Annotated in this window: 50 protein-coding genes (2 of these 50 cut by a window edge); 17 read left to right on the top strand and 33 right to left on the bottom strand. The window is 47.2% G+C overall.

Going from position 1 to position 57,671, the window contains the following annotated elements:
- Together ACR1R9_RS28665 and ACR1R9_RS28660 are read right to left on the bottom strand one after the other, a co-directional pair.
- A protein-coding gene (locus tag ACR1R9_RS28665; protein WP_062323195.1) for a carbohydrate ABC transporter permease crosses the window boundary here: on the bottom strand, positions 1–95 show its 5' portion. The gene continues 793 nt to the left of window position 1, outside the view; the window shows 95 of its 888 coding nt (coding positions 1–95); its start codon is at positions 93–95; its stop codon lies beyond the left edge, outside the window.
- Between the two features lie 247 nt (positions 96–342).
- Positions 343–1,656 carry an ABC transporter substrate-binding protein gene (locus tag ACR1R9_RS28660; RefSeq protein ID WP_433922155.1) on the bottom strand — a complete coding sequence of 438 codons (1,314 nt, stop codon included), beginning with the start codon at positions 1,654–1,656 and terminating at the stop codon, positions 343–345.
- Between the two features lie 232 nt (positions 1,657–1,888).
- Here ACR1R9_RS28660 and ACR1R9_RS28655 point away from each other — a divergent pair, with 232 nt between their 5' ends.
- The 3 genes from ACR1R9_RS28655 to ACR1R9_RS28645 all read left to right on the top strand — a co-directional run bounded on the left by ACR1R9_RS28655 (position 1,889) and on the right by ACR1R9_RS28645 (position 5,466).
- A complete protein-coding gene (locus ACR1R9_RS28655; RefSeq protein ID WP_433923782.1) occupies positions 1,889–3,061 on the top strand; it encodes an AGE family epimerase/isomerase in 1,173 nt (390 codons plus the stop codon).
- Between the two features lie 2 nt (positions 3,062–3,063).
- Positions 3,064–4,248, top strand: coding sequence for a glycoside hydrolase family 130 protein (locus ACR1R9_RS28650; RefSeq protein WP_433922156.1), 1,185 nt, complete (start codon positions 3,064–3,066; stop codon positions 4,246–4,248).
- Between the two features lie 204 nt (positions 4,249–4,452).
- Positions 4,453–5,466: a LacI family DNA-binding transcriptional regulator gene (locus tag ACR1R9_RS28645; RefSeq protein WP_433922157.1), complete on the top strand. Its 1,014-nt coding sequence runs from the start codon at positions 4,453–4,455 to the stop codon at positions 5,464–5,466.
- A gap of 157 nt (positions 5,467–5,623) precedes the next feature.
- On the opposite strand, the gene ACR1R9_RS28640 is transcribed toward ACR1R9_RS28645, so the two are convergent.
- Complete coding sequence (locus ACR1R9_RS28640) at positions 5,624–7,051, bottom strand: hypothetical protein (RefSeq protein ID WP_433922158.1); 1,428 nt, start codon at positions 7,049–7,051, stop codon at positions 5,624–5,626.
- A gap of 350 nt (positions 7,052–7,401) precedes the next feature.
- Between ACR1R9_RS28640 and ACR1R9_RS28635 the strand changes: the two genes are divergently transcribed.
- A complete protein-coding gene (locus ACR1R9_RS28635; RefSeq protein WP_433922159.1) occupies positions 7,402–9,399 on the top strand; it encodes a stalk domain-containing protein in 1,998 nt (665 codons plus the stop codon).
- A 270-nt stretch (positions 9,400–9,669) separates the two neighbouring features.
- Here the strand turns inward: ACR1R9_RS28635 and ACR1R9_RS28630 are convergent, their stop codons facing one another.
- On the bottom strand, positions 9,670–10,185 hold the full coding sequence (locus tag ACR1R9_RS28630) for a DUF2179 domain-containing protein (protein WP_433922160.1): 516 nt from the start codon (positions 10,183–10,185) through the stop codon (positions 9,670–9,672).
- Between the two features lie 343 nt (positions 10,186–10,528).
- Here ACR1R9_RS28630 and ACR1R9_RS28625 point away from each other — a divergent pair, with 343 nt between their 5' ends.
- Positions 10,529–11,746, top strand: coding sequence for a Leu/Phe/Val dehydrogenase (locus ACR1R9_RS28625; RefSeq protein ID WP_433922161.1), 1,218 nt, complete (start codon positions 10,529–10,531; stop codon positions 11,744–11,746).
- Positions 11,747–11,997: 251 nt separating this feature from the next.
- Here ACR1R9_RS28625 and ACR1R9_RS28620 read toward each other — a convergent pair whose 3' ends face one another.
- From ACR1R9_RS28620 to ACR1R9_RS28565, 12 genes are all read right to left on the bottom strand, one after another.
- Positions 11,998–13,659, bottom strand: coding sequence for a hypothetical protein (locus tag ACR1R9_RS28620; RefSeq protein WP_433922162.1), 1,662 nt, complete (start codon positions 13,657–13,659; stop codon positions 11,998–12,000).
- Between the two features lies 1 nt (position 13,660).
- On the bottom strand, positions 13,661–14,446 hold the full coding sequence (locus tag ACR1R9_RS28615) for an ABC transporter ATP-binding protein (protein WP_063568220.1): 786 nt from the start codon (positions 14,444–14,446) through the stop codon (positions 13,661–13,663).
- A gap of 708 nt (positions 14,447–15,154) precedes the next feature.
- Positions 15,155–16,657, bottom strand: coding sequence for an RICIN domain-containing protein (locus ACR1R9_RS28610; RefSeq protein WP_433922163.1), 1,503 nt, complete (start codon positions 16,655–16,657; stop codon positions 15,155–15,157).
- Between the two features lie 287 nt (positions 16,658–16,944).
- Positions 16,945–17,577: a PepSY domain-containing protein gene (locus tag ACR1R9_RS28605; protein WP_083678730.1), complete on the bottom strand. Its 633-nt coding sequence runs from the start codon at positions 17,575–17,577 to the stop codon at positions 16,945–16,947.
- A 132-nt stretch (positions 17,578–17,709) separates the two neighbouring features.
- Positions 17,710–18,510, bottom strand: a complete 801-nt coding sequence (locus ACR1R9_RS28600; RefSeq protein WP_433922164.1) for a PepSY domain-containing protein — start codon at positions 18,508–18,510, stop codon at positions 17,710–17,712.
- A 75-nt stretch (positions 18,511–18,585) separates the two neighbouring features.
- Positions 18,586–19,962, bottom strand: a complete 1,377-nt coding sequence (locus ACR1R9_RS28595; RefSeq protein WP_433922165.1) for an ATP-binding protein — start codon at positions 19,960–19,962, stop codon at positions 18,586–18,588.
- Positions 19,959–20,708: a response regulator transcription factor gene (locus tag ACR1R9_RS28590; protein ID WP_433922166.1), complete on the bottom strand. Its 750-nt coding sequence runs from the start codon at positions 20,706–20,708 to the stop codon at positions 19,959–19,961. Before ACR1R9_RS28590 ends, ACR1R9_RS28595 begins: the two co-directional genes overlap by 4 nt.
- A 54-nt stretch (positions 20,709–20,762) precedes the next feature.
- Entirely contained in the window at positions 20,763–21,407 is a 645-nt protein-coding gene (locus tag ACR1R9_RS28585) for an SDR family oxidoreductase (RefSeq protein WP_076287363.1), read from the bottom strand.
- Between the two features lie 338 nt (positions 21,408–21,745).
- Positions 21,746–22,927 (bottom strand): NAD(P)/FAD-dependent oxidoreductase, encoded by a 1,182-nt coding sequence (locus tag ACR1R9_RS28580; protein WP_076287362.1) that lies wholly within the window; start codon positions 22,925–22,927, stop codon positions 21,746–21,748.
- 23 nt (positions 22,928–22,950) lie between these two features.
- Positions 22,951–23,397 (bottom strand): DUF1641 domain-containing protein, encoded by a 447-nt coding sequence (locus ACR1R9_RS28575; protein ID WP_024629786.1) that lies wholly within the window; start codon positions 23,395–23,397, stop codon positions 22,951–22,953.
- A gap of 673 nt (positions 23,398–24,070) precedes the next feature.
- A complete protein-coding gene (locus ACR1R9_RS28570) occupies positions 24,071–25,879 on the bottom strand; it encodes an RNA polymerase sigma factor (RefSeq protein WP_433922167.1) in 1,809 nt (602 codons plus the stop codon).
- 36 nt (positions 25,880–25,915) lie between these two features.
- The gene (locus ACR1R9_RS28565; protein WP_099857954.1) at positions 25,916–26,848 is read right to left on the bottom strand and encodes a hypothetical protein; all 933 of its coding nucleotides are present in this window, start codon (positions 26,846–26,848) and stop codon (positions 25,916–25,918) included.
- A 191-nt stretch (positions 26,849–27,039) separates the two neighbouring features.
- On the opposite strand from ACR1R9_RS28565, the gene ACR1R9_RS28560 reads away from it, so the two are divergent.
- Positions 27,040–27,213: a CsbD family protein gene (locus tag ACR1R9_RS28560; RefSeq protein ID WP_076287359.1), complete on the top strand. Its 174-nt coding sequence runs from the start codon at positions 27,040–27,042 to the stop codon at positions 27,211–27,213.
- 160 nt (positions 27,214–27,373) lie between these two features.
- On the opposite strand, the gene ACR1R9_RS28555 is transcribed toward ACR1R9_RS28560, so the two are convergent.
- Positions 27,374–28,381, bottom strand: a complete 1,008-nt coding sequence (locus ACR1R9_RS28555) for an NAD-dependent epimerase/dehydratase family protein (protein WP_099857953.1) — start codon at positions 28,379–28,381, stop codon at positions 27,374–27,376.
- 148 nt (positions 28,382–28,529) lie between these two features.
- On the opposite strand from ACR1R9_RS28555, the gene ACR1R9_RS28550 reads away from it, so the two are divergent.
- Positions 28,530–29,045: a cupin domain-containing protein gene (locus ACR1R9_RS28550; RefSeq protein WP_433922169.1), complete on the top strand. Its 516-nt coding sequence runs from the start codon at positions 28,530–28,532 to the stop codon at positions 29,043–29,045.
- 56 nt (positions 29,046–29,101) lie between these two features.
- On the opposite strand, the gene ACR1R9_RS28545 is transcribed toward ACR1R9_RS28550, so the two are convergent.
- From ACR1R9_RS28545 to ACR1R9_RS28510, 8 genes are all read right to left on the bottom strand, one after another.
- Positions 29,102–30,175, bottom strand: a complete 1,074-nt coding sequence (locus ACR1R9_RS28545) for a DUF1835 domain-containing protein (protein ID WP_433922170.1) — start codon at positions 30,173–30,175, stop codon at positions 29,102–29,104.
- Positions 30,176–30,262: 87 nt separating this feature from the next.
- Positions 30,263–30,898, bottom strand: coding sequence for a TVP38/TMEM64 family protein (locus ACR1R9_RS28540; RefSeq protein WP_433922171.1), 636 nt, complete (start codon positions 30,896–30,898; stop codon positions 30,263–30,265).
- A 309-nt stretch (positions 30,899–31,207) separates the two neighbouring features.
- Complete coding sequence (locus ACR1R9_RS28535) at positions 31,208–32,818, bottom strand: HNH endonuclease (RefSeq protein ID WP_433956406.1); 1,611 nt, start codon at positions 32,816–32,818, stop codon at positions 31,208–31,210.
- 404 nt (positions 32,819–33,222) lie between these two features.
- Positions 33,223–34,398, bottom strand: coding sequence for an acyltransferase (locus ACR1R9_RS28530; RefSeq protein WP_063567780.1), 1,176 nt, complete (start codon positions 34,396–34,398; stop codon positions 33,223–33,225).
- Positions 34,399–34,648: 250 nt separating this feature from the next.
- Positions 34,649–35,995 carry a cryptochrome/photolyase family protein gene (locus tag ACR1R9_RS28525; protein WP_433922173.1) on the bottom strand — a complete coding sequence of 449 codons (1,347 nt, stop codon included), beginning with the start codon at positions 35,993–35,995 and terminating at the stop codon, positions 34,649–34,651.
- Positions 35,996–36,022: 27 nt separating this feature from the next.
- A complete protein-coding gene (locus tag ACR1R9_RS28520) occupies positions 36,023–37,183 on the bottom strand; it encodes a response regulator (RefSeq protein ID WP_400347973.1) in 1,161 nt (386 codons plus the stop codon).
- 99 nt (positions 37,184–37,282) lie between these two features.
- Positions 37,283–40,381, bottom strand: a complete 3,099-nt coding sequence (locus ACR1R9_RS28515; RefSeq protein WP_433922174.1) for an ATP-binding protein — start codon at positions 40,379–40,381, stop codon at positions 37,283–37,285.
- Positions 40,382–40,597: 216 nt separating this feature from the next.
- On the bottom strand, positions 40,598–41,020 hold the full coding sequence (locus ACR1R9_RS28510) for an SRPBCC family protein (protein ID WP_433922175.1): 423 nt from the start codon (positions 41,018–41,020) through the stop codon (positions 40,598–40,600).
- Positions 41,021–41,282: 262 nt separating this feature from the next.
- On the opposite strand from ACR1R9_RS28510, the gene ACR1R9_RS28505 reads away from it, so the two are divergent.
- Positions 41,283–42,152 carry a class I SAM-dependent methyltransferase gene (locus tag ACR1R9_RS28505; protein ID WP_433922176.1) on the top strand — a complete coding sequence of 290 codons (870 nt, stop codon included), beginning with the start codon at positions 41,283–41,285 and terminating at the stop codon, positions 42,150–42,152.
- Between the two features lie 152 nt (positions 42,153–42,304).
- Here the strand turns inward: ACR1R9_RS28505 and ACR1R9_RS28500 are convergent, their stop codons facing one another.
- On the bottom strand, positions 42,305–43,339 hold the full coding sequence (locus ACR1R9_RS28500; RefSeq protein ID WP_433922177.1) for an NADH:flavin oxidoreductase/NADH oxidase: 1,035 nt from the start codon (positions 43,337–43,339) through the stop codon (positions 42,305–42,307).
- A 537-nt stretch (positions 43,340–43,876) separates the two neighbouring features.
- Between ACR1R9_RS28500 and pepT the strand changes: the two genes are divergently transcribed.
- Entirely contained in the window at positions 43,877–45,115 is a 1,239-nt protein-coding gene (gene pepT / locus ACR1R9_RS28495; protein WP_326066745.1) for a peptidase T, read from the top strand.
- A gap of 141 nt (positions 45,116–45,256) precedes the next feature.
- Here the strand turns inward: pepT and ACR1R9_RS28490 are convergent, their stop codons facing one another.
- Positions 45,257–45,949 carry a Crp/Fnr family transcriptional regulator gene (locus ACR1R9_RS28490; RefSeq protein WP_063567772.1) on the bottom strand — a complete coding sequence of 231 codons (693 nt, stop codon included), beginning with the start codon at positions 45,947–45,949 and terminating at the stop codon, positions 45,257–45,259.
- Positions 45,950–46,220: 271 nt separating this feature from the next.
- On the opposite strand from ACR1R9_RS28490, the gene ACR1R9_RS28485 reads away from it, so the two are divergent.
- Positions 46,221–47,075, top strand: a complete 855-nt coding sequence (locus ACR1R9_RS28485; protein WP_076287349.1) for a methyl-accepting chemotaxis protein — start codon at positions 46,221–46,223, stop codon at positions 47,073–47,075.
- Positions 47,076–47,213: 138 nt separating this feature from the next.
- On the opposite strand, the gene ACR1R9_RS28480 is transcribed toward ACR1R9_RS28485, so the two are convergent.
- The gene (locus ACR1R9_RS28480) at positions 47,214–48,644 is read right to left on the bottom strand and encodes an alanine/glycine:cation symporter family protein (protein ID WP_076287348.1); all 1,431 of its coding nucleotides are present in this window, start codon (positions 48,642–48,644) and stop codon (positions 47,214–47,216) included.
- A 447-nt stretch (positions 48,645–49,091) separates the two neighbouring features.
- On the opposite strand from ACR1R9_RS28480, the gene ACR1R9_RS28475 reads away from it, so the two are divergent.
- Positions 49,092–50,021 (top strand): response regulator, encoded by a 930-nt coding sequence (locus ACR1R9_RS28475; protein ID WP_076287347.1) that lies wholly within the window; start codon positions 49,092–49,094, stop codon positions 50,019–50,021.
- A gap of 119 nt (positions 50,022–50,140) precedes the next feature.
- Here the strand turns inward: ACR1R9_RS28475 and ACR1R9_RS28470 are convergent, their stop codons facing one another.
- A complete protein-coding gene (locus ACR1R9_RS28470) occupies positions 50,141–50,317 on the bottom strand; it encodes an aspartyl-phosphate phosphatase Spo0E family protein (protein ID WP_053782597.1) in 177 nt (58 codons plus the stop codon).
- Between the two features lie 540 nt (positions 50,318–50,857).
- Here ACR1R9_RS28470 and ACR1R9_RS28465 point away from each other — a divergent pair.
- From ACR1R9_RS28465 to ACR1R9_RS28450, 4 genes are all read left to right on the top strand, one after another.
- Entirely contained in the window at positions 50,858–51,481 is a 624-nt protein-coding gene (locus tag ACR1R9_RS28465) for an acetate uptake transporter (protein ID WP_062322933.1), read from the top strand.
- Between the two features lie 185 nt (positions 51,482–51,666).
- Positions 51,667–52,134, top strand: a complete 468-nt coding sequence (locus ACR1R9_RS28460) for a hypothetical protein (protein WP_433922178.1) — start codon at positions 51,667–51,669, stop codon at positions 52,132–52,134.
- Positions 52,082–52,438, top strand: a complete 357-nt coding sequence (locus tag ACR1R9_RS28455; protein ID WP_433922179.1) for a helix-turn-helix domain-containing protein — start codon at positions 52,082–52,084, stop codon at positions 52,436–52,438. The genes ACR1R9_RS28460 and ACR1R9_RS28455 overlap by 53 nt, the downstream gene beginning before the upstream one ends.
- A 99-nt stretch (positions 52,439–52,537) precedes the next feature.
- Entirely contained in the window at positions 52,538–53,050 is a 513-nt protein-coding gene (locus ACR1R9_RS28450; RefSeq protein WP_024629762.1) for an acyl-CoA thioesterase, read from the top strand.
- 18 nt (positions 53,051–53,068) lie between these two features.
- Here ACR1R9_RS28450 and ACR1R9_RS28445 read toward each other — a convergent pair whose 3' ends face one another.
- Positions 53,069–53,707 (bottom strand): TetR/AcrR family transcriptional regulator, encoded by a 639-nt coding sequence (locus ACR1R9_RS28445; RefSeq protein WP_076287344.1) that lies wholly within the window; start codon positions 53,705–53,707, stop codon positions 53,069–53,071.
- A gap of 195 nt (positions 53,708–53,902) precedes the next feature.
- On the opposite strand from ACR1R9_RS28445, the gene ACR1R9_RS28440 reads away from it, so the two are divergent.
- On the top strand, positions 53,903–54,670 hold the full coding sequence (locus ACR1R9_RS28440; RefSeq protein ID WP_175381921.1) for an SDR family NAD(P)-dependent oxidoreductase: 768 nt from the start codon (positions 53,903–53,905) through the stop codon (positions 54,668–54,670).
- Between the two features lie 128 nt (positions 54,671–54,798).
- Here the strand turns inward: ACR1R9_RS28440 and ACR1R9_RS28435 are convergent, their stop codons facing one another.
- Genes ACR1R9_RS28435 through ACR1R9_RS28425 form a run of 3 tightly spaced genes read right to left on the bottom strand, consistent with a single transcriptional unit; the run spans position 54,799 to position 57,146 of the window.
- Positions 54,799–55,122, bottom strand: coding sequence for a hypothetical protein (locus ACR1R9_RS28435; protein WP_240342987.1), 324 nt, complete (start codon positions 55,120–55,122; stop codon positions 54,799–54,801).
- A gap of 45 nt (positions 55,123–55,167) precedes the next feature.
- Positions 55,168–56,469, bottom strand: a complete 1,302-nt coding sequence (locus tag ACR1R9_RS28430) for a sensor histidine kinase (protein ID WP_433922180.1) — start codon at positions 56,467–56,469, stop codon at positions 55,168–55,170.
- Complete coding sequence (locus tag ACR1R9_RS28425) at positions 56,469–57,146, bottom strand: response regulator transcription factor (protein ID WP_076287342.1); 678 nt, start codon at positions 57,144–57,146, stop codon at positions 56,469–56,471. The genes ACR1R9_RS28430 and ACR1R9_RS28425 overlap by 1 nt, the downstream gene beginning before the upstream one ends.
- Before the next feature lie 251 nt (positions 57,147–57,397).
- On the opposite strand from ACR1R9_RS28425, the gene ACR1R9_RS28420 reads away from it, so the two are divergent.
- A protein-coding gene (locus ACR1R9_RS28420) for a polyphosphate polymerase domain-containing protein (protein WP_076287341.1) crosses the window boundary here: on the top strand, positions 57,398–57,671 show its start. It continues 545 nt past the right edge of the window; the window shows 274 of its 819 coding nt (coding positions 1–274); its start codon is at positions 57,398–57,400; its stop codon lies off the right edge, out of view.

Here is a 57,671-nt window from a genome sequence, read left to right as displayed (position 1 = left end):
GTGAACAGCAGTGCCAGCGGAATGATCGAGAAGGCACAGATGATAAATATGCGTTGCGCTGAGTAGCCCCAATTCGAAATCTTCAAGTATTTCATGCTCTCCACACCTCCAAGCGGTTCTGCCGCTTTTATATCGAAAGACTCCCGTCCAAATCACAAATGCCTGAGTAATCAACCACCGAAGGTGGCATTTCACATCTGATTTTTCCTGCATCCAGATGCAAAATGCCGTATAAAAAGGGGAAATCCTCTCCCCTCAGCCAAGGCGTGGTGCCTCGCTGCATGTCAGCGGTGGTCGGACATAGGTAGCACCTTTACAGATCGACGTATCCCCGCAATCTGTTTATTTCGCGACTTCTGTCCGTGCTTTAACCCATTTGTCATTCAGATTCTTCATGATGTCGTCGTACGATTCGCTGCGATTACCGATGGCAGCTTCGATAATGCGTTTCTTGAAGTCAGGCTGCCAGAGGCCAATCTCGCCTTCGTTGTCGATTTTGTCAACCAGACCTTCCTGTCCTTCTTTGGCAGGAGTCAGTGTGGAGAATGTAACGTCTTTGTATTGATCCAAAATCGGTGGCAATTCCGCATTTTTGTCTGCGCTCATGCCCCCGCCTTGCTCAACCGCGTAATTCGATTTCACCAGGAACCAGTCAATCCACGCTTTCGCAGCAGGTTTGTTCTCGCTGTTCACGTTCATGCCGATGTTGTAGTCTGCTGCGAGCGGAACGACCACATCACTTGCATTCGTAGGAAATGGCAAGAATCCGATATTATCTGGTGTATCCGTCAAGCCTTGAATTTGGGTAATTGCCCATGATCCAAGTGCCATCGTTGCAATTTTCCCGTTCGCCAGATCAGCCTTGGAGCTTTCCCAGTCGGTTGTGGTCGGATCTTTCTCAATCAGGCCATTCTTGGCTGCGTCGTAAAGCACTTTGTACAATTCATAGTGCGGCTTGCCAGCCACAAAGTTTTCATCCGTGTTCGGTTGATCAATGTTTACGTAGTCCACACTGCCTGCAACCGTCGGCAGATCTGCTTCCCATTGTGTCAAAGCCCAACCGGAGGCATAGTTGGTGTACAGTGGAATCGCGTCTGTATTATCTTTCACCAGTTGCAGTGCAGCCTGGAATTGCTCAGGTGTTTTGGGAACTTCCGCAATGCCAGCGTCCTTGAACACCTGCTTGTTATAGATGATACCGGAGAACGTGATAACGGTTGGAATCCCATAGACTTGGCCGTCAACCATACGCTCTTCAATGGCTGTGTACTTATCTTTCAACTCATCGTACGTGCCCAACGGTTCGAAAAAGTCCGGAATGTCCGCAATCGGTACGCTGGTGGGGATCATCAGCACGTCACCATAATCTTTGGTGCTCATACGAATCTTCACTTGTCCCTCATAGTCAGCCAGCGCCTGGAAGTTTACTTTGACATCCGGGTATTCCTTATTGAACTCCGCAGCATAGTCTTTAAATACCGTATCAACAATATCTGTACGCTGCGTGAGAACGGTGATCTCGCCCTTGATATCTGCAGGATCTGTACTGATTTCCTCTCCTGCCTGCGAGGATCCACCTCCAGAAGAGCATGCTGCTAGCAGAGAAGTGATGAGCAGCATGGTGAGCAGCACCATCCAACCTTTGTTTTTATTCAATTGATTTGACCCCTTTCTTAAGTTAATTTAAGTTATCGTTAAGGTTACAAAATGAATTTTATTATGGTAACGCTTACCTGTCAATTAAATTATTTATTACTTTACAACAAGTTTTTATCCCCAGACGCGTTGACAATGCTTTTTCCCGACACTAGTATTATAAAATAAGGTTAACGTTAACTTAATTAAACTTTATCCCTGTACTTTGAAGGAGCGCTCACTTATGACTCACATCAATGACATCAAAACTGAAATAAAAGAACACTGGGAAGGTCATATTCTGCCATTCTGGTCTGCCCTCAAAGATCATAACAACGGAGGATTCTATGGTTGGGTTGGCAATGACCTTCAGGTCGATCCACTCGCTCCCAAAGGCGGAATCGCCACGGCACGACAATTATGGTCCTTTGCAGCTGCCTACCGGGTAACCGGAAATGAAATCTGGCGTGATCACGCTGAACATGCTTACCATTTCCTTGTGAATCATGTGATGGATACGGAATATGGCGGCATGTACTGGATGGTCCACGCCAATGGAGAACCAATGGACACAAGCAAACATGTGTATACGCAATCCTTCGGCGTCTACTCATTGAGTGAGTACTATCGTGCCACCGGGGATGCATCTGCTTTGGAACTTGCGAAAACGCTTTTTGCTCTCATTGAGGATCGAGGGCTGAATGCCGAATTACCTGCATATAAGGAACAATTTGACCGCCTTTGGAAGGAACAGCCCAATGAAATGCTGAGCGAAAATGGTGTGATTGCGGATTACACGATGAATACGCATATTCACGTGTTGGAGGCCTATACCACGCTCTACCGAGTGTGGCCAGATCAACAGGTGAAGACGGCACTGGAACGCCTGCTCGGCATCTTATATGAACGGGTGTATGACAAGAACACAAAGTTTCTCGGTGTATTTTTCAACAAGGAATGGCAATCCATCATCGATCTGCGTTCATTCGGGCATGACATTGAAGCCAGCTGGCTGATCGACGAAACGTTGAAAGTGATGGGCTTGGACAAACACCCGGAGTATTCCGCGATGGTTACGGATATTGCCTATAACATTTCCAATGTGGCTGTACAGGACGATGGCTCCCTGATGAATGAACAAGAGGGCGACCATGTGGATGAGAAACGGATATGGTGGGTTCAGGCCGAAGCGATGGTCGGATTCTATAATGCCTATGAGCGTACAGGTGACCCTTTGTTTTTGGAGAGAGTAGAACGCTTGTGGACATATACGAAGGAACATATTATCGATCACCGTGCTGGCGGGGAATGGTACTGGTCGGTAGACGGAAACGGCACACCTGATCAAAGTGAAATCGCCGGACCGTGGAAATGCCCGTATCACAATAGCCGATTCTGCATTGAACTAATTGAGAGGATGGGATAACGATGATACACCCCAAATACAATGAATTATTGGAGCAACAGGAGCAGCTGCTTACGCGTCAAAATGAAATTGATTCTTCCTTCTACAACGGCGTATATGATCGGTACCGTTATCCGGTAATCACACGCCATCATGTACCGCTGCACTGGAGATTTGATCTGGACGAAACGACAAATCCCCACTTCATGGAGCGTCTGGGCATTAACGCTACGCTTAATCCGGGGACCATCTATTTCAATGGCAAATACGTGATGGTCATCCGAACCGAAGGATTGGACCGTAAATCCATCTTCGCCCTAGCTGAGAGTGATAACGGTATCGACGGATTTCGCTTCACAGGCAAACCCTTAGTGTGGGAAGATATCGATGCCGACGAAACCAACCAGTATGATATGCGATTGGTTCAGCATGAAGATGGCTGGATCTATGGTATCTACTGCTCGGAGCGCAAAGACCCTGAAGCTCCAGCATTTGATACATCCAGTGCAGTAGCCCAGGCTGGGCTTGTGCGGACACGCGATCTGCTCAGCTGGGAGCGTCTGCCCAACATCACGACCAGCTCCCCTCAACAGCGAAATGTTGTATTACATCCAGAATTCGTAGAGGGTAAATATGCGTTCTATACACGGCCTCAAGACGGATTTATCTCCACAGGCAGCGGCGGCGGGATTGCCTTTGGTCTGTGCGATGATATTCTGAATCCAGTGATTGAGGAAGAGACGATTATCGATGAACGGAAATACCACACGGTATACGAAGTGAAAAACGGCCAGGGCCCTGCTCCGCTCAAAACGGATCGCGGCTGGATTCACATTGCCCACGGGGTTCGCAACACGGCAGCGGGCCTTCGTTACGTGCTGTACACGTTCGCCACGGATCTGAATGATCCGGCACGCATCATCGCCAAGCCAGGCGGGCATTTCATTGCTCCTTATGACGACGAGCGCGTGGGCGATGTGTCCAATGTTATTTTCTGCAACGGCGCGGTGGTCAACGAACAAGGTGATGTTTTCATTTATTATGCATCCAGCGATACCCGCTGTCATGTGGCCACAACGACGCTGGATAAACTGGTCGATTACACCTTTAATACTCCGGCTGATCCGTACCGTTCCCTGGATTGTGCCAGCCAGCGCGGTGACCTGATTGAGTGGAATGAGAAACTTCTCCAAAAGCAATTGGTTTAAAACCGAAGATCAGCCTTCAGGCGGAAAATGCAGCATGCTGAAAAATTAGCGTAGCGCTAACCAGAATCTCTTTATTCCATGTGGGTAACGATGTATACTAATATGGATTGTTGTTATGTTTGAAGGAAGCGCTAACCATAATGACAGCACATTGTACGTAAACCGGCTTGAAGGAGGCGACCAAAGCTGAAGAACAATATCACCATGCGGGATATCGCCGACAAGCTCGGAGTTAGCAGTGTGACGGTCTCGAAAGCATTAAATGATAAAGATGGCGTCAGTGGCGAATTGAAGGAAAAAATTAAAGTGCTTGCCGTTCAGATGGGCTATCGGTATAACGCCGCAGCCCGTTCGATGAAGGAAGGCCTGACTCATAATATTGGTGTTATTATCCCGGAGCGGTTTACCGGACCTACACAATCGTTCTATGTACGTGTATTTCAGCGCATCACCAAACACCTGGAGGATCAGGGGTACTACGGTATTCTGCATATTCTGAATGTGGAGGACGAAGAGGAATTAATCCTGCCTAAGCTCTATAGTGACAACAAAGTGGATGGTTTCATTGTGCTGGGACAAGTCAGCAAGGAATATATCGAGCTGGTCCAATCGATGGACGTTCCCAAAATGTTTCTCGATTTCTACGATGAGCATTCTGATATCGACTCTGTCGTTACCGATAACTTTTACGCTGCTTATGAGCTGACAAATGTTCTTGTTCAACAAGGACACCGCCGCATCGCTTATGTGGGGAATCTCTATTCTACAAGCAGCATTCAGGACCGATTCCTCGGTTACTACAAATCATTGCTGGAACATCGGTTACCGATGAATCCGGATCTCGTGCTTAATGACCGCGATGAGCGAGGTACGTTTATTGAAATTGATTTGCCAACTCAGCTGCCTACGGCTTTTGTATGCAACTGTGATCAGGTGGCCCATCTGCTCGTTCAGAAACTGACTTCACTGGGTATTCAGGTGCCTGCACAATGCTCTGTGGTTGGGTTCGATAATGATATCTATGCCACCCTCTCCGATCCCAAATTAACAACGGTTGAGGTCGATGTGGAACAGATGGCGCGCACTGCGGTTCATTCCATGCTCAAAAAGATCGATAACCCGAGTCGCAGCTTCGGCCGCGTACACGTGAAGGGCAATATCATTTATCGTGATTCGGTGAGTGCTGCACCTGTCCTTTCGGATGACGTACCTAACTAAAAAGGAACTAGACTCCCTGTTCCACAAAAAGAGTGCTCCCGGCCATTACGGCTGCAGGAGCACTCTTTGCTTATGAAAAAAAGAGAAAGTGGTCAGGAACCACTATAGATCACGGCCACTCTCCACTCGATTCCAAAAACCTAACTCCTGTTACAGCCTAGTAACTCGTCTTCAGCCAGTTGTCTTTGGACCAGGATAATTTGCCTGCACCTGCTCCGCTTGAACCGGTGAGGCGTGCATTCAGCGTCGCTGGATCATCGGTAGTGTAGCTGTAAGGAAGTGAAGAGAATCCGTTCCAGGAGAAAGCTTTCACTGCGGCCGGAACCGGGCTGAGTGGACTGCCGGATGTATCACTGTTTCCACGGAATGAGCTTCCATCCAGAGAATACATCGTGTCAGTCACCTTAATTTTACCGGTATACGTTGCATCGGCCGGATCCGTCTGGTTATTGCGGACCGGGAACAGTACGTCTTTGATCACCGATTTTTCGACCAGCACTGCACCATCTTCAGTGGAAATAGCTCCGTTGCCGATGATATCAAAATGATACCCTTTGGACGAAATTGCCGTTGCCATCGCAGAAGTGATTCTGGATTTGGCCGCACGCGCCCCTGTCGCATCCATCACAATATTGTAGGCATGCGCATTACCTCCGCGCAGACGTGGCATCCGATCCTGGATATCCTTGTACAGATTATGGTGCAGGGTCATGGAAAGATTGGCGTTGGCTGATTCGAAGCTGGTCGAGCCCACCAGATGACCTTTTTTCTGAGGAGACGAAATGGCAATGATATCGGCTTTGCTGAGCCCAACCGCGCTGCTGCGCAGGTAGTTGTACATCGGATAGGAAGCCTTGTTTGCTTCCAACTCGTTAATCTGCTGAGTAACCCAGCTGTTTGAGCTGCCGTCATCGCCTTTGAAGAGAGACCAGGAAATGGTCACACCGCTTGTTCCTTTTTTCGAATCGACAAGCCCGTCATAGGCTTTATTAAAGGTACAGTGATCAATCCATACGTTGCTGTTCTCCTCAAGAGTGATGTAATCCCAGTCGTTTTTGTCATAGTCGCCTTTGGTTGCTTCATCCCATTCCCATAACTCATCAAATTCAAGGTTGCGGATGATGACATTGGAGCTGCGTTTGACGCTGATGGCTGCATGCTTGATCTTGGAACCGTTAGCGGAGAAAATAGTGAGTCCATTAAAACCGTCAATTGTAATCTTGCTTACGCCAGTCTGTTTCAATACAGGATGCGTTAAGGCATCATTGTGTTTGGCAAAAGGTGATGTCTGCGCGGCACTCGGAATTTCGTTCCACCCTAGATTCAAATCATTCATAATCTCCACCACTTTGACGCCGGAGTTCTTCTTCAACGCCATTGCCAGGTCAGTCGCATTGTATACCTTCTTATACGTGGACGTGTTCGACTCACTGATGATGCCACCGCCCGTGTTACCTTGGGAGAATCCCGTGAGATTGTAATCTGCATTCCCTGCTGCCTGCACACTTGCAGGACCCGACATTAGTGTGATCCCCAACGTTACAGCCACGGCTGCACTGCACCAGCTTCTTAATTTTGTTTTCATCCCATTCATTCCTCCCATTTCATAATTGATAAGGCTCGTCCCTCGCTGCCATACCGTGTCATGAAGGACATGTCCTCACTGTATATTTTGAAAGCGATTACAACAATAATCTTAATCTCACATCCATGTGGAAAAACCAAATCTGGTAAGAGGTTATACTGTAATCAACTATGAATCGTATAGGTTTAACTTGGTTTCAGGATGACTACATTTCCGATATATATAGTTAAGTCCTACTTCCTGTGATAAAGTAAGAGAGCAGCAGGCAATTCCACATTGTGGGTAGAGTGTATTAATAGGACAAACAGCCGCTGACTTATCTATAAGTTACATAAAATGGAGTGAAACAGATGAAGTTTAGAAAGATGCTCTTGATATCGTTTATTTCTATTTTTATTTTTGGCAATTTGGGCCTTCACAGCGTAATTGTGCACGCTGCTGATTCCCTTGAATTCAGGGAGCACGATGATTTAATCAATATTCTAAAAGATGGTGATGGAGAAAACCGCGTCTTCGGATTTACAACGAAGAACAAGTTGACCGCATCCAATACCACTTTGCGCTTGTATGTCAATGCGATAGAAGTGGACTCCAAGGACTATGTTGTGGATTATGCCAACTATAGCATCACCTTCAATAAAGCTCCCGACAGAGGTGCCGAGATTCATATTAAATACGGCATTATTCCCGGATTTGAGTGGGAAGAAGGTGCCAATATGGGTTTTGCCTTGCCTGAGGGAGATGGCTCCACACGGAATTTTCCAGTGTCGTTAAACTATACGCTAAATTCAACCAAACAGATCAGTCTTTCCATTGACCTAACGAAGGTAGCCACGTCCCGATTTACCTTCAACGCAACAACGAATACCGTAACCCTATCCGAAAAACAGCAGGTTCCGCACTCCGGTGCCAAAGTCTATTTCTATATCCCTAAGGCTTCTATTTCCAGTAAACCCTCTCCTTCCGAAGAAGTGATTGAGAGTCCGAGTCCGAGTCCGAGTCCGAGTCCAAACAAACCATCGGAGCCTCTTGTTCAAATTCCAACAGGAGAGCGCTATCCCGGCAGTATTACGATCAGATCAGGCAATACCATTACCATCAAACTGTCTGAATCGGCCTCCGTTTCCGGGTACACCTCCTATTTAATGGTGAAAAATGCAAGCGGGCAGGTGGTTAGGCAAATAAAGATTGAGCCAGGAAAGACCTTCAGTTTCACACTAAGAAAGATGGGGCTTCCAACAGGCGGATATTATTTTTACCTAAAATCGGCCAATCAGTCAGGTGAACTGTCTGCTTCTATTCCTCAATTCGTTATAATCAACCATGAGCCTACGAATATTCAGGTGTTTATTGAAGGTGAGAAGCAGGTTTACAAGCAACCCCCGACTAATTTCAAGGGGAGTGTGCTCGTGCCGCTTCGAGGAATCTTCGAATCGTTGGGAGTCGATGTTAAATGGAACAGTTCCACTCAAACGGTTACGGCAATTAGAGAAGGCCGGACTATCGTGCTGACGATCGGCTCTAAAATTGCCTACATTAACGGTGTCGCTGTAACCTTAAGTGCAAAACCACAGATCATTAACGGCGTAACCATGGTGCCACTACGGTTCGTCAGTGAAGCATTCGGAGGAGAAGTAGAGTGGCACGGAGAAGCTGGTTCGGTTACCATTTTTCTAAATAAGCCATCCATTCCTACATCTGCTGAAAGCGAAGAACCGGCTTCGGGAGCAACAAAAACAACAGAATCTGGGTCTTCAAGTACCTCGCCTATTTTAAATAATATATCGAAGGGAATTAATACTCCGTCTGATATTATATTTGTTATAGACGTGACGGCCAGTATGGGTGAAGTGATCGACTATATCAAAGAAACGGTTAAGAGCTTCGTTGATTCCGTACCTGCCGGTTCGAATTTTGCGGTTATCACCTATCGGGACGTTAACATTTACAGAAATGGCGATTACAATTTGAAGTTCTTTGATTTTACCCAGGATAAAGATAAGTTAAAGGGGGATTTGAATACATTGGTGGCTTCTGGCGGAGGGGATATAAGAGAATCGGGACTGGAGGCTATTAACTTAGCTACTAATAAGCTCTCGGAGTTCAGCAGCGACAACGCCAAACGGATTATATTCATTACCGATGCCCCTGTCCATGAGTCACTCCCCTTGTCTTCCTTTAGCATTAAAGAAATAGCTGATAAACTGAAAGCAGACGAGATTGTATTTGATGCCATCGCCCCATCAGACGGTGATGCCTACAGACAGATTATCCAACTCGTTAAAAGTACCCCTGACGGAGTTCTCTATGATATCAAAGATGCTTCGGTACTCTCTCTGAACAAGTGATACGTTAGCTGTGCGATCTCTCCCATTCATAAATGAAACGGAATCCCGGACATGATGTGCCGGGATTCCTTTTTGTTCGCGGTTATGGTAGCACACAAATTTATGGTTATAAATGCACCCTGAAGTGGTACATTAACCATAACATATAACCTACAGGTGTGATAAATAGTGTATCTTATTCAAAAAATTAAAGAAGTGACTATGCAATATAACGATGCCAGAAAAGTCATTGGCGAGTTTTTTGATTCTACCATGTTGCATCATTACAAGTTATCGCTTAATAGAACGTGTCCAGAAGCCACCATGGAATTGTTTTGGCTCCACCGTAATAACGAAGGCTTTGGGGTCTAACCCGAGAATCGTCTGGTAGAGCAGTTTCTGGTTTTTGCGTTTCGCCAAAATCTCCATAACCAGCCGGTCTCCATCTCGTCCACTACCAACCCAGGCGGTGACACCGTATCCTTTATCTCGCAAGGCATTCGCCACATCCCCGCCCATCTGGTTACAAATAACCTTAACGGTAACGTAACCGAGTGCAATCTTCTCTTCAATCCAGGCACCCAGCAATACCCCCAGTCCATAACCAACGGCATATACAATTAACGCAGACGGCTGAGTCAGATATTTGAGTACCAGATTCAGGCCGAGTACGTAGATCACAATTTCGCCCATACTAATGAGCGCAGCAATATATTTCTGCCCTTTGAGCGTTAGAATCATCCGAAGTGTATAAGCAGATACATACACAATTTGGATCAAAAAGATAAATACCAAGATATTAAACAATCGCAATCCCTCTTTCCTGACTTTCACAACGGAATGGGCCGTTTGTTGCGCGCCTTCTTTCCGCTTCCTCTGCATATCATTTGCTCTTCTGCGTGTTTGCTCTATCTTCATCATTGGACGTTATGGGGTCATTTTAAACGGCTGCACGTAAATTGGAATGCATTTTCTGCCCACTGACAGGCCGGAACTGCCATTATAGATCCCTTTCCACTCATTATCAACCCGGCCTGAGACCCAGGGGCGAAAACCTGAGTAATTGAATATGCTGAACCAACAGTAGGTAGATTGAGGCGTACAGGCAAACAGGTTCGGGAAACGACGGCTACCAAAAGGGGGAACTGTCATGCAGTTGTGGCACGAAATGGAGCGGGAAGGTATGGAAGAACTCATATTTTGCCATGATCCACGCAGCGGGCTTAAAGCCGTCATCGCCATCCATAGCACAGTACTGGGTCCCGCACTTGGGGGATGCCGCTGCTGGACGTATGCATCGGAGGAAGAAGCGGTCCGGGATGCCATCAAACTCGCAAAGGGCATGACATACAAGTCGGCAGTCTCCGGTCTGCCTTATGGCGGGGGCAAAGCTGTGGTGTGGGATGTGCCCGGCGAACTGGCCACCCAACGGGACGTAGCCAGCCCAGACAACAATCTGAATCCCAGAAAAGGCAAACTGGATGTCGGACCCCAAGTAAACTTCATTAAAGGCAAGGATACATCGAACGGATTAGATAAGGGTTTAGATACGACATCCAAAAACAACCTACACGCCTGCCGACGTGCCGAAACGTTCCGTTCTCTGGGCCGCTATCTGGAACGACTGAACGGACGTTATGTAACGGGCCTGGATCTGGGAACTACGGCGACAGATATGGACCAGATCCGGCTGGAAACGGTACATGTGACGGATACGACCGGATCGCTTGGTGCACAGGATGATTTCACAGCCGAGATGACCGCCTACGGCGTATACACTGGCATTGTGACATCACTGCGTCACCAAGGCATTGACGCCTTGCAGGGCATTCCCATTGCCGTCCAGGGACTGGGCAAGGTCGGGTATGCCCTGTGCCGTTACCTGCATGCAGCCGGGGCACGGCTGATTGTGGCAGACGTTGTACCCGAACGTGTACAACGTGCCCTTCTGCAGTTCAGCGGCGCCATGTCGGCCGATCCGGCCCATATTCACGCCGCTGACTGCAAGGTGTTCGCCCCCTGTGCCCTCGGGGGCGTATTGACCCCGGCAACGGTGGAGGAGCTGCACTGCTCCATCGTTGCCGGGGCGGCGAACAACCAGCTCAGCCATCGGGAGCTGGTTGTTCGCCGCATGCAGGCGCGCGGCATCCTGTACGCGCCTGACTATGTGCTCAATGCAGGCGGAATCATCAGCACCGCCTACGAGCTGGAGGGCGCAGGGCCCGACCTAATCCGCCAAAAGGTGGCGGGGATTGCGGGCACGCTGACCAAGGTCTATGCGATAGCAGAGCAATCTGCCCTCTCCACGGCGGATGCAGCCGATCAGCTGGCAGAAGCTGTCCTACAAAACGGAAAACCCCATGCTTAGCATACCGATACCGATTTAACACACTAATTCAATCTCCCCATCTTTTAAGTGCTCCAGAATCGAGATCACTGTTACAGTTCGGCATATCATTTATTTTCTCCATCTTTAAAGTACATCTCATCACGTAAAGAATTAGAAAAACGTAAAAAAGCCAATCCGATTCATCAACACCGGATTGGCTTTAATCAACTTTTCTTCATAATTCCATCTGCTAAACTTCATCAGGCAACCTCAACCTGCTACCGCCCGCCTTAACCTTCAACCATTACAGCGGCCCGCTTCACTCGATGCAGCATCGTCCAGAACAGCATATTAATCACGATTAGTAGCGCTATATAGATCCAGATGCCTGCTGGTATGGTGCGGATGAATACATGTAGTCCCCATAACAGTGCCATGAGCGGAAAGAAGGCAAAGACGAGCCAGCCGTCACTCTGCCCGGCCACACTAAAGGATTGGGAGAACGGCGGTTTTCGCATCAACAACTTTCCAGACAGCGGAATAAGTGCAGTTGCCACCAAAAATATTACGATCAGATCAGGAAGAATTCTTAACCCAAAGGTCCACACAAATATGATAGTGTTCAATATAAATACAGGTAGAAACATATTACATAAGAAAGCCTTCAGCGCTCCACTATATAGCACATTCTCGTTGGCCAGAGGGGCTGCCCGGAAGGTCCAAAACGCCTTGTATTGTCCGGAATACTTCAGCATGGTCACAACAGACACAATCAGCAAGAGCAAAATATATAGCGTGTAAAAGAAGGAGCTTTCCCTGAATTCTGCCCACGAAGAACTCTGCAATTGAGTGAACCAGAATACATAGGGCAATACAAAAGATAAACCCATCGACGGGTATACCTTCAGCTTGAACTCTCTTTCACTTCGCATCATACTGGCAGACAAACGAAAGCACGCCTGCTCTTCTCTCGAACGAGAGAATACCTTCGCCATGTTGCGATCCCAACCCCCACGTCTTCGTCCAGATGCCTGACCTGCGTGTGCCATTTTCTCCAAATACAATTCAAAGGAAGGCATCAGCTTCACGTACACCAACAGACTGACCATTGGAACAATCACAGCAAACGCCGAGAAAGTATAAAGCCAGGCATCTCCCCCGCCGCCGAACAGCAGCTCAAAAACCGCTGCATACCATACCGGAGGCAGCAGTAACTGCCACCAGGCAGGCGTGAACACCATATTAAAGTCGATGATGCTGAACGAACGTATGACCAGCTGATAACCTACAGCAATCCCGATGGAAAGCAGGATTTGCATCATATTGATCATGTCCTTCAGCTTCTCACCATCCAGAAACTTCATCATGAACAGATAGATCAGGGACGTGGTCACCAGAATTAACATATTAATCAGCACCAGTTCCACTAGAAAAAGCAGGAAAAAGCCGATCCCGTGGGCAATCAATCCGGCTACCAGCGGTGCAGCCGTCAGAGAGCCTGTCAGGAGCAGCAAATAAACCCCTGCGTGAATGGCACGAGCCAAGCCAACAGTGCGTCCATTTACCGGCTTGGTCATGATGATATTACGATCCCGGATATCAAGCAGTACCGAAGAAAAGTCGGAGATCATGGAGGTCATGATCATAAACATCAGCATGGCGGTCACTAGACCCATCTGGAGCATAAAGTGTCCCGTATCCCAGACAACAAACGGAACCATAATCAGTCCCATCAGTGCATACAACCAGAGGAAACGCAGATACAGATTGCCTTCTTTCTGCTCCTTATTGCCATTGCGCGCTGACAATACCGTCGGCACCCTGCGCTGATCCATCTGAAACTTCACCCGTAGAATCAAACGCAGTACATCATAATCCGCTCCTGTTTTGGCGATAATAGGGCGAAAACGGTCCAGAATCTTCAGCGTGCGGAAGTCGGAGGATTCCGCCATATCAGTACACCTCCTGCACGATGGACACAAAACGTTCTGCAATTGCCCGATGCTCATTGAAGCCCGTCAGTTGATTGAATACTTCCTCCAGTGAGCCCTCCATGGATTGCTGCTGAAGCTGCCTGAACGTACCATCCGCCATCACACGTCCTTCGGCAATCAGAACGATTCGGCTGCTGATCTTCTCCACCACATCCATGATGTGTGACGAATAGAATATCGTTGTGCCCTTGGCTGACAGCTGTGTCAAAATCTCCTTTACCACCATTACACTGTTGGCGTCCAGACCGCTTAGCGGTTCATCCAGGAACAACAGATCCGGGTCATGCAACAGCGCGGAGATCAGCAGCACTTTCTGACGCATGCCTTTGGAGAAGGAAGCAATGCGGGAATGATATGATTTTTCCAGTCCAAAACAATCCATCAACTGCTTCGCCTTATAATCGGCATCTTCATAGGACAACCCGTACAATTCTCCTATAAAGGTCAGATACTCTGCCGGGGTTAATTGCTCGTATAGCTCCGCGACTTCCGGTACATAACCGATTCTTCGCTTATATTCCGCGTCACCATCTGCGATATCCTTGCCAAAGATGCGGACCGTACCCACATATCCCTCAACTAGTCCGAGCAAAATCTTGACCGTCGTGCTTTTACCCGCACCGTTCGGACCAATATATCCGATCATCTCGCCCCGATTCACTTCTAAATCAATCCCATTTAGCACATAACGCCCGTTATACCGCATACGCAAGCCTTCAATTGACAGTACTTGTTTTTCACTCACTTCGTTATCCAGCCCCTGTCTCTACTATTTCTACAATTCTACTAGTTTACCACAGATTGGATTAACAGAGAGGGATGAAGAAAAATTAAAAGATCTTTGCTCTGCACAAAGAAGTGCATAACAAAGATCCTGAATTTATAGAATAGAATTTGATTTTTGTTAATTTATCAATTAAGTCTGGTAATTATTATTTTTTTATTTAGTTGAAATTCTTATTAGTAAAATGTAAAACAACACACCTCCTACCACTCCAAAAAAAGCATATAAATCTATAAAAATATAAGCTATAAACGCGGATGATATCAACGTCACAATAATCCCAGCTCTATTTTTCAATAATAATCTATAGGTTAGATAGCCTAGCAACCCAGAGATTAATGTCGATAACAAAAAAGGAAGAAAAACGTACATTTGCTAACCTCCTAACTCGAACTCATGTTTCACCATTTTTTACTTTGTGGCAGGGTCCTACCAGTAATATATCTGAGCAATGTAATCGTCCTGAAAATTAAGCTTTTCCGTTATTTATACTAATACCTTTTTTCTGCTTTTGATAATCTAAAATTAGAAAAAAGATTCAATTGGAATGTTTCAACTCTAGCTTATATAGCTTAATATTTTTCACAATAAACCCTTGTCCCACTCATAATGAGGGACAAGGGTTTAATTGTGAAACTATATGATGATTAACTGACCAACAATAAATCCTTATTGAACCTTAACAATCTGGAATTGCTGATTCGTACCACCATTATCGGTCCACTGGATGGCAGCTGCCCCGTCTGCCAGGGATTGTCCCGAAATATCAAGCACCTTGCCTGTGCTGCGGTTTTTCAATTTATAATAACCACCGCCCACACTAACCAACTGCCATTGCTGACTGGCCCAGCCGCCATCGTTCCACTGTTCAATAACAGCTCCATCTGCAGTAGAGCCATTCTCTACACCGATCAGCTTGCCGCTTGAACGATTAATGATTTTGACATAACCGCCACCCGCATCCGTGATCTGCCACTGCTGGCTGGTCGTTCCGCCGTCTGCCCGCTGCTCCAGATCGGCACCATTATCCGCAGAACCACCGATGACATTAAGCAATTTATTGCTTTTGCGACTAATCAACTGATACGAAGCATTCGGGTCCCATACGTTAGTGTTATCCACTCCAGTTACGGAACCCATGGCTGCATCGATGGTAACCGTGCTTGCCCAGTTCATTGCCAGACTGGTTGCACTAGGGAAAGACAACGGTAACCACACATACTTGGAATCCTGCACTGGCCCGCTCCAGGCGCCAGCCCAGCGATCGCCCATGTAGAGATAGGATGTTGTCTGTGAGCCTTCCACTGGAAGCACGTATGCGGATTGGGAGCCATAGGTTGTACTATCCCCAAAGTTGCTCAGGCCGCTCCACGTGCCAGTTATGCTGGTAGCCGTTGCATACTTGGCCTGATTCGGATTCCATCCCGTAGCCCCGGATGTGATCAGGAAGTAGACGCCACCCTTTTTAAACATGGCAGGTGCCTCACGATACTGACCCGGCCATAGCGTCGTTACGAGCGATTCCACACCGAGAAAATCAGGAGTCAGCTTGTAGATATTCAGGTCAGCATTCACTTTGGTCGCCGAGATGAGATAAGCCGTTCCGTTGTCGTTGAATACCGTCATGTCTCTCGAATCATAGCCAAGCGGACGATAGCTGCCCACATACGTATAATTGCCATCCACTGTACTTGAGGTCGCTACCGCCACTCTCGCTTCACCATAGTCAACCCCGTTTTCCTTATGCATCCAAAGAACATACTTGCCTGTTGCACTGTTATAGATGACCTTCGGGCGTTCGATGTTGGAAATGTTCAGCTCGGCAGCCGAGTTGCTGGTAAGCACATCATTGCGATACTCCCAGTTTTTCAGATCTGCTGAACGATATACGGAAACCGCCTTGAACGTTCCATTAGGATTGCGGTTCTCTCCAAACCAATAATAATACCCGTTAGCCTTAATCATCCCGCCCCCATGGGCATGAATGACATTGCCGTTTGTATCCTTGAACTGTACCCCATTGGTCACACTGAGTGGAGCAGCGGTTGCCTGTTGTCCTGGAGCGACCAGCATACCTAGCGATTGTAGCGCCAAGATTAGAGCAAGCAGATAACAAAGGCGACGAGTGAAACGATGTGTTTTTGTTTTCTTTTTCAACCAACCCTCATTCATAGAACAATACACCTCCGTAATTTATTTATAAAGCGCTTACAATAAAATCGATACGTCTCTTCTTCCTCCGATCGATGATGCATTTCATAATCACCTGTTGCTCAGACTGGCTCGGCACTCACCTCCTGATTACGATTGTATCCACGATCCTCCTGCTCGAATAGTGAACAATACGGCGGAACATGTACGATTAAACACTGAACTTATGGAGAGAACAGCAAAAAGACGCTTCATCCGAAGCGTCCTCTGTTATACACAAGCCAAATCCCTATAATATACGCTATTTCTTAATCTTCGTCGTCAAAATCCTGATCAAACGAAAGCACTTTGCCTGTATTGGCATCGACGTCTACATCGGCCTCACCGTTTGCTGTTCTCAGTTCCACTTCATAAACATAACGGCCGTTATCATGATCCAGTTCGATTTCGGTTACTTTTCCGCCTGTCACCTGTTTCAGGGCAATGTTCGAAGCTTGTGCTTCTGTCAGTTTAACCTGTTTTGAAGCAGCTTGATTAGAAGAAGTACCTGCCACAGTCCCATTATAATCATCGTCGTCATCGTAATCTTCATCATCGACTACTGCAAGGATTTTACCTGTGTAAGCATCCAAACGAACGACAACATCATTACTACCTTTTTTATCGATTTCAACTTCATAGAACGTTTGGCCGTTTCTGCGCTCCAGATCCACATCATCCACTTTACCATCCGTTGCTTTCAAGGCTGCTTCTTTTGCCTGTGCGACCGTCAGCAATTTACCTGTGTTCTGGGTCTGTGTTACTGATTGTGTAGTGGACGTTTGCGTAGGCTGTACCGATTGTCCGTTTACACTCCCACTAGCCAGAGCGGCTGATCCTCCGAGCAACACCGCTGCCGACAAGCTGCCAATCCATAGTTTATGTTTGTTCATCATCATCATTCATCTCCTCGTTGTTGTTCTCGTTCTCGTCTACAGTTATAGAATAACCTGTACGAATGAGAGTTCAGCGAGAGTTAGATTAGAATTTGATGAGAAAATGAGTGAGAACCTCACAGAATGGCTTCTATTCCTCTAATCATCGTCATCATCCCAAGTGACCGAACGAATCGCGCCTGAAATGGCATTCACCTGCACAATGGCCTCACGGCCGTCTTCCAGGTCAATTTCAACCAGATAATACGGATTGCCACTATTCGTTCCACGGAGTTCGATATCATCCACTTCACCAGGAATCCTAGCCAGCGCCTTCTGCTCTGCTTCTTTCTCGCTCAGAAATGAAGTCTTAGTGCCTTCCCCTGTCGTCGGGTCGGGTGAAGAGGATTCCAGCGTCTTTGAAGACTGTTTCTCTCCGGTATAGGGATCGATGGTCCATTGCTCCCGAGTATTGTCCTTCATCTTAAATACCGCCAGATACACCGGGATTCCCTGCTGCTCGACAAGTTCAAGCGACACCAGTTCGGCATCCGTTTGTTTCAGCAATTCCGTCTTGATTTGTTCCCGGCTCCATAACGTCTTCTCCTCGGCTTGTGGGTTGGACTCCAGCCGTTTAATGGAATTCACAGTTGCCGTAGCCGCATCAACTTGTACGTCATACAGTCCGGTTTCTGAGCGGAGCTGCATGATGTAGGTTCCGTCCTTCAACGTGGAATTCACGATTTCTCCCGGATATTGATCCAAGACCGATTGGGCGGCTGCATCTGCTGTTAACATCACGCGGTCTGATTGCCATGGCTTCCACCACATGACCACTATAACGACAAGGAGAGCCAGTAGCCCCACACCCCACCAAAATGAACGTCTCGGCTTTGCCCATCCTTTGCGTCGTTGTTTTTCCCGTTTCATTTCCGGACGCCCCTCATGCTCTTCCATCATGGTTCCCCCTTACGTACTCTCTTATGATCCGAAATTGTACCGTGTTCACCAGTATATAAGAGAAGAATGAGATTTTCATGAGAGTGACCCGTTCTGTACGGATGTGGGCAAAATAATGGAAGCCTCGGTTCCCCTGCCCTCGGTGCTGCTCAGTTCAATGCGTGCGCCCACGGCCTCTGCGATATCTTTGGCAAGAGACAGTCCCAAGCCCGAACCGCTTGCTCCGCCGCTGCGTGTTCTGGCCTGATCTACGCGATAGAAACGGTCAAACACCTTGGACAATTCCTCTTCACGCATGCCGATCCCCTTATCCACAATACGTATCCGACATTCCTGCCCCTTTGCCTCCAGCCGCACTTCAATAGCATCTCCACTATACTTACGAGCATTGTCCAGCAAAATAAAAAGCAGCTGCTTCAGCTTGCTCACATCGCTAATCGCCCATATCCTGCCTGGATCATCACAGTGGACTTCCCGATGATAGGCTTCGCGAAATGCACGTGTGGAATCCAGCGCAAGCCGGGTGATATCCACCCGCTCCAGCTGTACATTCCACTGCTCTGGCTGCTTTGCCAGCAATAGCAGCTGCTCGGTCATCTCTCGCATGCGCACGGATTCGGATAGAATCGCTTCTACCGCCTCATCGAATACTTCGGGTCGTTCCTTGCCCCTTCGTTGCAGCAGACTGGCATAACTTTCAATGATGGTAAGTGGCGTTTTCAGTTCATGAGAAGCATCGGAAACAAAGCGCTCCTGCCGCTCGAAGTTGGATTCGAGCAGATCCATCATGCGGTTGAACGTCTGCCCCATCGTTTTCAGCTCGTCCTTGGATTTTTCGTCGAGGGGAAGCCGCTTGAACTGACCGCTCGACTGGATATCACTCATCGTACGTGTCATCTGCTGGATCGGCCGTGTCATCCGGTTCGCCAGAATACGGCTGGAGATGATGGCCGGAATCAGCGCGATGATGGTCACGGCAACAAGAACCGTACGAAGCACAGACAGGCGATTCTCGGTATCCTCAATGCTCTCGGTGACTTGTAGATTCACCACTTCTCCGTCCGGCCAGATCACTGGAACAGAGACCCAGACATAACCGATTTGCTCAACTTGGGTATACTCGGATTTTTTTTCGCTTTCGTACTTGTAGGATAGCTTGCTCAGTTGCTCCTCAGCCGAGGTCGTCACCGGTGGGGAGCTGGTGCCGTCTTCATTGACGATCCGCAGCATGCCGTCCAGCGGCGCGTAGGCCCGGAGCAAGTCGTCCGGCGGAATGGAACCGGCAGACTGGCGCACTCCTTTTACAATAGACTCGGCCTCAGCCTCTACCCGCTTGATCTCGTTATCGATCGACATTCGTTCAAACACGATATACACCGACAGGTTGACGGCAATCAGCAGCACGGCGAACAATACGGACGAGTATCCGTAGATTTTGCTGCGCAGGCTCATACTTGCTCCTTCAGGACGTAACCAACACCCCGAACGGTATGTATTAAGGGTGGTGTGAATCCGTTATCGACCTTTTTGCGCACATAACGGATATACACATCCACCACATTGGTATCTCCATAATAATCGTATCCCCAGACGGCCTGAACAATCTGATCCCGGCTCAGCACCTGGCGCTGGTTTTCCAGCAGATACACCAATAGATCGAACTCACGCGGGGTAAGCTCAATCGATTGACCATCCCTGGATACCTCACGGGTTCCTTCATTCAGCTTCAATCCACCTGCGGTGAGCCAGCCTGTCTCACTCTCCGCCGTGTGCTCTGATGATTGCACCGTGTCCCGTGGAACCGAAGAAGAAGAATGGGCAGCAGCCGATGCAGCACTCAGGCGCAGTGCAGCACGCACTCTCGCGAGCAGTTCTTCAATCTGGAACGGTTTTGTAATGTAATCGTTAGCTCCGAGATCGAGTCCCGAGACTTTGTCTTCCACAGAGTCTTTGGCTGTGAGCATCAGAATGGGCACGGTCGCATCTTTGGCACGTATCCGCCGCAGCACTTCAATCCCACTCAGACCCGGCAGCATAATATCCAGCAGAATCAGATCCCATTGCCCGTCCCCATACATCTCCAGCCCTTCCGTTCCGCTGCCTGCCTTGCCTACCTGATATCCCTCATACTGTAATTCCAGTTCAAGCAGGCGTGCAATTTTGGGCTCATCCTCGATCACCAGCACGGCTTCATTCATGCAGAGCTCCCCCTCATTCCGTCATTCCATTCTCCCGTTATATTACAATACGAATTACAATTTACCTAAGGCATCCTCTACCAAGTCATCCCCAGCAATCAGATCAAAAGCCATTCGATACGTCTTCTCCTCCTGGAGGGAAGCAGCGATGACACGAGCCACGTCTTCACGTGGAATACTTCCCGGTTTCAGATCTGTTCCTACAGAGATTTTGCCGGTGCCCGGTTCATTTTTCAAACCGCCAGGACGGATAATGGTGTAATTCAGATCACTTGCGAACAACGCCCGATCAGCATAATGCTTCGCCACGTAATACGGCTTAATGGCGTCCGACCATTTCTCCCGTTGATCTGCCCCAAACGCACTGACCAAAATATATCTGGTAATTCCCTGCTGCTGTGCAGCCTCCATTGTTTTCACTGCACCATCGAGATCAATGAGCAATGTTTTGTCTTCGCCCGTAGATCCACCGGAACCCGCTGTAAATACAATGGCATTGTGATCTTTCATTGCCTCGGCTAGATCATCCACGCCGCCTTCCAAATCGCCAATTACGACATTGGCACCAAGCTGCTTAAGTAGGTCTGCCTGCTCCGGTTTGCGAATCATCGCGGTGACCTGATGTTTCCCTTCCTCCACCAGTTGCTGCACCAGAAATTTGCCGATTTGTCCGTTCGCTCCAATGACTAATACGTTCATATGTCATCCTCCTCTCGGTTTTCCTTTTATAAGCTAGCTTTTATAAAACAGACTTGTCTTTAATTTAAACGAAAGCCGACGCTTCTAAGCGCCGGCTGCTATGTATTACTACCGTTCAGCGCATCTGGCAAGATGCGGATAACATGTCTTTCCTTTAATATACCATACACCTTATACGGTTATACCGAGCACTTTTTTCTTCAATATATATCTGATAACATCGGTTATACTTCCGCATTCACTTCATGGAACTTAGCCCCTATGCCAAACGGATACTGGTTAAAAATAAAAAAAGGCACCCCAAGAGGGGTGCCTTTCTGCTGCATGGCATACAGGTATTAGTAAGCCAGTGCAAACAAGCCGTGAATATGAGCAAGGTAACGGATGTTACTTGCTTCTTTCATCATGGTTGCTGGCAGACCTTTCAGACGAGTCTGGTTGCCACCGATCATGCCGACAGCATCCTTACGACCCAGACTTCCCAGTGTACCGGAGAATACTGGTGTGAAGGATTCCATTGCGCCACCTTTGAACATTACGCCCAAGTTGTGACCAATAGTTTCACCCATTTGCCAAGCCAATTGTGCTGTTGGAGGGTATGGACGAGCGCCTTCGCTAGGGAAGACCACTGCGCTGTCACCAGCAACAAACACGTCTTTATGGGATGTGGATTGCAGTACTTCCGTAACTTTCGCACGGCCACGATCCACTTCAATTCCGCTGTTGGCAACAACTGCATTACCTTGAACGCCGCCTGTCCATACGAGTGTGTTCGTAGGGATCGAGCTTCCGTCTTTCAGCAGAACTTCATTTTCTTTCATTTCGGTAATCGCTACGCCAACGATGAAGTTAACGCCACGTTTTTCCAGACTCGATTTTGCACGCTCAACCAGTTCTGGCGGGAATCCTGCCAGGATGGAAGGACCTGCTTCAACCGTGTACAGGGAAACTTCTTTGAAGTCGATACCTTTTTCTTGGCATACAGCCGGAAGAAGGTCAGCGAATTCACCAACAAGCTCGATACCTGTCAAACCACCGCCACCGATAACAAACGTAGCGTCTGCTTTGTTGCCGGATTGTTTGTAAGCATCCAAACGAGCTTCCACGTGTGCACGAATGCGGTTAGCATCGCTAACGGATTTCAGCGTGAAGCTGTACTCCTGCAATCCCGGAATTCCGAAGAATGCCGTTTCACTGCCCAAGGCAACAACGAGTGCATCGTAAGAGTAAGTAGAACCGCTGGTCATGAGAACTTTTTTCTCGTCCGGCTTGATTGTATCCACCGTATCGATTTTCAAGTTCACATTTTTACCACTCAGCAATTTTTCGAGTGGAAGGGCAACTGCTTTTTCAGCAATGCTTCCTGCTGCAAGACGGTGCAGTTCCGTAATAATTTGGTGCGTAGGGTAACGGTTCACGACTGTAATAGTCGCTTCTTCCGGTGTCAGGTATTGACGCGCAGTCAGCGCAGTCAACAGACCACCGTAACCTCCGCCCAAGATCAAAATTTGCTTCGACATATCCATCCTCCGTTCTTCTAATCTTAACGTTGCTGTTGTTGACGCTCGTTCAGGATGCTCAGGAATGATTGAGCAAAACGCAGCGTTTGTTGTACGTTTGGATCTTTAAGCATTTTGAGCATAGCGAACAAACCAACCGAAGTTTGCTCGGCTTGCGCACGATCACTTGCTTCGATGGCAGCAGAAGCTACACCTTTAGCTTTGTCTACAACAGGTTTAGCAAACTCGCCCATTGCGCTCATTGTGTCGCTGATCAGAACTTTGTCTGTAGCTACGCTTTGTGCAAAGTCATAAGCTTTGGTCATTGCAGTGACCATTTCAGCCAGTTTAGGCAGGTTCTCCACCAGAACGGTCAGAGACTCCTGTACCTCAGGCTTCATCAGTTGATCCAGTACGTCCAAGGACTGGCGTTGGGAAACGTCGGCACCTTCTGTAACCGGCACCTCTTGTTGAGTAGGCGATTGTGACATAAGAGAAAGTCCTCCTTTACTTTGGGATAGAAGTCCGCGACTTTCATGATGCCTGTCAAGCAGAGCCGAACCACAAATACATCCAATACAACTAAATGTACCAAATTTCACACAATAGAATGAGCATAGCCCAAGGGCCGTTCCCACATCGTGTATTGTATCTTGGGTCTATTGCGGACAACATGTGTTGACGCAAAACGACAAGCAGGCCGAAACCGAACTCTATACCCCTATATTACACCTCTTACACATGAACATGAAAAAGAAATTTTTTACACTTGTGAAGATATTGTGAACATTGTAACAAAATCGATTTTTTTGTCAAGCATTGCGGTCGGTTTAAAATCGATTATTCTCCTGTCCCAGATCCGTAATCCTACCACATGTGGTATGAAGACAAGACCCCATATGACCATATGTGCGATATGTACACAAGGAAGGATTTTTTCAACTGAATTTTACAGGAATTGTTTTCCAAAACCATGAATTTCATGCAACGAAATTGGTCACTGTCGTTATTATGCAGCTATGGGTGCAGCCTTATTCCTGAAATGACATCATTTCTTGTTCAAGTATGAACCTATCCGGGCATGAAAGCAAAAAAGTCAGAAAGAAGGCCTGACGGATCGTCCGGCCTTCTGATATTTCTTTCACTGTTTGCCTGATCTGATCGTTACATGTAGGTCACACCATAACCATTTGGGGAATGCTGATCCATTTCTTCAAGCAACGCTTGTATTACAATGACAGCAGCCCGCTCCAATTCCTCCACCTCCAGAAGTATCGAGATAGCCTGATCGGCATGAAGCTTCTCATTAGGCAGTCCTCCATCTGGAAAAGGAAAACACTGCTTGAGCATATTTAACCTTTGGGACATGTTTCGATATAACTCTTCCGCCTGAAGACAGAGTGGAATCAAGCTGGAATGGAGGGGAGTCGAAGCCCACTTTACAGAAAGTTCTTTGAAAAACTCACTTGCATAACGTCTTGCATCCCACAAAACCGCAAGGTTATAGGCATGACCGTTCGGTTCTACCCGTCTATATTCTAGGGCTTCTCTCCAGACCGAATAGGCAGCCAGACCACTGACCGTGTTCGGCAAGGTATACGGGTCCTCCCCACGATAATGAGCCAAAACATCTGTCAGTGCTGCGCGCAGGTTCATTTCTCGTATCATGCCATCTGATTCCGCTGTCATTACAAATACTTCCTGATTCACACCCCGCCCTACATGATCATAGGGAATTGTTCCTGATTTAATGAAATCTGTACCGTATAAGGTTCGAACTGCATCATCATAGCCATAGATCAATCCGAATTCGGGAATATTCAGGTCCCATACGACGGCCGGAATTCCCCGATGAATGGAGTAACGAATCAGGGAGAGGGCGCGGACTAGTCTTGGATTTAGCACCCTTTTCCCTTTCGCTTTCTCCTCTAGCATCGAGGGATCGACCAGATTGGCATTGAGCCCCGCTTCGCTCGCCAAAGCCTCAACCGCATGGGAACGATAACCCATATGCCGCAATCCTCGGGTAAGCACCTCTTTGAAGTTATAGGCGGTGGGGCCAGCGATATGTATGTCCTGAGGCAGGATGGTCAGACGAAAAGAAAGTCCAATCATCCCCATAACCATGGGGAGAGATGGAGATGAACCGATATAACCTAACATCTCGTGAATGGATGCTGCTGCCGAGTTCCAGGTTTGGGGAGCTCGAAATGAAAGGGGTTCCTCCAAAATCAATCGATTTTGTCCGATTGAATGCCACTCTGCCAGCATTTCTTCTACAGATAAATGAATATGAAGCTGCGACACTTTTTTACGTGAACGGGACAGAATTTGATACACATTAGCACTTGTTAGATTGAATTTGCAGGCAATTTCTTGCGGCGACAGCTGCTCCATCCAATACGATGTAAAGACCTGTTGCTCTCTCTCATTCAGACAACCTAGCAGCTTGTGGAGATTGTTCCTCATTTCCTGCTGAGCAACAGCTTGATACGGATCATAGCCTGTCTCCCAGGATCTCCGATCGGTGTCATTCAAAAAATGATTCAGCGTCATGTCGAGCGAGTCTTGATCGCTCCATGAGGCATCATCGGCTCCAAATCCAAATGCAAAGAACGAAGAAAAATGTTGTTCCCGTTGCTGCTCTCGGCGCTGCATATGTGAATACGCCTGATTACGCACAATGCGCTGCATCCAGGCCATAAAACGGTCAGCATTCTGAAGCTGTCTCATATGAATGAACGCACGAATAAACCCATCCTGTAAAATGTCTTCTGCGAGATAAGAATCATGCGTAAGTGCTCGCACATAACGGAACAATTGTCCGCGGTAACGGTGAATCAACTCACCAAAGGCCTCTGTATCCCCAGTTTGGGCTCGTTGGATAAGCGCGATGTCCGACTCCTTATTCCCATTTTTGAATGTCTCACCTTGCCCCGGCGTGATATGGCGATTGTCAGCTAATTCATCCATTTGTATCTCCCTCTCTTATAGCCTTGCTTCATTACATTACTCCATCTTCAAAATAGCAGCTTCGATCATAGCTTCCGTCTCCGCAAGCGCCTCCATGATTGTCGCAGCAGCCTCCCAGTTCCGGGAGACAAGACGGGATTGGCATTCCCCGAATTGGCGGGATTGTGCGTATTTCAAAGCAGAAAGATCAGGATGGATTGTTTTAAAAAATAAGCCATAATCATGGGCACGACGCGCGCCTACTGGCAGAGCAAAATACACATAATGAGCCCACTCATTACCATCGATTGATCCAGCACGAACCTGTTCCGCCTTATCTAGAATTGCTGAAGCTCCTGTTTGTCCTTCCTGAGCAGCAATGTCATTGAGCTGTTCTGTAAGGCTTGATTTGAACCAAGTAAAAGCGCGGCGGTTAATCTCCTCCAGATCAGGCTGTTCCATGCGTTCAGGACTCCACCATCGTCGATACACACCGCTACTCCACGGGAATTCAGACTTCCATGCTTCCTCAAGTTTATCCAATGTCAGGAAGACATTCGGGAATCCAGCCGGGTCATGCAGGCATATTTCATCGCCCTCCATGCTCAACGCCACTACATAATGATCGGAACCACCCAGGTTGGGAAAGTTGGGATTGTAGACGAGTTTGCCCATATCCAGCGGACCCATCATCATAGGACCCTGCTTCAAGGCCTCTCTTAGCTCATCTACAGGCATCTCTGTACCCCTTGATTGCACACTTTCACGCACACTAAACCCCAGAATGCTCATCGCTTTGCTGATGGCCAGATCAGGACTAGAGGTACAATTATCAAAAAAGAGAAGGTCTTCCTGCGTTCGAAAGGCCCCTAGTGAAAAGCCACCGACGGTTTCAAGCAGACCAGGGTCTACCTTTTCTCCAATGGACGACAGCAGCATTGAAGCTGAATTGGCGTAGCAATATGCACCATTTCCAATATAATTGCTCATATCATAACATCCTCTCATTTCTTTAATGAAGCACGCGATCATGCAATGCCTATACTTATATTGACTCTTCGTACAGATCATTTCTGACAGAATATTCAGAACAAATTTCTGCCCGCATGAACTAGCGAACGTTTAGAATGCGGACATCCCGGTTAATAAGGACTACACCAGAAACGAAGGAGATGTTCGATATGAGTAATTCAACTAGCGATAAAATCAAAGCAGGCGTAAACAAGGCCAAAGGCGAAGTGAAGGATCAGGTCGGTAATGCAACTAACAACAGATCCCTTCAGGCTGAGGGCAAAAAAGACAAAGCCAAAGGTGCTGTGCAGGACAAAATTGCTGATGTAAAAAAACATCACTAGATCCATTCGTTAAACGTGAACACGCACGACGATTCGTGCAGTAAATATAGAATCTTTGCCCGACCGTCCATATCGGTTGAAAGCCGGGATTCGACGGGGGCGCAAAAAAGCCAAGGAAGGTGTTATTCACTACACCCTTCTCTGGCTTTTTTTGTCCTATTTAGATAGCCGGAACTGCATATCTTGCCATATCGATAATAAAACTGCGTGCTTCTCTTGTCGTGTGGTATTCACGGCTGAATTGTCTTACCCATTCGGGATGTTCCTGATACCATCGAAAGGTCTGCTCCAGTCCCTGCTCCAGCGTCGTCTGGGGGAACCATCCGGTCTCTGACCGTAACTTCCCAGAGTGAACGACCAGACTCGAACCCCTGGACTGGGTGGGCTCCTGCTCTCGAATCTCCGCCGTTCCATTAGAAGTATGCAATTGTTGCAATTGAGCTCCGATCTCTTGCATGGTCGTTCCTTGTCCCGTCGAAATGTTATAGATCTGCTGATCTTGTCCATTCAGCATAATCTGTTCAATCGCTCGCAGCGCATCATCCACATACAGAAAATCACGTACAGCTGATCCCTGAATATCCAGAGGAAGGCCGTCCATCATTCGGCCAAAATTACGCGGGATAATCCGATCCGGCAACTGCCAAGGACCATAGAGATTGGTTAAACGAAATATTTTTACAGGAAGCTGGTAACATTGAGCGTAGGATCTTGCGAGCATCTCACAGGCTACTTTGGAAGCGGAATAAGGGGATACCGGAGCATATTCATCGGATTCGTGATACACTCTGCCCATCTCCCCTCCGTATACCTCAACGGATGAAGCCAGTACCACGGGAATATGGTGATCGGAAGCGTATTGCAGAATGGCCTGTGTACTGAGGGTGTTGTTACGAAACACTTCTCCGGGGTGATGATACGAATAATCTACGTGCGGCATCGCTGCCAGATGAATAATATAGTCTGTTTCGTGCGGCAAGCTGAATCTGTCCTTCGCGAGATCACAACAGATAAAAGCCATCTCATGAAGTGGAGAGCTGTGAACAAGCCTCTGACAATAATCATCCTGGTCCACCAGGGTGATTCGATGTCCTTTTTGCGCCAAATACTGAGAAAGGTTAAATCCTACAAATCCAGAAGCCCCTGTAATGACAATATTCAAGCACATTCCCCCTTGGATTAATACAACAAGTTCACTGAAGAGAGTCTATGTTCTGATTATAACCTTATAGTGATACATTTTGTATCATTTTACAATTGTTTTTTGTTCTTCTCCAGAAATAAACGGGTAATGCCATAGAGAGGTAATATTTACGATGAAAGAGGACATAAACAATGTACAGACAATGTTATTCCAGGACGATGGTGTGATCCCCAATCATCCAAGTCTGCCTGTACTTCTGTATAAGGGGATTTGGGCAACAGATTCCTCTCGTGCAGAGTCGTTGCTGAACCAAAACGGATGGGGAAACAGCTGGATTAACGGCGTGTTTGATTATCATCATTATCACAGCAATGCTCACGAAGCACTTGCAGTGGTGAGTGGTTGGGTTGAGCTCATCCTTGGTGGGGAACATGGAAAGGTTGTGCGGCTTCAGGCAGGAGATGTCGTCGTATTACCTGCGGGAACCGGACATAAGCGGCGGAGTGCGAGCCTTGATTTCCGCATTGCAGGGGCCTATCCAGGTGGCATGTATAATACCCGAACGGGTGAACCGGGAGAGCGTCCCAAAGTTCTGCGTGAAATTCAGGAGGTTCCCACCCCGGATACCGATCCGGTCTATGGGCAAGGGGGGCCACTATTGGAGTTATGGAAACAGAATAAGACATGAAAGAATAATGGACTGCTCCGGGATAAAAAAACTACCGGGAACAGTCCATATTTCGGTCACTGAGGGAGCCTCACACTGTATAATCGCATGGCATGTGGCTTCCCTTCCATCTCAAGCCGTCCCTGCAATATCAATTGTCGTATACGATATTCAATGAATGCGTCTCCGACAGCTTGTTCAAGATGGCCCAGCACCTCACCTACGACGCGGGCTGATTTTATAAACTCGCCAGGCTGTCTGGTTAATGTAACTTCTCTGGCCTTCTGCATAATGTATTCATCGATCGCGTCTTCTTGCACGCTCTGAATCTCGCCATCCTTCATTAATCGCAGAAATCCAGGCTGCACAGCCAAATTCACCCACTCTTGCTCCATGTGTTTGCGTTTCTCCAAAGACAACGGTTCAGCATTCACACAGTGCTGCCACATCGCTAACAACTTCTCGGAAAAAATTTCACCTGTTCTAGGAACATCATACTGAACTTCAGAAGGGTTGAATAATTCCCGATATAATGCACCGGTATCGATCAAATAAATAGGCCCCAGCCTTTTACGAAGCAAATGCATGGCATATAAAAGCCCCGTTCTCTCATGAGCATTATTCGCATACCAGATGATGATTCGCGTATCTTCATCAATTGAACTCAACATGTTGTTTAATTGAATCAGCTCATCCATGCCTTGGACGGCATATCTTCCATGCTCATTCCAATAGAATTTCTCAAGTAGCCAAAGGTGCCTGCGGTGTAAATCCGCCTTGTTCGTCAGATCGCCCAATGGACCGATGGCATAGTAGTCATTCATAGAGAAAAACCGCCGCTCCGAGCGACCTGGAACCTTGCCCATCGCAATCTTAATGCTACCTAGTGGCGATTCACCAATCGCTATATGAATTTCACGTGGTATCTGTGCCTTTAATGCCTGTTGCTCCGCTTTCTCCCGGTTCCGATTCTCATCCAATGTCTTAAATATCGACTGTATTTTCGTTGCAAAATGAACAGAATGTTCTTCCGCTGACTGATCACTGACTGCCATATCTGCGCTGAGATAGAGCGTACGCAATAACGAACGCAGCTCGTCCTCATCCATACGGTACAGCTCCTGATCAAAATCAAAGATATTGTCAATCATGCTTATCCCCTCCAAACAGTCTAAACCGATGGTTATCTCCGACTAAACCATACAAAATCGAACGTACGTATTTGTATCATCGTAAGTTTACGACGAAATAGACTTTCCAGAGGAGTGACTCAGATCATTCATTTCCTCACGATTGGATGACGAACGGGTAAAATGCCGCTCCAGCTTCCGACTTGCCCAAAGGGATACCGCGATAAACAACAACACGCCGCCCCATCGCACAGGGTGCTCCATAAACTGAGCTACATTGGAACCGATATACGTCACACAGAAGATCATAATGGCTTTACCAAAACTCACCGCAAGCAGGAAGGACATTAATCTCATCCGCGCAATACCTGCCGCTACATTAATAATGACGAACGGACCAACCGGAAAAATACTCAACAAAAACACATAACTGAATGCATTCCGCCGAATCCATACCATGCTGCGCTGCACACGGGGTTTATTAGCCCAACGTTCCACAAAAGCCGACTTCCCAATCTCCCGTACAATCAGGAACGTAACGGTACAGCCGAGTACCATCCCGATCCATGAATATAAAAATCCTGCCCATAGCCCGTACACCGCTCCGTTAACCCCAACAATGAGCAGTGTAGGCAGCGGGGGCACGAATGATTTCATAAAGGTAAGCAAAATTGCCGGTAAAGGGCCCAGGGAGCGAAACTTCTCCAGCCAAAAACGAATATTCTCTTCCGTAATATAGGACATGATGTCCAAAGATGCCGGGTTCATCTGCTTCCCTCCAATCTATACAGTTCAAATTTTCTAAAGATGTGGTGCCCATTATAAAATACATCTGGTAAACGGATGTGAAGTTTCACGACTCAGTCTCCCCAGTATAACGTACATATGAGCGCTGTACCGTTGTCAATTTGAAGAAATTTCACCAGCTGCGCTGAAAAACAAAAAAAGCACACCCGGACCTGTTCAGTCTTGGTGTGCTCTATTTATTCGGATACCCGCTTGAAACCACTGGTGAACAAGCTTAGGGCAGTATTTGTATTTCGCATAAACCGTTTATTCTAGCTGAGCTTCCTTCATTGCCAATTCATTCAGCTCTTCCTGATGCGCAGCATTCCACTCGGGAATACCGGAACGCATGAATTCTTCGGCATCCATCGCTGCTTTGGACTGGTTGCACAGATTGCAGGCGCAGACACAGTTAAGTGGGGTGGTATGCCCACCTTTAGCTCGTGGCAGAAGATGGTCAATCGTGTCTCCATACGATCCACAGAAGTAGCAGGTATAGTTATCACGGGTCAAAATAAACCGTTTGAAATCCTTGTTGCTAAACAATCGACGGATCGTGTACCGATTAACCACAACAGCGGCTTTTTCCTTGACCAACGTGACCGCCAGCTCCATATCCACTTCCTGATGCCAGCGCCGCCCTTTGTCCGTCTTGCCACGCATGCGCACCATGCCCTGCCGATTCGTCCGAAGCGATGACGGATCTTCCGGATCAATCGCTACAGGCACCGCCGGAGTATGACGGCGGGGACGGCTTTCCGTTCCAGCCCCATGACTGCGGCTGGAATGTGCAGGCGCCCGCTGCCCGGATGATCCGGCACGGGCTGCGTCTTCGCCGCCTGCCTTAGGCGCACGCTCCTTGCGCGCCGGGCGCGGCTTCGACCCGGGCGAGCCTGGCTGGCGCACGGGTGCAGGAGGCGCAGCCTCCATGGCCGTGCCCGGCGCTTGGCCGGGGGCGGGCTTTGCGGCAGCGGCAGGCTGCGCGGCTGCTGCTGGGGGTCCGGCGACCGCGGCATCGCCACGGTCGCTCAGGTTCGGCGCACTGGCCTCAGCTATGCTGCGGGCCTGTCCTGCGCCGGACAGCAGCGCGGCAGCACGTTTGCGGCGCCGCTTGCGTTTGCGCTTGGCTGCGGTCTGCTGATCCGCAGCCCCTGGCTCTGCTGCCGGGCCTTGCGGCTTAGCTGGCAGCAGAGCCTTCGCCGCCGCAATCTCCTGCTCGGCGGCCCGATCCGTGCCAGCGGCTATACGCGCGCGGGCACGCTTCGCAGATGGATCAGCATTCGCTGTATGCGTCTGCGAATCCCTTTCTTGCAGATCAGCCCTCGTCTGCGGCTGATCTACCTTCTCGCTCTCCACCTCAGTTCCGGAGAGCGGCTCCGTTTGCTCATTACCCGACTGCAGTTCTGGGCGCTTCGCCTTTCTCCTCCTTCTCCTCTTCTTGCGGTTGCCCGAAGGCGAAGAAACAGTTGAAGAAGCAACGAAGTCAGCCGTTTCACCTTCCATCGAAGAAGATGACCCCACCGGCGGCTGTGACTCGCCGTGTCCTTCTGAAGCAGCAGCAACAGAAGGCGTACCAATTGCTGGATCGACGCTCCGTTCTGCTATATGACTTGCAGGTGCAGAAGGCCGTGCAGCCGCAGCACCTTTATGACTCTTTATCGCCTCATCCGTAGGCCGGAGTGAGGTATTATTGTTATCGGCTTGTCCACCGAGCTGACGACAGTGACGACAAGCGCCACGTCTGGCTCCCGGGCCAGCCCGCTTTCCGGTTCTTCGTCGAAATTCGGACAAAGGTCGCTTTTGCCCGCAATACATACATGTCTTGGTCAGTTGCGCTTCATGTTCCGTCATTTCCTGCCGGAAAGGGGCCGAGCCCATCTCCATGTTGTCACCTCGGTTCCGTATGAATCCGGTTTCTTTCTATTGTATCACATCTGCTCGCCAACACACTCATAGCCAGATGTCTCATAGTCTTTTGTCTTGTACTCCTGGGTCTGCCCCACGCATTCGTGAAGTATGTGTTCCACGTATTCCAATATATCTTGCATCGGTTTCCCGCATTGTTCACATGTTGTCATTGTTCTCACCTTAATCCTGTTCTTAAAGTTATCTGCTTATCAAATGATAAATTGTGTTCCGCCTTCTCATTACCCTTCGCTTATGAAAAAGAAACATCCGTTCCCCATGTATGAATCTAATCGGCAATCAAAAAAACCGTTCCCCGCTCAACCCTAATGGTCGACCAAGAAACGGTTTATTATTCCTGTATTAGCATAAATATTTTAACGAACGTCGAGTTGTCCCGAGTTTTGTTGTGGTACCAGACGTGGCTTCGGTTTTGGCAAATTGCCGAATATTACCCATGCAAACGGAACAAATCTTGCCGTGAGTCCAACCACAATCCACGATGCGATTAACGCCACACCAAAACCTCCGGCGTACCACAGGTGAATCAGCCAGGATACCCCGGTTTGTGGTGGATAATTCCGATAGATCAACAGGAAGAATGGATGTATCAGATAAATACCGAAGGACAGTGCCCCAAGCCGATTGAGCGGCTTAACGATCAGCGATGGTCCTTTGCGATAGAGCAGGTACGCAATCTGAATGAGCACCAACGCACAGGCGAACGTATGCAGATTCCAGAAAAACTCGTACCACAGCGTGTTATATGTCGCAATTTTCAGGCGCAACAGATAATAAATGTATACATGGCCGAGTCCGGCAAAAATCCATACCGCCCACAGCAAAATCCATGAAACTACACGAGCTTTAGTTGCATTTTCCCGACTAATGACAAACCATTGTTTAATCTTCGGAAAGTATACCCCGATAAATGCACCCAGCATGAAATAAGAGAAGTACGAGAATGCCCAACTTCCCTTGTTCGGCACCTGGAAGCCATATTTATTACTTACGATAAATGCCCACTGAATGAGCAACCCAATCGGTACCGACCACTTGACAACTGAGGGATATTTCTTAAGCAGCCACAATACCAACGGGAATAAAAGATAAAATTGCATATTAATAAATACAAAGTACAGATGCGTATACGCCTTGCCAGTGAACAGTTTCGTTATGAAGCTTACTGCTGATTCACCGAACGGACGGCCCTGATAATGCGTGAAGTGTAGGATAACAAAATACATTAATGAAAATAGGAAATACGGTAGTAAAATGTAAACAAATCTTTTTTTGTAGAAGTTGCTGACCAGCTTCTTATCTAGCGGGCGAGAATAATAGTTATAGAACAGTACAAAACTGCTCATGAAAATAAACGTTGGTGTACCATATTTCATAAAAATATTAATAAAATTGTACAGCCAGTAATACCCTGAACCCGTCATGTCTACCGTCGCATATGAAGTGGAATGCACACACAGCACGCCGATGATAGCCATTGCCCGTACGAGATTCAGCTCTGGGATTCGCTCTCTTTTGATTGTTTCACTCATAATTAGCGTTTCTCCTTAATATGTTTCGTTGATATGTCTAAGATGACTTAATACGATAAGCACACTATCTATTAAAAAGCATAAAGCTTAAGATGGGTAGTCCAAATTCTTAAAAGTTCCTAAATATTCAACATGTTTCACAGTCTTTTCATGTCTATATATGTAAAAAAGACCGCTATGACGCGGCCTGCGAGCTTGTTTCGTATCTGTCCAAAATATTGCTGGTTCACTGGGATGAAAATGGTAAACTTCAATGCTGACGACTAGCTAGAATTTGTTTATAGATCTCAATAGCCGATTGTCTTGAGGTTTTCAGATCCACAATGGCATCCTGGCGAGGCTGATGAATCTCTTTGCTATGCAAATCCTTCAAGTCAGGCAGCCATTTGCGGATATAATCCCCTTGGGGATCATACTTCTCTGACTGTGTCACCGGATTGTTCACCCGAAAGTATGGAGCTGCATTCTCGCCAAGTGATGCACACCACAGCCAGTTGCCCCGGTTTTGAATATTGTCATAGTCACGGAGCTTACGTCTGAAATACGCTTCACCCAGCGTGTATGGGCACTGCAGATTTTTGGTAAGAAACATTGCGGTCAAAATACGAAGCCGATTCGGCATATGTCCAGTCTCATTCAGTTCCGTCATCGCTGCGTCGATAATCGGAATGCCTGTTTCGGCCTTGCACCATCGTTCGAAGTGAACCTCGCTGAGCGCCGAAAGATCATAAACTTTTTCATATGTAAAATAATGACTCTCATACACTGCCCGATACAGGTAGAAGTCACGGAAACACAATTGTCTGATCCACTCGTCCGAATGCTCCGTGCGTTTCGCAGCATCGTACATCTTGCGGATGGATACAGCCCCCACAGCTACATAAGAACTGAGCCGGCTCGGTTCATAAGCTTCATATTCATCCCGATGGTCGCCGTAATCGGCAATTCTATCAGATAAAAATCCATCCAACATTAGATGAGGATCATTCAAATCAGATACATCATACGCCAGCAATTGTTGTGGTACCTGGAAGGTCTCTGGCCATTCTATCTGCTGATCACTGACCTTCACCTCTGCAACCGTAGTGGTTGAAGCTGGATTAGGATGCTCATTCATGAATTCCACCCAGCGTCGGTGGAAGGCAGCAAATACTTTATATGGCTCGGACTTGCCCGTAAAATCAGCGAATCCCTTCAAATCCATCAGCAGATGATCCGTCAGCTGCGTAAATGTGACTTCTCGTTCCTCGGTTACCTTGCGTATTCCACGGTCCCGTTCAATTGCATATGGGGTCATATCCCGATGAACTACAACTTCATCTATACGACCTTGCATCTGATCGAGAATATAATCAATCACCTCAGCTGGTTTGCCATAAGCCATGTGCAGCGTACGGCCTGACTCGCGGTACCGCTTACCAAGCTCTACAGCATGCTGTAGAAAATTCACTCCACTATGTTCCTGTTCACGACCTTGCCGCAGCAGAAACGGATCATAGATGAGCACATGCAGACTCTCTGCATCCTGGTGCAGTAAATAATCGAATGCGACCAGGTCATCTGTGCGCAAATCTTTGCGATGTATGAATAACTTCATGCTTCATCCTCCTGCCTGAACTTCTGCCTACTTTGCCGTTAAATCTTCATACAGCCTGCTTGTCTCCGGCTCCGGTTGATGCCCCAGTTCCTCAAGCAGGGTCAGCGTAAATGAATGATATATTCTGAGTATGGCTTGTTGATCACCCATGGATGCACTTACCCTCATCATTAATCGGCAGATTTCTTCGGCATATGGCTCCCGTTCCTGTAGTTCACTCAACTGCTCCATTGCTTCCTTGCCCCGTCCATGCTTCATGTCCCATTCCGCGATATCCATAACCAGTCCTATATACTTACTTCTCAGATCTCTCGCTTTGGCTTGAGCCCAGCGATAATCATGCTCCTCCAGATAGTCACCACGGTAGAGGGGGACGATATCCCGCAGTTGATCGACATTGTCTGATGTAACGTCAGCGTATGCCATACCTTGCTCGAACTGCTCTACATCACTCACCAGATTACCCGATAACAAACGATAGCGGTTCATGTTGTATTCCAGCTTGCCCGTCATGTTCCATTCTTTCAGCAGTTTACGGATCTGATAAACGGAAGTATGCAGATGGGTTAGCCCTTTCTCTTGAGAGACATCCGCCCACAACTTATCGAGCAGAATCTCTTTGCTTACCCAATCCCCTCTATGGTGAAACAAAAAAGCAAACAGTTCTTGCGATTTGGCTGTGCGCCACTTGTGCTTCTCTGCTTCCTGATCCAGGCTTCTGTAAATATCCAGATGTTTAAAAGTAAGCAATCCAGGCAAACGGATATCCAACTCCACAGCCTCAGATTCCTGAACCTCAGCAGTTGCAGCAACCTGAGAGGATGAGGAAATCATGCCTGCGGCAATGCGATCGATTGTTTTGGCAAGCCTCGCTGAACTTACCGGCTTCAGCACATAATCCAGCGCCTGAAGTTCAAAGGCTTCAACCGCATGATCGGCGTAAGCCGTTATAAATATAATGCGAATACTGCTGTCCAATTGCTGTATATATTCAGCCGCTTCCAGTCCATTCATTTCCGGCATGCCAATGTCCAGAAACACAACGTCCACACGCTCTTTTGCCAGAAAATCCAGACCGGCACGGGCTGTTGAAAAACACTGCACGGGGGTAATCCGCCCATCCGATCGTAACAGGCGTTCCAGATGAAGCTGCGCCGGTTTCTCGTCATCGATTACAATGGCTTTCATCGCTCTTCCAGCCTCCTGCCGTGAATTATTCAATGGGAATACCGATTATCTTGGCATTCGTTTAATAATCTGTTAACCAAATTCGCCTAACTCGGCCCATTATTTGGAACCGTTTTTCTTCTCCACAGGTATGCGAAACCGTATTAGCGTTCCTTTCCCCGAATGACTCTGAATCTCCAGCCCTTGACCATATAAAGACAACAGGCGCCGATTAATATTCTGTAGCCCTACACCTCCAGGACCTTCGATTCGCCCTGAACTTACCTGAGCCAAACGCTCAGGAGGTATGCCTACTCCATCATCCTGTACCACAATGACGATGTGTTCATCCTCCCTGTTAATGCCCAGGTTAACCGTGCCGCCTGCAGCACGTTCCATCACCCCATGACGAATCGCATTCTCCACAAGCGGTTGAATACTAAGCGGTGGCAGGTAAAGACGAACATCTGGGTCGATATCATAATGGACCACCAAACGTTCCTCGAACCGTGCTTGTTCCAGATGTACATAGGACTCCACTAACTCCAGTTCCTTCGCTAGTGGAACCAGTTGGTCGCGGTTCTGGAAGTCGAAACTTCCCCGCAAGTAATGACTCAGTTCAATAAGCAAATCGGTCGCTTTATCCGGATTGACGGCGCATGTCGCTATGATGACGTTGAGCGCGTTATATAGAAAGTGCGGCTTGATCTGGGCTTGCAAGAAAGCCATTTCCGTACGAACAACCTCCTGTACCGAGGTACGCATCTCAATTAACGTCCGTACTCTTGCACGCAATTCACCTGCATCCACAGGTTTGCTCAGAAAATCATTTGCTCCTGCCTGGAATCCCATTTTGATATCCTCTGGCAGCCCACGAGCTGTCAGCATTAGAATGGGCAACTCGGACAAGGAACTGTTCTCACGCAGCTTGCGACACAGCTCAAGCCCGGACATTTGCGGCATCATCCAGTCTGTAATGACAAGATCAATGGAGGGGTATTCTTCACGAAGCTTCAGTGCTGCTGCCCCGCTATCTGCTGCAATGACACGGTAACGTTCCGTGGATAGAAGATTGAACAATACCTGTCGATTCACAGGATCATCGTCCACAATCAGAATGGTATGCTCTGCTTCCAGATTATCATCCGTCTCATCCCAATCCACGGCTGCTGCCGTATCCTGCGTTCTTCTTTCTTGAGTAGATACATATTGGGCTGCAACAGGCCTCGAACTCGCTTGCAGCAAAGGAAACTGCACAACTGGCAGGGTAAAATGAAAGGTCGAACCTTCACCTAGCTCCGATTCTACCCAAATGGTCCCTCCCCCAAGCTCGACCAGTTTGCGAGTGATACTCAGTCCAAGACCAGTTCCCCCGTTAACCCTCTCACTTGTTCCATTGCCCTGTTCGTAAGACTGAAATATGTCTTCCAGTTTATCTCGGGTGATACCGACACCTGTATCGGCGACAGATACCGTCACCATAGCTCCATCCACACGAGCATAGATACGAATCTCACCCTGCTTCGTGTACTTATACGCATTGCCCAGCAGGTTGTACAGAATCTGCCTTAGGCGATCCTCGTCCGCTTCAACCAACGGCAACGCTGGAGGCCATTGTTGAATCAGTACAACCGGTTTATCTTCAAAGGTAAAACCAGAGACTTCAACGACCGTTCGGGCAACGGATTCGAGGTCCACAGCACTCCGTTTTAATTCAATTTCACCATTTTTGAGCTTGGAAAAGTCCAAAATATCGTTTACCAGCAGCGAAAGCCGCTTTCCTGTTGAGGTGATCATGGACAGATTTTTGGCCTGCTTGGGTGTGACCGCCCCGGCCGCCCCTTCTAGCATCGATTGAGCTATATTAATGATGCCATGCAGGGGAGTTCTCAGTTCATGGGACGTATTCGCCATAAACTCATCCTTGAGACTGTCGATGGCAAGCAAACGTTCAGACAACGCTTCAACTTCACGGAATGACTGTGCAAACCGAATCGCTGTTAGAATCATCTGTGCAAAGACAAATAACAGCAACTCATACAGTGCTAGAAATGTCGTATCCACGGTGGTGAAAGCACCAACGGTGTGCAGCACAACCACCATAAATATACTCATCATGCTCATCAGGACAAAATGACCGTCATTCGGTTGCTTTTTCAGCCAATGGAGCATCGCTCGCAGCGTGTAACCAATCACCACGAGTGAAATTAGCAGCATGGGCAGCTCCAGCAATGAGAACAGAACAGGAGACAATGTAAGACCCACCGCGCATTGGACGAGTACCAAAACCACACCCAAGCGAACAAACCATTGATGGACCGCTCCAGGTACCAGTGCATCCATATAACGGAGCAAGAAATAATACGCAAGAGCCGCGCTGATTAATTGAAGCCGCAGAATATCATTATTCGGTAAGAACGGTAACAGTGTTCCCAGCAACTTCTCTCCATGAGTCAATGCGTACAACGCACCGGATAGGCTGAATAATCCCAGATACTGAAGCTCTTTTTCACTGCGCCGCAGCCGGAAGAGCATCAGGAAGAAGGCCGCTGGCAGAATAAATCCGAACAGTGTCATCAGATCCTTGAGCCAGTCCTGCTGTTGGCCTTTCAGAATGCTGTGCTCGTCTCCGAACAAAATGGATGCAACAATGCCGCCAGACGAGTAGCTGTAATTCGATACCTGAATGATAATATCTGCAACGTCGCCATCTATGGAGGTAAATCCCGTAAAAGGCAAATTGAGCTGAATATCGGTATTTTCCGTTGTACCTGGCAGCCCTTTGCCGCCAATCTCTTTGCCATCTATGAATAAACGATGGGCCATGCGGATATTTTGAGTACGTATCCCATAATCGTTCTTCTCTAATCTCGGGGGAATGCGAACACGCAAATGATACGTTCCATAACCGTGCGCCTCTCCAAGAGTTCCATTCCATCGGGATGGGACATGGATAGGGAGAGGCTTGGAAATCGGCTTGCGTCCAGATACATCCGCTTCAAAGTCAACGGGTGTCAACAATTGGCCCGGATAGAAATCCCACGTACCATCCAGGGAAGCAGCCCCCTGTCTATCGAAATTCCAGCCGGTCAGGTCCATAACCCCATCATTCGCATGAGGGTTGCCGCGCTCGGTAAATAACGTTTGTACAATGGAACCCAGAGGAAAAACAACAATACATATAAAGCTAATGGTGAGCATAACCCAGTGTTTTCTCATCTATGTAATCCTTCCGCCTCCATGGCGAGAGACGTCTAATTTTGTCGTTTTATACCTATAACTCCATGTTACACGTTTCTGTTGCTGACGGAAATAGTTCTTACATGATATTTTAACGTCAAAAAAGCCACAGGCTCAGCTACCGGAATGCAGACCGGAGTAAGACCTGTGACTTTTTTGAACTTGTTGGCTATCTGTTTTACTTTTCTCGTTTCCTTACGCTTGTCCAACGACCTGGGCCAGTTTCTGCACGATTCCAGCCCATCCCTGCTCCATCCGTTCACGAATGATGGCATGAGCCTGTCCAAATTCAGTCAGTTTGTCCGCGTCCCAGCCACTGTGAATCAAGGTAAAGTCGGTGTCTTGTCCTTGCTCCGTCAGTTCAAACGTAAGTGTCCAGTCCTTACCCCATTGGAATGACAGCTTATGTAGCGGCTGAACTTCCGTGACTTTGCACGGTGATTTACCAAAGGGTCCTGCTTCCAATATAAATTCATGCCCTTCCACAGGCTCCAGATTGCTTGGCATAAACCATGATTCCAAGCCCTTCGACGTCGATACAATCGCCCACACTTTCTCCACAGGTGCGTGAAGTAACAGTTGTTCCCGAATATCTGGCAATGCACTTGAAGATTCCATGATATCTCTCCTTCTAAATGGATATAACTCATTGTTCAAGATTAGATGATATGTGTCAAATATATTCTGCTAACAACAGGTACTCTGTTGACCCGCATTGAAAACAAATCTATAATTGGAACATATTACATAAAAGTTGCGTGATTTCTTATGATAGTCTGCTCTGAAAAATTCAATTCCAACCGTTGCCGGAAGGGATAAAGATTTCGTAGCTAGTCCCTTCCACATTCTTATTCTAATTATGTTGTGGAGGAAACGTTACATGTCTTTTAGTTATTATGGTCCGTTATGTACCGAGGTTTATAATGCCACCAAACCCGTTGGCCAATCCCTCGGAGGCGATATTGAATTTTACCGTGATTATCTGATGAACTGCAATGGACGCATCCTGGAAGCAATGTCTGGTTCAGGTCGAATGCTGATTCCATTACTTGAGGCTGGTTTGAACGTAGACGGTCTTGATTATTCAACGGATATGCTCGATTCATGCCGAGCTCTTTGCGCCAAGCGGGGATTGCCCATGCCTGAATTGTTCGCTGCTGATCTGGAAACACTTGATCTTCCTTATCGGTATGAAGTCATTATCATCGCCGCAGGCTCCCTGCTGCTTATTCAAGATAGACAGGCTTCCATAAAGGCCCTGCGTAATCTGTATCAACATCTGGAACCTGGAGGCCGACTTGTGCTGGACCTCTTTCTACCCGATGTAACGAATACGACTTCACACTACTCCGGCACCTCGACTGTTCAATTACCGGATGGCGATACGATTACAATGGAGAGCAAAGACATCGAAGTCAATATGCTTCAGCAGTACAAAGTAAGTTTAATTCGCTATGAAAAGTGGCGCCATGGCACCCTCATAGCCACAGAACTGCAACAGCTTGCATTACGTTGGTACGGCGTGGAGGAGCTGCGCATGATTCTGGAACAGATCGGTTTCGTCGACGTTGTTGTATATGCAGACTTCGATCCCGACCAAGAACCTTCGCGTTCTGATCAGAAATTTGTGTTTGAAGCGACACGAGGACTACCCTCGGAAGTGGATTCACTTTCAGGTCAAAGCGCTATCGAATCGACCGCACCGGGTAAGATCCAAGATCGAGGAAATAACGTGCATACGATTGGTTAATACGTAAAAATTGCAGCTAATAACAGTTGCTCGATTCGTTAGATTGTAATGATGCTAAAAAGGGATGTCCTCCGTCATGTTCATGACATATGAGACATCCCTTTTTAATTGAATTTATATAAGTGTTCTAATTAAAAATGTTCTAATTAAGATCAGTACCCGCGGGAATATGGCTGTGCGATAGCCGCTTTATCTTTGCTAACACCCAGTTCCAGAGCTGCATGAGTCGCCCAGTAAGGATCACGCAGCATACCTCTGCCAACCGCGACCAGATCTGCATCACCGTTGCCGATAACCGCTTGAGCCAGAGCTGAATCTTCAAGCATGCCTACCGCAATGACAGGAACGTTCAGTTCTTCACGGAAACGACGAGCAAACGGCACTTGGTAACCAGGGTAGTTACCCGGTTTACGTTGTCCGGAAGGTCCTTCACCGCCAGAGCTAATGTGGAACATATCCACGCCTGCTGCCTGATAGGCACGGGAAATTTCAATGGTATGATCAATGTCATACCCGCCATCAGCGTATTCCACTGCCGAAATCCGCATAATCAGCGGCATATCTTCCGGCATTTCTTTTTTCACTGCACGAATAATCTCGACACCAAAACGGGAAAGATCCTGTCCATACTCATCCTTGCGATGGTTCATCAGTGGAGAATGGAATTGGTGAATGAGATAACCGTGTGCACCATGCAGCTCAATCGCATCGACTCCCGCAGCTACTGCACGGCGTACACCGTCCGCAAATTTCTGTACCATGGCTTGTGTTTCCTCTGTAGTTAAAGCGTGTGGTGTATTAAAGCTCTCTCCAGGGAAGGTAACCACTGATGGAGCTACAGGTCGAGCCGCATCCTCTGCTTTACGTCCAGCATGCGCGATCTGAATCGCCACCTTGGAGCCATAAGCGTGAATGCCATCCACCAGCTTGGTAAAGGCAGGAATGTGTTCATCTGACCAGATGCCCAGATCATTGTCAGTAATACGTCCGTCCGGATCAACATCCGTCATCTCGATCACGATCAACCCTGTACCCCCAACCGCACGGCTTACATAGTGTACCTGATGCCAATCGTTCGGAATGCCGTCTTTAGCAGTAACCGAATATTGGCACATCGGTGCCATAACGACACGGTTATTTAGTTGAAGTCCCTTGAATTGATAAGGGGAAAATAATTTCTCTGTCATTTCAATTCCATCTCCTATTCAATATGTTGATATATGTTGAGGCAATTCCTTGTTTTCCAGATCGGAAAACAGCTGCCCATGCTTGCCGCAGTTGTCCTGCTTCAAATCCTCAATAACTATTATGAACCTAACCTATAGAAATACAAGTACGTACTTTTTTGTGAGATAGTACCCTTTTTTATACCTAGTTGGCCTTTTTCTTCTGTGCATTCACCACAACTCGAAATGAACCCAAAACATGATATGATAGCCATACAGACATACAGGTTATACTATACCCACTTTATATAAGTTGTACCTAACGGTTACACGAAAACGGAGAGGGCAGGATAAACTGGAGCAGCGAAGCTAAAAGCTTTCTGAAAGAAAGCTGCATCGGAAGCACACACTCGCCTTTATCACCGGATTTTCCCTTTTAATAAGGGAATCAAAAAAATCTGGGGATAACAGCGATCAGAAGGGTATTCTGACCTCGTAGTGATAGTGTAAAATAATTGGTCAACTTATATACTAACCGAGCCGAAGGAGCGATTACTGGTGAAAGATATTTTAATTCAAAGACTAACAACCTATGCTCAAATGGACACACAATCCGATGAAAATAGCGAGACCTGCCCTTCCACACCAGGCCAGCTGGTCTTGGGTAAATACCTAGTTGAAGAATGTACATCCATTGGATTGCAGGAAGTGACCATGGATGATAACGGCTACGTAATGGCGACATTGCCATCCAACACAGACAAGGATGTTCCAGTGATCGGTTTCCTGGCTCATCTGGATACAGCAACCGACTTCACAGGCAAAGATGTCAAACCACAGGTCATCGACAACTATGATGGACAGGACATTGTGCTGAATCAGGAATTGGATGTGGTATTATCCACCACTGATTTCCCAGAACTGCGTGAATATAAAGGCCACACCCTGATTACAACAGATGGCACAACACTTCTTGGCGCGGACAATAAAGCCGGTATTACCGAGATCATGACAGCAATGGCCTACCTGATTGAACACCCGGAATTAAAACATGGAAAGATTCGTGTTGCTTTTACCCCGGATGAAGAGATTGGCCGTGGGCCGCATAAGTTCGATGTCCCTGCTTTTGGAGCCAAATATGCCTACACGGTGGACGGCGGACCACTTGGCGAGCTGGAATACGAAAGTTTCAACGCGGCTGCTGCCAAAGTCACAGTACGGGGCACCAACGTGCACCCTGGCACAGCCAAAAACAAGATGGTCAATTCGGCTAAAATTGCGATGGAGTTGAACCGCCGATTGCCTGCGGAGGAAGCACCCGAATTCACAGAAGGTTATGAAGGATTCTATCATTTGTTATCTATCGAGGGAGACGTCGAACTGACTAAGATGAGTTACATCATCCGGGACTTCGACCGGGAGAAGTTTGAGGAACGTAAAGCGTATTTGTTGGATGTCGTGGGCGAATTGAAAAACAAATATGGCGAGAAAAGTATCTCCATTGAATTAAATGATCAATACTATAACATGCGTGAGAAAATCGAACCTGTGCGCCAGATCGTCGATATTGCACACGAAGCGATGACTCGCCTGGATATCGAACCTGTCATCCGCCCAATTCGGGGAGGCACAGACGGTTCCCAGCTTTCGTACATGGGTATGCCTACACCCAACATCTTCACTGGCGGAGAGAACTATCACGGCAAATTCGAATATGTATCGGTGGATAATATGGTGAAGGCCACACAGGTTATCGTGGAAATCGCTCAATTATTCGAACAGCGTGGAGATGTTTAAACCATATCCAAATTAATAGAACGACAAAGAAAAAAAAGCCCTCACCTGACAGGTGGAGGCACTGGACACCCTCTGATCTGCAGAGGGTGTCTTTAACATTTTTGCCGTACAACAGTTGTGAAGCACTGCCATTTAACCTACTTATTCGTACATATTACCTCCCGCAATTTCACGCAGCTGCTCCAGATTGCAGATGACAATGTTGCGCTGTTCTTTGCGGATGATTTCACGGTCGCGGAGGTCATGGATGACCCGGTTCAAGTGTCTGTAGCTCGTGCCCAGCATATCGGCCAGCTCTGTTAGCTTGGAGGTCTGGATTTCTTCTGTAATCTGCTCCCCCTGCTCCATCGTGGACAACAAATAGCTTGCAAAACGGCTCTCTACAGGATAAAGCAGATTAAGACTCGATAGGTTCGAGAAGGTATATAATTTGTGGGTCACATGACTGAGCATAAAATGAAGAAATTTCGGGTTTTCAGCATATGTATTCTTGAGATAGCGATAGCTTACACCGAGCAGCAGGCTCTTGTTGACGGATTCCACCGTGTTTTTGGCTTCCTTGCCATTGACCAGCTCCAGATCACCTACCAGCGCAGGAGGCATACTGAAACGCAGCAACAAAGACTTGCCATTCGGAAGTGTTGTATAAATCTTGAGCTTACCTTGGACGAGAAAATATAATCGTTCGGGACGTTCACCTTTGGCACATATAATCTCGCCTTTGGAGGCTTCGAGCAACCTTAATTCAGCAAGTGCAGGCTCGTCGAGCACCTGATCCAGGCCATGCTCCCGCGCAAGCTGGCGCAGCAATCCAAAGTCCATGATTTCTCTCATGTCGTAACCCCCCCTTGTGTAGATCTACATATGCATTGGACACATGTCCCATAAACGATATAGATCAGTACAAATATCTTGATATAAAAATAGTTACAACTAGAACTTATATCCAATACATTCATTTAAATGGGAAACACTTTAAAATCCAGCCTTCAAAATGACAATATTTTATGAAAAAAGAAGTACATGATAGCGCACTCTTATCCGATGAAAGATAAAGCAATAAGCATAGTTACAACTGCTAATTTAGAATTCAAATAAAGAAAGGATGGTTCTACCTGTTATGAACGTTGTAGATGCTCTTTTGAAAGTAATGCCTTATATCCGTATGATTCTTAGAGAACCAGCCAGTCTAACGGTGTATGATCACGAGAAGGTACTGTATTCTGTCTCCACCGATAAGTTCAATCTTGGATTCAACGAAGGTGATCCTCTTTTGGATGGATATAAGAACTTCACCGCTCTCACGAACGGAAACGAAGCCTCTCTGACCCACCTGCCGGCAGAATACTACGGTATCGAGCTTGATATCCTTAATGTACCGATCTTTGATGATAATCATCAGGTCGTTGCTATTTTCTGCGTATCATATGATCAATCGAACCAGAATCAGCTTGAAGCTATTATACAAGAAAACCAAACGATTAATGGAAACCTGGTTGAAATGGTCCAGCACGTTGCCGCTCATGCGGAGGAATTGCAGGCCACCAGCGAACAGATTCTGGAGAATACACGCCTGGCGGTAAAGAATTCGTCTCAGATCAACAAGGTTGCCGGGTTCATTCGTGAAATCTCTGAACAGACCAACTTGCTTGGGCTCAATGCCGCTATCGAAGCTGCGCGTGTAGGTGAAGCCGGAGCAGGCTTTGGTGTGGTCGCAACGGAAGTGCGCAAACTTTCTGTCGATGCCAAACAGGCTACCAGCGATATTGATATTAGCTTGAAGGATGTACAACAGGTTATTAAACAGATGGAAGTCGAAGTATCTCAGATTGCAGCTTCTTCTCAGGAGCAAGCTACGCTCGTATCTTCGTTCACGGATGTCATCGAGAAGCTGAATGAAGCGGGAGAACGCATGAAAGCCCTGTCTGAGCAACTGATCAGTTACTCTGTGAATGATTAAGAAAATGTGCATCTCCCGATAGGATGGTTACCGACTCCACCAGTACTCTTTGAATAATAACTAATTTAGATGTAATAAACAGGACTTGGAATCCCCGTCCCCGTGACGGAAATTCTAAGTCCTGTTTCATTTGTCTTTTTATCGTGGTGTACGTGGAGTCCCTACTACCTCGGCCTCCGACTCCCAGCATTCCACTTCTCCCGGAATGTGAATACGGTCCCGAGTAAAGATCGGGTCACGTCCTTCGGCCTTTTGTTTCTTGTAATCTTTCAGCGCATCGAATGTCACCTTGGACAGCATCAGGATGGCGATCAGATTCACCACAACCATTAGTCCCATAAACAGGTCGGCCAGATCCCATACCAACTGTACCTTGGCAACGGCACCGAACAGCACCATCGCGATGACACATACACGGTATACCCACAGCCATACTTTATTGGATTTGATAAACTCAATATTGGTTTCCCCGTAGTAATAATTCCCGATGAGCGTACTAAAGGCAAACAGGAACACCATCACTGCCAAAAATCCGGATGCCCATGAACCAATATGCACACTTAATGCCGCTTGAGTTAATTCAATCCCGCCCAGATTGGAACCTTTGTACACCCCAGATAACAAAATAATCATGGCCGTGCTTGTACAAATAACCAAGGTATCGGTCAACACACCAAACGCCTGAATAAGCCCTTGTTTGACCGGATGTGTTGTATCCGCCGTAGCGGCAGCATTCGGTGCACTACCCATACCCGCCTCATTGGAGAACAAACCACGTTTGACACCATTCATCAGCGCGGCTCCAAGTGTACCACCCGCGACCTGTTCAATGCCGAAGGCATTTTTCACAATCAGCGCAATCATGGCCGGAAGTTGTGTGATGTTCGACAGAACAACAAATGCAGCCACACCAATGTACAGCACAGCAAGAACAACGACGATGTATTCAGACGCCTTGGCAATCCGTTTAACACCACCCATAATGATTCCTGCGAACACAACGGCCATAATGATGCCTACAGTCAACCGATCGATGCCGAAAGAATTTTTAAATGCGACTGTAATCGTGTTGGACTGCACAGCATTAAAGACCAAACCAAACGACAACGTAATGAGAATTGCGAACAATATCCCCATCCATCGTTTCCCGAGGCCACGCTCCATATAATAAGCCGGCCCTCCGCGGAATCCGCCTTTATCTTTGATTTTATAAATTTGAGCAAGCGTACTCTCCACAAAACTCGAAGCTGAACCAAAAATTGCGATAACCCACATCCAGAATACAGCCCCTGGTCCCCCCAGTGCGATTGCCAGTGCAATACCGGTAATATTCCCGGTTCCCACGCGGGCCGCCATACTGATACAGAATGCCTGAAACGGCGAAATTTTGCCGGGCTCCTTGCTCTTCGGCTCCTTGAGCACTTTCACCATATCCCCAATCATGCGGAATTGCATGAACCGGGTCTTGGTCGTAAAATACAAACCACATACGACCAACAAGATGATTAACAGCTTGGACCACAGAAAATCATTGAAAACTGCAATAATATCTTGTATTGTTTGCTCCATTGGCTATGCCCCTTTTCGTTGACGGTTCGTTAAAAAGCGTTCCCCAGCTGTATGACTGAGCGAAAAATTCTCATACTACTTCATAAAGGCATACAGTTCTATCGCTCCAGACGGACAGATCTCTGCTGCAGTACAATAGTTAAGAGATCGTTTGCACCATTCTGCACATCTCGGAATCCACATTTTCGGATGTTACCTATACTACAGGGTCATCTACGGAAACCGACAAATACCTACACGGAAACATTTAAATTTTTTATAAATAAGCAACGTTTATCCATTCACTGTTACTTTATCTGACATATCCGTCAGCATACACGGGTCTTCACATCGGGATATACAACCAAGTATGATAATAGGGGACATTAATAGCAGGGAAAGATCATTTATAGATACAGAGAACGAAATATATAGGAGTGAACTTAATCAGAAAGGAGGACCACGGAAATGCGTTATTTTATTGTGGATGATGATCCTGGGGTTCGATCCATGCTAATGGATATTATTGAAGATGAGGGGCTCGGTGAGATTGTGGGAGAAGCCGAAGATGGGGCTCATATTCATGCTGAACTGTTGGAGCTGCATAAGGTGGATGTACTCCTGATTGATCTGCTCATGCCGCAGCGAGACGGGATTCAGACGATACGTGCGCTTGAAGGAAGGTTCGATGGCAAGATCGTGATGATCTCCCAGATTGAGTCGAAAAATATGATTGGGGAAGCCTATTCGCTTGGCATCGAATACTATATTACGAAGCCGATTAATCGACTGGAGATTCTGTCTGTTCTGCGACTGGTGGACGAGCGTCTGCGTATGCAGCAATCGATCGCAGATATTCAGCGTACGCTGCAAGGACTGTCCAGATTACAATCTTCTGAACGTGCTTCAACACCGGCCCCTGACAAAACCATCACGACAGCAGGACATTTCCTGTTATCCGAGATGGGCATGATCGGAGAAGCCGGCAGTAGAGATCTGCTGGACATGCTGGAATACCTGGAGCAGATTGAAACGGAGGAACATAAACTTTCTCCATACACGTTCCCGTCACTTAAGGATATCTTCCAGAATGTAGCCATACGCAAACTGGGTTCCGATGCCACATCAGCGGAAATAACGAAGGAGATCAAGGCATCCGAGCAGCGCGTTCGCCGGGCAATTTTCCAAACATTAAGCCATGTCGTATCGCTCGGACTCACGGATTACACACATCCGAAGTTCGAGAATTACGCGTCAAAGTTCTTTGACTTTACGGAGATTCGCAAGAAAATGCTGGAACTGCAAAACAATGTGGAGCCCTCCTTGTCCCAGACCCGCATTAACACCAAAAAGTTCGTTCAGGTACTGTATCTGGAAGCCAAGCGGCTGTTGCATTAAAGAGTAAAAAACATGCGCTCATGATCGAACTGGAACTGATACAGCATTCGTTCTTCCTGCTGCCTATTCCAGCTATTATCATGTGCGCATGATTGCAAAAAATAGCTCATCTATATCCATCAAGCCCTCGGCTTGCTTAAGTGCATTCGATTATACTCATTGATCAATTCATCCAGTACCATGGACTGCTGAAGCACATCGGGATGTCCAAATCTACCCTCGTTATGCTCTACCAACATATGAAGGTTATGTCTGGCTTTCTCTATTTGATTTTTCAATTCCAAACTCATAACCATCGCGTCTAATCCCTCCCTATTTCTGTGTTACATTTTAGGTTTTCCTGTCAATCTATAGTTGGATTAACATATGGCATAGTTCGCATGGATGTTTTGTATCCTTCTCCAATTTTTGAAAGTCTCTATAGCCATCTCTACAAGACGATCCGAAAATGGCTCTGCAACGCCTAATTGAAGGTTGGTTTACAATTTCACGAGCAAATTTTCCCCACTAACTTCATATTCAAACAGTTGTGTCATTATTGTGTATGTTAAAAAACCAAAAAAACACCTCGCGATCTACAGGCTTACCCAAGGGGTAACCCTATTCGATAAAGAGGTGCTTCTTCGTCAGTTCACTTTAAAGAATGAACATGTAATTTTCCGTTTTTCTCCACCTTGCTCCAAAAGGTAATAAAATCCCTTTTCATACGTAATTCATTCAGGTACAATAGGGCGATGTGTGTGTCCGGACCAGGCGGATACAAAATAAGAAGTATAGAGGACGATTCAGTTCGAGCGGATCATCCTGATTTGATTATTTGGAGGCTCATCAACACCATGCAAACCGATTCACAGACTAAAGTCAAAATCATAAACGCCGATCCCAGCGCGATGGGATTATTTGGGTTGGCCATCGTCACTCTGGTCGCTTCTTCCCAAAAGCTTGGCATTACAGACGGCCTTAGCTACGCCATTCCTTGGGCGATTTTCCTAGGTGCTTTTGCCCAGTTGTTCGCTTGTATTCAAGATTCCAAACGTAACAACACCTTTGGCACAACTGCCTTCGGCGCATATGCATTCTTCTGGTTCGCCATGGGTGCCAACTGGCTGATCAAAATGGGCGTGTTTGGCTCCACTCTTGCGGAACAGGCAGATGGCAAGCAGCTCGGATTTGCTTTTGCCGGATACCTCGTGTTCACCCTGTTCATGACGCTGGGTGCCGTGGAAGCCAACAAAGTATTGCTCATCATTTTCATTCTCATTGACTTCCTGTTCCTTGGCCTGACCTTTGACGCTTTCGGCGTAGCTCCTCATATCTTCCATACCATCGCAGCTTATGCTGAAATGGGAATCGGAATCGTGTCGTTGTACGGCACAGGTGCTTCCGTACTGAACGCTCACTTCGGCTATACGTTCTTGCCTATCGGCAAGCCGTCTGGCATTTTCAGACCCAAGGCTTAATATACAGCATCAAACCGCCAGCGCGCCGGTCCGCGCCTGGCGGTTTTTTTGAATCATGCTTCACTTGAATAGGGATACAGCTTCTTTTTTACTTTTTACCATTTTTTTTATTTCTTTTTCTGAAAAAAAGTATAATATTAACATGCTATATACAACATTCTACCAGGTGAGGGAGTTTATAACAAATGAGAAACAAAGCAAGATCCGCAGTTTTATCCTTAGCACTAGCCGCAACTTTGGCGATTCCAGCAGTAGTTAGCGCTGATAGCGTCCAAGCAAATCCGGCAGATGAGACAACGCCACCAATTGTTACTCCGTTCTCTGTTGGTAACCAACAGCCGCTCACAACTATGAGCGCTGCTACTTCTATCGTCCCCGCTTATTTCTCGGTTCCAGCTGGTTACGGACATGGTAAATTCTACTTCCTAAACAATGGAACAAGCAATCTAACTGTTACGATGACACACTCATCAGGATTAGAGTATATTGCAGCTACTGTTAAGCCGGGAGTAGCATATACTTGGAGAAGCACGGCGGATTATCCGCAAGGTATGCGCGGTGGTGATTATACCATCTCATTCCATTGTTCCAGTGGTGTAAATGCAAAGTGGTCTGCATTCGCTTCCAATAGCGTCACTGAAGCTAACGCATAAAACATTAAAATCCGTTACGACTGATTATTCACAAAAAAGGATTCGAAATGTAACAGTGTATGACAGTCTATTATATTGGTACATCAGACGGCATGTCGTCGACGCTAGAAGCGCCCTAGCTTCCGATAATATCGGTGAACGAGCAGGACTCAAGCAGTCGGCTATTGCCCGACTGGAGAACTCCGCGCAGATTCCGCGCTTCGATACGCTCCAGAAGGTGGCTTTTGCGCTTGGCTTGCGCTTTGAACTGGTTCCTGATGGCGAGGAAGAAGTGACCGACACCTATACTAGAACTAACATATAGAGAGGATGGACGCGGCATATCTTGCAGCGTCCATCAGCCATACTGTCAGGAGGACTACAAAGAATGAGAGAGATACCTAAACCTACGGAATTAGATCAAGTGGAGAGAAAGTATGTGCGCGAAACACGTTGTTTCAAGACGGCAAGAGTATTTCCAACCGATGTAAACAACCATAATACCTTGTTTGGCGGCAAACTCATGTCCTATATCGATGACATTGCATCCATCGCCGCATCCAAGTTGTGCCGGGTCAATACCGTCACGGCTTCGACCGATTCGGTCGATTTCCTGTATCCGATTAATCCGACGGATTCGGTGACGTTGGAATCCTTCGCATCGTGGACGGGACGAAGTTCAATGGAGATTTTTGTGAAGGTGATCCGCGAGGATCTGAAGACGGGGGAGAAAAAGATTGCGGCGACCGCATTCCTTACCTTTGTCGCTTTGGATGAAAATAACCGTAAACTCATTGTTCCTCGCATCATTCCGGAGACGGAGGAAGAGAAGAAATTATACGAAACTGCCCCAGCCCGCGCGGCCATGCGGAAACAACGGCGAGAAGAAAGCAAGAACTTCGCCGACTTCCTCACCGTTAGTTACCCCTGGGAATAAAAGAACCGCGCGCGCTATTCAGTCCTGAAGCATACGTTCATGAATGGTCCGACCCTTCTGCCCTGGTTCAATCAGGAGACGGGTCGGTTTGATATTAATTAGCGCGGTCAGCTGTTCTCCCATGTAGTGGGAAGAATACTTGAATCCAATCTCCGCCCAATGCATAATCACACCAACGGTTGCAGATACCAGGTAACTTAGCATGATGTCGTAATTAATGGTGTACTCGCTGTCTTCGGTCACCAATACAAAATCTTCGGTTAAATATGTTCTGAACATGTTGCAAAGTCTGGTTCCCATATCCCCATGCATCGTCATTAAGGCTCGAAAGATGTCTTGATGCGCTTCAATATATTCAAATACAGGCATCGTTGATGGCAGTAATGCTGTCATATCTACTTCTTTTAACTCCGCATAAGGTGATGCATAAGCTTGTCCCACGCCCTGCATGAAATCATCCAGAATGAATTGCAATAGCTCGGGTTTACCAGGAAAATGTAAATAGAACGTTCCCCGGTTATAATCCGCCCGCTCCGTAATGTCACGAATCGTGACGGCTTCAGCTCCCTTTTCCAATATCAAAGAAACTGCCGCAGCGATGATGGCATCCTGCGTTCTTCGTGCTCTCCGATCCTGAGGGTGTTCGATAATCAACATTTCCACCTCCTCTGTCCATTATTGTAACCTAAATGAACACCGCTTACATCTCTGTCCGATAGCTGACATATGCGCTGTCAATGATGATTGTCACATTTCTATGTATATCTTAACATTGAGATAGGAACGATAGACCACAGGTTGAACGTTCACTCACAGTTCACCTGATTTCATTTTATAAGGAGCGAATACATGATGAGTACATCATATACCCAAACAGCAGTTATTACAGGAGCAGCCGGAGGCATCGGTAAAGAATTGGCACGCCGCCTTGCTGAACGTAAAATTAATCTGGTGCTGGTCGACCTGAACGAAGAAGCCATCCAGCAAACCATCGCGGATCTGAAACTCGACAAAGAGCACGCCATTGCAGTGAAAGCAAACGTATCTCAAGAAGCCGACGTGAAAAACTATGTGCAGCAAGCACTTGATACGTTTGGTCGTATCGATTATTTTGCCAACAATGCCGGCATTGAAGGTCCAACCGGACTGATCGAGGATCTGAGCGTTGAAGCGCTCGACCTCGTATATAACGTCAATGTGCGCGGTGTATTCCTTGGTTTGCAGAACATCATTCCTGTCATGAAAAAACAAAAATCTGGTGCGATTCTGAATACCTCTTCCCTCGCAGGTCTGATGGGTGCTCCAGCCGTATCTCCATATATTATGTCCAAACATGCCGTGATTGGCCTCACCCGCACAGCAGCGAATGAACTCGCGCCTCATGGTATTCGGGTTAACGCGGTATTGCCAGGCACCATTAATACCCGTATGATGCGTCAAATCGAAGCAAACTCCGGTAATGTGGAAGATTATCAATCCGCTACCGTATCCGCAATTCCGATGGGCCGCTATGGTGAACCGGAAGAAGTCGCAGCCATCATGAACTTCCTGTTGTCCGAAGAAGCTTCGTATGTCACCGCTTCCCTCTATACTGTCGATGGCGGTATGATGGGTCAATAAGGAAAATGGGCCTAGCCCAACGGGCTGGCTGTTTAAAAGGTAATTCCCAAAGCACAATCCAAAATGACCTCAAAATTCCACAATAACGTGGAAGCTGAGGTCATTTTTCTTAATAGATTGATTTAAATTTAATCCACGTAGCCTGCGAGACCTTTTTCCATCAAGTAGTCCATTTCAGCATCCAGAATGCCTTCAACGGTCAGCTCGTCCAGCTTCACATCTTTGCGGCTCAGAATGTAGTCGGCCAGATCATCACCGTCGATATCCACGTCGCCTTTGGCATTTTCATGTGCTTTGTTAATGTATGCCTGCTCGTGCTTCAGGACAAGAGCGATATTCGCTTCGCTTGCCTTTGTCTTCTCTGCAATATATGCCTTCATTTCCTGTTCATTAATTGAATTTGCCTCAGTCACGTTAAAGTCAGCTCCTTGATTCATACGTTCTGTTGTCATTGTAGCATAGGTTAACCCACAACAGTCATGCCTTATTCCTTACCCCTAGGATAAACGAACGTAAAATGTTGCACCTTCCCCTACCACACTGCGGGCGTAAATCTCACCTTTGTGCTGCTCCACGATCGACCTTGCAATCGCAAGACCCAATCCATGTCCACCATGTTTCCGAGCTCTGGAGGCATCCGTGCGATAAAAACGATCAAAGATCCGGTCCAGATGTTCAGCCGCAATGCCCTCTCCCGTGTTGGAAACGGCCAGCACAACATCATTATTTTGTTTCTTCAACGATACGTTGACCGAGCCCTTGGCTCTGGAGTATTTCACAGCATTATCGAGCAAAATCAGAATGACTTGCTTAATCTGTTCGCTGTTGCCATGGACCATGAGCTGCGGTTCAATGCTGTAGTCCAAGGATATATTTTTCTCGAAAATCACAGCCTCCATCGTCAAAATGATCGTCTCCACCGCATCGCTCATATTGAATTTGGCATGAATCATCGAGGATCGCGAATCGTCAATTTGAGTCAGATATAACAGATCATTCGTCAGTCCCGACATGCGTTCCGTCTCCGACTTGATGTAATGCAGCCACTTGGCCTGATTCTCAATCGTGTCCTCCCGGTTCGCGAGAAGCACATCCGTGTTGGTATTAATGATCGCCAGCGGCGTTTTCAACTCATGTGAAGCATCGGCTATGAATTGCTTTTGCTTCTCAAAGGCTTCCTTGACCGGGGTAATGGAACGATTGGCGAAATAACGGCTCAGGAAGAAGATGACGATCAGCATGATCAGACCTACGATGGCAAAAGTATAAATCAGATTCGTTAGGATGCCCTGTTGGGCCGTCACATCGATGAACACAATCATGTGCCCTGTGCTGCTCGGATCGATCACATAAGCCCAATCGGTTCCATTTAGCGTAAATTGTCCGGTTTTCCGATCCAAATCGCTAACCTTGTCCACCTTTTGCAAAGCTTCAGTATAGAACGTGTCATCCATATCAAACCTGGAGTGTGCATCCGTGATTTTCCATTCACTGTCCGTCTTGACCATGAACGATACAGAACGACCTGGCGGTGAGTTCGGATCACTTCCCAGTGCTCCATTCGCAATGGAATCCGATGGTTGTGATCCTGTCACTGAATCCCTGTCATCACCACGCGGCATCTTGCTGGAGTTGTACGGACCATGATAGAAATCCGACACTTTGAACAGCTCCATGTTGGTTTCCCTCTGTACATTCTGGTACGTAATGATGTAGATCGTAGCAAAGGCAACCAGCATCATAATTGAGATGGATACCAGGTTCACGATCAGAAATCGATTTCTGAGTTTCTTGAACATCAGGACGTCACCTCAAGTACGTACCCCACACCCCGAATCGTATTGATGCGGACCGCGGAGTTCAGGAAGGTTAATTTTTTGCGTAAAAACGAGATGTACACCTCCACATTGTTATACTCCACTTCCGAATCGAAACCCCACAACTTCTCAATAATCTGCTCTTTGGAAGTGATGGCCTGTTTGCGAGTGATTAACAGTTCCAGCAGTTCATTTTCCTTCAGATTCAGCTTGATCTCCTTACCTTGAACACTTAGCTTCAGCTGCGTGGTGTTCAATTCGACGTCACCGAACTTCAGTCCATCCTCTGGAACGACTTCTCCCTTCCTTCTCAGGGCTGCCCGAATCCGTGCGAGCAATTCCTCCGTGGCAAAGGGCTTTGCTATATAATCATCGGCTCCATAATCCAGCCCGGTCACTTTGTCTGAAATTTCTCCTTTGGCTGTGAGCAGAATGACAGGCGTATGATTGCCTTCGCTGCGCAGTTTCTTCAGCACGGTAATCCCGTCCATTTCCGGCATCATGATGTCCAGCAGCAACAGATCATAGATTCCACTCAGCGCATAATCCAGACCCGATCTCCCGTCATGCACCATGTCTACAGAGTAATTGTGTTTTTTCAATATTTGCGATACGGCTTCTGCCAAATGAACCTCATCTTCCGCAATAAGTATTCTCATCGGTTCTTCATTCCTCTGCATGAATTGGTTTCGATATATGTCAATCTATTATACCAACGATTGTAGCAACCGAACCTTGAATCAATCTTAATTCCACTTTTTTCACGAACTATTAAAGGAAGGTAAAAAAAGATCAACGGAATGTAAAATCATTTAAGATTCATTCAAGGTTGGGGCTCTAAGATACAGACATGGAAGCAATACACGATGCAACAAAACATACAAAACATGGATGAAAGGACTGAACCCCCATGGCAATTGAAGTATTCAACCGATATGAGAGCAAGTATCTCCTCACCGATGAGCAGTACGAGAACTTCTACACCGACTTGCTGAAGTATATGGAGCTGGACGCCTATAACAAAAAACACGAGTTTTACTCCATTAGCAACCTGTACTTTGATACTCCGCAGGATTCCCTGATCCGCGCCAGTCTCTCCAAACCCAAATACAAGGAGAAGCTGAGACTGCGGGCATACGGAATTCCTGAAGAGAATGCGAAGGTATATCTGGAGATCAAAAAGA

The organism is Paenibacillus taichungensis, from assembly GCF_050994985.1.
GTDB classification, from domain to species: domain Bacteria; phylum Bacillota; class Bacilli; order Paenibacillales; family Paenibacillaceae; genus Paenibacillus; species Paenibacillus taichungensis.
Note: the sequence above shows the minus strand (reverse complement) of the source record. Positions and strands in the feature narration are given on the sequence as shown.

Bases quoted from the DNA above. Each gene is read 5' to 3' on its own strand.
- ACR1R9_RS28650 (WP_433922156.1), top strand. From the start codon at position 3,064: ATGATACACCCCAAATACAATGAATTATTGGAGCAACAGGAGCAGCTG.
- ACR1R9_RS28645 (WP_433922157.1), top strand. From the start codon at position 4,453: ATGCGGGATATCGCCGACAAGCTCGGAGTTAGCAGTGTGACGGTCTCG.
- ACR1R9_RS28640 (WP_433922158.1), bottom strand. From the start codon at position 7,051: ATGAAAACAAAATTAAGAAGCTGGTGCAGTGCAGCCGTGGCTGTAACG.
- ACR1R9_RS28635 (WP_433922159.1), top strand. From the start codon at position 7,402: ATGAAGTTTAGAAAGATGCTCTTGATATCGTTTATTTCTATTTTTATT.
- ACR1R9_RS28625 (WP_433922161.1), top strand. From the start codon at position 10,529: ATGCAGTTGTGGCACGAAATGGAGCGGGAAGGTATGGAAGAACTCATA.
- ACR1R9_RS28620 (WP_433922162.1), bottom strand. From the start codon at position 13,659: ATGGCGGAATCCTCCGACTTCCGCACGCTGAAGATTCTGGACCGTTTT.
- ACR1R9_RS28610 (WP_433922163.1), bottom strand. From the start codon at position 16,657: ATGAATGAGGGTTGGTTGAAAAAGAAAACAAAAACACATCGTTTCACT.
- ACR1R9_RS28605 (WP_083678730.1), bottom strand. From the start codon at position 17,577: ATGATGATGATGAACAAACATAAACTATGGATTGGCAGCTTGTCGGCA.
- ACR1R9_RS28600 (WP_433922164.1), bottom strand. From the start codon at position 18,510: ATGATGGAAGAGCATGAGGGGCGTCCGGAAATGAAACGGGAAAAACAA.
- ACR1R9_RS28595 (WP_433922165.1), bottom strand. From the start codon at position 19,962: ATGAGCCTGCGCAGCAAAATCTACGGATACTCGTCCGTATTGTTCGCC.
- ACR1R9_RS28590 (WP_433922166.1), bottom strand. From the start codon at position 20,708: ATGAATGAAGCCGTGCTGGTGATCGAGGATGAGCCCAAAATTGCACGC.
- ACR1R9_RS28585 (WP_076287363.1), bottom strand. From the start codon at position 21,407: ATGAACGTATTAGTCATTGGAGCGAACGGACAAATCGGCAAATTTCTG.
- ACR1R9_RS28580 (WP_076287362.1), bottom strand. From the start codon at position 22,927: ATGTCGAAGCAAATTTTGATCTTGGGCGGAGGTTACGGTGGTCTGTTG.
- ACR1R9_RS28575 (WP_024629786.1), bottom strand. From the start codon at position 23,397: ATGTCACAATCGCCTACTCAACAAGAGGTGCCGGTTACAGAAGGTGCC.
- ACR1R9_RS28570 (WP_433922167.1), bottom strand. From the start codon at position 25,879: ATGGATGAATTAGCTGACAATCGCCATATCACGCCGGGGCAAGGTGAG.
- ACR1R9_RS28565 (WP_099857954.1), bottom strand. From the start codon at position 26,848: ATGAGCAATTATATTGGAAATGGTGCATATTGCTACGCCAATTCAGCT.
- ACR1R9_RS28560 (WP_076287359.1), top strand. From the start codon at position 27,040: ATGAGTAATTCAACTAGCGATAAAATCAAAGCAGGCGTAAACAAGGCC.
- ACR1R9_RS28555 (WP_099857953.1), bottom strand. From the start codon at position 28,381: ATGTGCTTGAATATTGTCATTACAGGGGCTTCTGGATTTGTAGGATTT.
- ACR1R9_RS28550 (WP_433922169.1), top strand. From the start codon at position 28,530: ATGAAAGAGGACATAAACAATGTACAGACAATGTTATTCCAGGACGAT.
- ACR1R9_RS28545 (WP_433922170.1), bottom strand. From the start codon at position 30,175: ATGATTGACAATATCTTTGATTTTGATCAGGAGCTGTACCGTATGGAT.
- ACR1R9_RS28540 (WP_433922171.1), bottom strand. From the start codon at position 30,898: ATGTCCTATATTACGGAAGAGAATATTCGTTTTTGGCTGGAGAAGTTT.
- ACR1R9_RS28535 (WP_433956406.1), bottom strand. From the start codon at position 32,818: ATGGGCTCGGCCCCTTTCCGGCAGGAAATGACGGAACATGAAGCGCAA.
- ACR1R9_RS28530 (WP_063567780.1), bottom strand. From the start codon at position 34,398: ATGAGTGAAACAATCAAAAGAGAGCGAATCCCAGAGCTGAATCTCGTA.
- ACR1R9_RS28525 (WP_433922173.1), bottom strand. From the start codon at position 35,995: ATGAAGTTATTCATACATCGCAAAGATTTGCGCACAGATGACCTGGTC.
- ACR1R9_RS28520 (WP_400347973.1), bottom strand. From the start codon at position 37,183: ATGAAAGCCATTGTAATCGATGACGAGAAACCGGCGCAGCTTCATCTG.
- ACR1R9_RS28515 (WP_433922174.1), bottom strand. From the start codon at position 40,381: ATGAGAAAACACTGGGTTATGCTCACCATTAGCTTTATATGTATTGTT.
- ACR1R9_RS28510 (WP_433922175.1), bottom strand. From the start codon at position 41,020: ATGGAATCTTCAAGTGCATTGCCAGATATTCGGGAACAACTGTTACTT.
- ACR1R9_RS28505 (WP_433922176.1), top strand. From the start codon at position 41,283: ATGTCTTTTAGTTATTATGGTCCGTTATGTACCGAGGTTTATAATGCC.
- ACR1R9_RS28500 (WP_433922177.1), bottom strand. From the start codon at position 43,339: ATGACAGAGAAATTATTTTCCCCTTATCAATTCAAGGGACTTCAACTA.
- ACR1R9_RS28490 (WP_063567772.1), bottom strand. From the start codon at position 45,949: ATGAGAGAAATCATGGACTTTGGATTGCTGCGCCAGCTTGCGCGGGAG.
- ACR1R9_RS28485 (WP_076287349.1), top strand. From the start codon at position 46,221: ATGGTTCTACCTGTTATGAACGTTGTAGATGCTCTTTTGAAAGTAATG.
- ACR1R9_RS28480 (WP_076287348.1), bottom strand. From the start codon at position 48,644: ATGGAGCAAACAATACAAGATATTATTGCAGTTTTCAATGATTTTCTG.
- ACR1R9_RS28475 (WP_076287347.1), top strand. From the start codon at position 49,092: ATGCGTTATTTTATTGTGGATGATGATCCTGGGGTTCGATCCATGCTA.
- ACR1R9_RS28470 (WP_053782597.1), bottom strand. From the start codon at position 50,317: ATGGTTATGAGTTTGGAATTGAAAAATCAAATAGAGAAAGCCAGACAT.
- ACR1R9_RS28465 (WP_062322933.1), top strand. From the start codon at position 50,858: ATGCAAACCGATTCACAGACTAAAGTCAAAATCATAAACGCCGATCCC.
- ACR1R9_RS28460 (WP_433922178.1), top strand. From the start codon at position 51,667: ATGAGAAACAAAGCAAGATCCGCAGTTTTATCCTTAGCACTAGCCGCA.
- ACR1R9_RS28455 (WP_433922179.1), top strand. From the start codon at position 52,082: ATGCAAAGTGGTCTGCATTCGCTTCCAATAGCGTCACTGAAGCTAACG.
- ACR1R9_RS28445 (WP_076287344.1), bottom strand. From the start codon at position 53,707: ATGTTGATTATCGAACACCCTCAGGATCGGAGAGCACGAAGAACGCAG.
- ACR1R9_RS28440 (WP_175381921.1), top strand. From the start codon at position 53,903: ATGAGTACATCATATACCCAAACAGCAGTTATTACAGGAGCAGCCGGA.
- ACR1R9_RS28435 (WP_240342987.1), bottom strand. From the start codon at position 55,122: ATGACAACAGAACGTATGAATCAAGGAGCTGACTTTAACGTGACTGAG.
- ACR1R9_RS28430 (WP_433922180.1), bottom strand. From the start codon at position 56,469: ATGTTCAAGAAACTCAGAAATCGATTTCTGATCGTGAACCTGGTATCC.
- ACR1R9_RS28425 (WP_076287342.1), bottom strand. From the start codon at position 57,146: ATGAGAATACTTATTGCGGAAGATGAGGTTCATTTGGCAGAAGCCGTA.